This window comes from Rhizobium sp. AC44/96, assembly GCF_001692185.1.
GTDB lineage: Bacteria > Pseudomonadota > Alphaproteobacteria > Rhizobiales > Rhizobiaceae > Rhizobium.
Genome location: NZ_LXKO01000010.1, coordinates 57105 through 114099, shown reverse-complemented (window position 1 = coordinate 114099; position 56995 = coordinate 57105). Strand labels below are relative to the sequence as shown.

56 protein-coding genes and 1 pseudogene (2 of these 57 only partly in view) are annotated in these 56995 nt (G+C 60.3%); 38 read left to right on the top strand and 19 right to left on the bottom strand.

Annotated features, from left to right (window positions below; translation table 11 throughout):
* Positions 1–597, top strand: the 3' portion of a protein-coding gene (locus tag A6U87_RS11220) for a GntR family transcriptional regulator (protein ID WP_065691344.1). 18 nt of this gene lie to the left of the window's left edge; the window shows 597 of its 615 coding nt (coding positions 19–615); its start codon lies beyond the left edge, outside the window; it ends in the stop codon at positions 595–597.
* Positions 598–644: 47 nt separating this feature from the next.
* Here the strand turns inward: A6U87_RS11220 and A6U87_RS11215 are convergent, their stop codons facing one another.
* Positions 645–1457 carry a ferredoxin--NADP reductase gene (locus A6U87_RS11215; RefSeq protein ID WP_065691343.1) on the bottom strand — a complete coding sequence of 271 codons (813 nt, stop codon included), beginning with the start codon at positions 1455–1457 and terminating at the stop codon, positions 645–647.
* A 247-nt stretch (positions 1458–1704) separates the two neighbouring features.
* Here A6U87_RS11215 and pcsA point away from each other — a divergent pair, with 247 nt between their 5' ends.
* The 14 genes from pcsA to A6U87_RS11145 all read left to right on the top strand — a co-directional run bounded on the left by pcsA (position 1705) and on the right by A6U87_RS11145 (position 17863).
* On the top strand, positions 1705–2433 hold the full coding sequence (gene pcsA, locus A6U87_RS11210; protein WP_065691342.1) for a phosphatidylcholine synthase: 729 nt from the start codon (positions 1705–1707) through the stop codon (positions 2431–2433).
* A 10-nt stretch (positions 2434–2443) separates the two neighbouring features.
* Positions 2444–3424: a quinone oxidoreductase gene (locus A6U87_RS11205; RefSeq protein WP_065691341.1), complete on the top strand. Its 981-nt coding sequence runs from the start codon at positions 2444–2446 to the stop codon at positions 3422–3424.
* 42 nt (positions 3425–3466) lie between these two features.
* Positions 3467–5053, top strand: a complete 1587-nt coding sequence (locus tag A6U87_RS11200; RefSeq protein ID WP_065691340.1) for an ABC transporter ATP-binding protein — start codon at positions 3467–3469, stop codon at positions 5051–5053.
* On the top strand, positions 5043–6128 hold the full coding sequence (locus tag A6U87_RS11195; protein WP_065691339.1) for an ABC transporter permease: 1086 nt from the start codon (positions 5043–5045) through the stop codon (positions 6126–6128). The genes A6U87_RS11200 and A6U87_RS11195 overlap by 11 nt, the downstream gene beginning before the upstream one ends.
* Positions 6125–7045, top strand: a complete 921-nt coding sequence (locus A6U87_RS11190) for an ABC transporter permease (RefSeq protein WP_065691338.1) — start codon at positions 6125–6127, stop codon at positions 7043–7045. Before A6U87_RS11195 ends, A6U87_RS11190 begins: the two co-directional genes overlap by 4 nt.
* A gap of 50 nt (positions 7046–7095) precedes the next feature.
* Entirely contained in the window at positions 7096–8169 is a 1074-nt protein-coding gene (locus A6U87_RS11185; protein ID WP_065691337.1) for a BMP family ABC transporter substrate-binding protein, read from the top strand.
* Positions 8170–8318: 149 nt separating this feature from the next.
* The gene (gene ytfQ, locus A6U87_RS11180) at positions 8319–9281 is read left to right on the top strand and encodes a galactofuranose ABC transporter, galactofuranose-binding protein YtfQ (RefSeq protein WP_065691336.1); all 963 of its coding nucleotides are present in this window, start codon (positions 8319–8321) and stop codon (positions 9279–9281) included.
* A 120-nt stretch (positions 9282–9401) separates the two neighbouring features.
* Positions 9402–10925, top strand: coding sequence for a galactofuranose ABC transporter, ATP-binding protein YtfR (gene ytfR, locus A6U87_RS11175; RefSeq protein ID WP_065691335.1), 1524 nt, complete (start codon positions 9402–9404; stop codon positions 10923–10925).
* Complete coding sequence (locus tag A6U87_RS11170; RefSeq protein ID WP_065691334.1) at positions 10922–11938, top strand: ABC transporter permease; 1017 nt, start codon at positions 10922–10924, stop codon at positions 11936–11938. Before ytfR ends, A6U87_RS11170 begins: the two co-directional genes overlap by 4 nt.
* Entirely contained in the window at positions 11935–12903 is a 969-nt protein-coding gene (yjfF, locus tag A6U87_RS11165; RefSeq protein WP_065691333.1) for a galactofuranose ABC transporter, permease protein YjfF, read from the top strand. The genes A6U87_RS11170 and yjfF overlap by 4 nt, the downstream gene beginning before the upstream one ends.
* A 15-nt stretch (positions 12904–12918) precedes the next feature.
* Positions 12919–13671 (top strand): FadR/GntR family transcriptional regulator, encoded by a 753-nt coding sequence (locus A6U87_RS11160; RefSeq protein ID WP_065691332.1) that lies wholly within the window; start codon positions 12919–12921, stop codon positions 13669–13671.
* A gap of 82 nt (positions 13672–13753) precedes the next feature.
* Positions 13754–15115 carry a bifunctional UDP-N-acetylglucosamine diphosphorylase/glucosamine-1-phosphate N-acetyltransferase GlmU gene (gene glmU / locus A6U87_RS11155; protein WP_065691331.1) on the top strand — a complete coding sequence of 454 codons (1362 nt, stop codon included), beginning with the start codon at positions 13754–13756 and terminating at the stop codon, positions 15113–15115.
* Positions 15116–15221: 106 nt separating this feature from the next.
* Complete coding sequence (gene glmS, locus A6U87_RS11150) at positions 15222–17048, top strand: glutamine--fructose-6-phosphate transaminase (isomerizing) (protein ID WP_065691330.1); 1827 nt, start codon at positions 15222–15224, stop codon at positions 17046–17048.
* Positions 17049–17161: 113 nt separating this feature from the next.
* A complete protein-coding gene (locus A6U87_RS11145; protein WP_065691362.1) occupies positions 17162–17863 on the top strand; it encodes a DUF502 domain-containing protein in 702 nt (233 codons plus the stop codon).
* A gap of 10 nt (positions 17864–17873) precedes the next feature.
* Here the strand turns inward: A6U87_RS11145 and A6U87_RS11140 are convergent, their stop codons facing one another.
* A complete protein-coding gene (locus A6U87_RS11140; protein WP_065691329.1) occupies positions 17874–18368 on the bottom strand; it encodes a peptide deformylase in 495 nt (164 codons plus the stop codon).
* A 168-nt stretch (positions 18369–18536) separates the two neighbouring features.
* Between A6U87_RS11140 and mgtE the strand changes: the two genes are divergently transcribed.
* A complete protein-coding gene (gene mgtE, locus A6U87_RS11135) occupies positions 18537–19949 on the top strand; it encodes a magnesium transporter (RefSeq protein WP_065691328.1) in 1413 nt (470 codons plus the stop codon).
* 76 nt (positions 19950–20025) lie between these two features.
* Positions 20026–20418, top strand: coding sequence for a MerR family DNA-binding transcriptional regulator (locus A6U87_RS11130; protein WP_065691327.1), 393 nt, complete (start codon positions 20026–20028; stop codon positions 20416–20418).
* Position 20419: 1 nt separating this feature from the next.
* On the opposite strand, the gene A6U87_RS11125 is transcribed toward A6U87_RS11130, so the two are convergent.
* Complete coding sequence (locus tag A6U87_RS11125; RefSeq protein ID WP_065691326.1) at positions 20420–21406, bottom strand: heparan-alpha-glucosaminide N-acetyltransferase; 987 nt, start codon at positions 21404–21406, stop codon at positions 20420–20422.
* Positions 21407–22171 (bottom strand): DUF599 domain-containing protein, encoded by a 765-nt coding sequence (locus tag A6U87_RS11120; RefSeq protein ID WP_065691361.1) that lies wholly within the window; start codon positions 22169–22171, stop codon positions 21407–21409.
* 193 nt (positions 22172–22364) lie between these two features.
* Here A6U87_RS11120 and A6U87_RS11115 point away from each other — a divergent pair, with 193 nt between their 5' ends.
* Together A6U87_RS11115 and A6U87_RS11110 are read left to right on the top strand one after the other, a co-directional pair.
* Positions 22365–23771: an L-serine ammonia-lyase gene (locus tag A6U87_RS11115; protein WP_065691325.1), complete on the top strand. Its 1407-nt coding sequence runs from the start codon at positions 22365–22367 to the stop codon at positions 23769–23771.
* Positions 23772–23861: 90 nt separating this feature from the next.
* Positions 23862–24299 carry a DUF1489 family protein gene (locus A6U87_RS11110; protein ID WP_065691324.1) on the top strand — a complete coding sequence of 146 codons (438 nt, stop codon included), beginning with the start codon at positions 23862–23864 and terminating at the stop codon, positions 24297–24299.
* A 6-nt stretch (positions 24300–24305) separates the two neighbouring features.
* Here A6U87_RS11110 and A6U87_RS11105 read toward each other — a convergent pair whose 3' ends face one another.
* The 7 genes and pseudogenes from A6U87_RS11105 to A6U87_RS11075 all read right to left on the bottom strand — a co-directional run bounded on the left by A6U87_RS11105 (position 24306) and on the right by A6U87_RS11075 (position 30618).
* Positions 24306–24584, bottom strand: coding sequence for a hypothetical protein (locus A6U87_RS11105; RefSeq protein WP_065691323.1), 279 nt, complete (start codon positions 24582–24584; stop codon positions 24306–24308).
* A 115-nt stretch (positions 24585–24699) separates the two neighbouring features.
* Complete coding sequence (locus A6U87_RS11100; RefSeq protein WP_198928696.1) at positions 24700–26181, bottom strand: serine hydrolase; 1482 nt, start codon at positions 26179–26181, stop codon at positions 24700–24702.
* A 115-nt stretch (positions 26182–26296) separates the two neighbouring features.
* Complete coding sequence (locus A6U87_RS11095; protein WP_065691322.1) at positions 26297–27043, bottom strand: hypothetical protein; 747 nt, start codon at positions 27041–27043, stop codon at positions 26297–26299.
* A 237-nt stretch (positions 27044–27280) separates the two neighbouring features.
* The gene (locus A6U87_RS11090) at positions 27281–27886 is read right to left on the bottom strand and encodes a transglutaminase-like cysteine peptidase (protein WP_065691321.1); all 606 of its coding nucleotides are present in this window, start codon (positions 27884–27886) and stop codon (positions 27281–27283) included.
* 363 nt (positions 27887–28249) lie between these two features.
* A pseudogene (pip, locus tag A6U87_RS11085) lies at positions 28250–29212 on the bottom strand (prolyl aminopeptidase).
* Positions 29213–29275: 63 nt separating this feature from the next.
* Positions 29276–29887, bottom strand: a complete 612-nt coding sequence (locus A6U87_RS11080) for a PilZ domain-containing protein (RefSeq protein ID WP_065691320.1) — start codon at positions 29885–29887, stop codon at positions 29276–29278.
* 65 nt (positions 29888–29952) lie between these two features.
* Positions 29953–30618 carry a PAS domain-containing protein gene (locus A6U87_RS11075; RefSeq protein WP_083199348.1) on the bottom strand — a complete coding sequence of 222 codons (666 nt, stop codon included), beginning with the start codon at positions 30616–30618 and terminating at the stop codon, positions 29953–29955.
* A gap of 281 nt (positions 30619–30899) precedes the next feature.
* Here A6U87_RS11075 and A6U87_RS11070 point away from each other — a divergent pair, with 281 nt between their 5' ends.
* Complete coding sequence (locus A6U87_RS11070; RefSeq protein WP_065691318.1) at positions 30900–31661, top strand: rhomboid family intramembrane serine protease; 762 nt, start codon at positions 30900–30902, stop codon at positions 31659–31661.
* A 103-nt stretch (positions 31662–31764) separates the two neighbouring features.
* Positions 31765–32199: a CBS domain-containing protein gene (locus A6U87_RS11065; protein WP_065691317.1), complete on the top strand. Its 435-nt coding sequence runs from the start codon at positions 31765–31767 to the stop codon at positions 32197–32199.
* Between the two features lie 15 nt (positions 32200–32214).
* Here the strand turns inward: A6U87_RS11065 and A6U87_RS11060 are convergent, their stop codons facing one another.
* The 3 genes from A6U87_RS11060 to folE all read right to left on the bottom strand — a co-directional run bounded on the left by A6U87_RS11060 (position 32215) and on the right by folE (position 34395).
* Complete coding sequence (locus A6U87_RS11060) at positions 32215–33183, bottom strand: patatin-like phospholipase family protein (protein ID WP_065691316.1); 969 nt, start codon at positions 33181–33183, stop codon at positions 32215–32217.
* Between the two features lie 112 nt (positions 33184–33295).
* The gene (hisI, locus tag A6U87_RS11055; RefSeq protein ID WP_065691315.1) at positions 33296–33751 is read right to left on the bottom strand and encodes a phosphoribosyl-AMP cyclohydrolase; all 456 of its coding nucleotides are present in this window, start codon (positions 33749–33751) and stop codon (positions 33296–33298) included.
* Between the two features lie 29 nt (positions 33752–33780).
* Positions 33781–34395 (bottom strand): GTP cyclohydrolase I FolE, encoded by a 615-nt coding sequence (folE, locus tag A6U87_RS11050; RefSeq protein WP_065691314.1) that lies wholly within the window; start codon positions 34393–34395, stop codon positions 33781–33783.
* Positions 34396–34701: 306 nt separating this feature from the next.
* On the opposite strand from folE, the gene A6U87_RS11045 reads away from it, so the two are divergent.
* The 4 genes from A6U87_RS11045 (at position 34702) to thrS (ending at position 38216) form a co-directional block, all read left to right on the top strand.
* A complete protein-coding gene (locus tag A6U87_RS11045) occupies positions 34702–35148 on the top strand; it encodes an iron-sulfur cluster assembly scaffold protein (protein ID WP_065691359.1) in 447 nt (148 codons plus the stop codon).
* A gap of 12 nt (positions 35149–35160) precedes the next feature.
* Positions 35161–35562 (top strand): membrane protein insertion efficiency factor YidD, encoded by a 402-nt coding sequence (gene yidD, locus A6U87_RS11040; protein WP_065691313.1) that lies wholly within the window; start codon positions 35161–35163, stop codon positions 35560–35562.
* Entirely contained in the window at positions 35559–36086 is a 528-nt protein-coding gene (locus tag A6U87_RS11035; RefSeq protein ID WP_065691312.1) for a DUF1697 domain-containing protein, read from the top strand. Before yidD ends, A6U87_RS11035 begins: the two co-directional genes overlap by 4 nt.
* Before the next feature lie 123 nt (positions 36087–36209).
* Complete coding sequence (gene thrS, locus A6U87_RS11030) at positions 36210–38216, top strand: threonine--tRNA ligase (protein ID WP_065691311.1); 2007 nt, start codon at positions 36210–36212, stop codon at positions 38214–38216.
* Positions 38217–38308: 92 nt separating this feature from the next.
* Here thrS and A6U87_RS11025 read toward each other — a convergent pair whose 3' ends face one another.
* A complete protein-coding gene (locus A6U87_RS11025) occupies positions 38309–39403 on the bottom strand; it encodes a hypothetical protein (protein ID WP_065691310.1) in 1095 nt (364 codons plus the stop codon).
* 113 nt (positions 39404–39516) lie between these two features.
* Between A6U87_RS11025 and A6U87_RS11020 the strand changes: the two genes are divergently transcribed.
* The 3 genes from A6U87_RS11020 (at position 39517) to A6U87_RS11010 (ending at position 41959) form a co-directional block, all read left to right on the top strand.
* Positions 39517–40101 carry a nitroreductase gene (locus A6U87_RS11020; protein WP_065691309.1) on the top strand — a complete coding sequence of 195 codons (585 nt, stop codon included), beginning with the start codon at positions 39517–39519 and terminating at the stop codon, positions 40099–40101.
* Complete coding sequence (locus A6U87_RS11015) at positions 40101–40703, top strand: flavin reductase family protein (RefSeq protein ID WP_065691308.1); 603 nt, start codon at positions 40101–40103, stop codon at positions 40701–40703. Before A6U87_RS11020 ends, A6U87_RS11015 begins: the two co-directional genes overlap by 1 nt.
* A 116-nt stretch (positions 40704–40819) precedes the next feature.
* Complete coding sequence (locus tag A6U87_RS11010) at positions 40820–41959, top strand: DUF2336 domain-containing protein (protein WP_065691358.1); 1140 nt, start codon at positions 40820–40822, stop codon at positions 41957–41959.
* On the opposite strand, the gene A6U87_RS11005 is transcribed toward A6U87_RS11010, so the two are convergent.
* Positions 41956–42381 carry a hypothetical protein gene (locus A6U87_RS11005; protein WP_065691307.1) on the bottom strand — a complete coding sequence of 142 codons (426 nt, stop codon included), beginning with the start codon at positions 42379–42381 and terminating at the stop codon, positions 41956–41958. The genes A6U87_RS11010 and A6U87_RS11005 overlap by 4 nt on opposite strands.
* Positions 42382–42508: 127 nt before the next feature.
* Here A6U87_RS11005 and A6U87_RS11000 point away from each other — a divergent pair, with 127 nt between their 5' ends.
* Positions 42509–42967: a GNAT family N-acetyltransferase gene (locus tag A6U87_RS11000; RefSeq protein WP_065691306.1), complete on the top strand. Its 459-nt coding sequence runs from the start codon at positions 42509–42511 to the stop codon at positions 42965–42967.
* On the opposite strand, the gene A6U87_RS10995 is transcribed toward A6U87_RS11000, so the two are convergent.
* On the bottom strand, positions 42968–44158 hold the full coding sequence (locus A6U87_RS10995; protein WP_065691305.1) for an AI-2E family transporter: 1191 nt from the start codon (positions 44156–44158) through the stop codon (positions 42968–42970). It abuts the gene before it with no gap.
* A 221-nt stretch (positions 44159–44379) separates the two neighbouring features.
* On the opposite strand from A6U87_RS10995, the gene A6U87_RS10990 reads away from it, so the two are divergent.
* Entirely contained in the window at positions 44380–44982 is a 603-nt protein-coding gene (locus tag A6U87_RS10990; RefSeq protein ID WP_244499468.1) for a GntR family transcriptional regulator, read from the top strand.
* 5 nt (positions 44983–44987) lie between these two features.
* Positions 44988–45443 carry an OsmC family protein gene (locus tag A6U87_RS10985; RefSeq protein WP_065691357.1) on the top strand — a complete coding sequence of 152 codons (456 nt, stop codon included), beginning with the start codon at positions 44988–44990 and terminating at the stop codon, positions 45441–45443.
* A 3-nt stretch (positions 45444–45446) separates the two neighbouring features.
* On the opposite strand, the gene parE is transcribed toward A6U87_RS10985, so the two are convergent.
* Positions 45447–47534 (bottom strand): DNA topoisomerase IV subunit B, encoded by a 2088-nt coding sequence (gene parE, locus A6U87_RS10980; protein WP_065691303.1) that lies wholly within the window; start codon positions 47532–47534, stop codon positions 45447–45449.
* A gap of 219 nt (positions 47535–47753) precedes the next feature.
* Here parE and A6U87_RS10975 point away from each other — a divergent pair, with 219 nt between their 5' ends.
* The 4 genes from A6U87_RS10975 to A6U87_RS10960 all read left to right on the top strand — a co-directional run bounded on the left by A6U87_RS10975 (position 47754) and on the right by A6U87_RS10960 (position 52017).
* Entirely contained in the window at positions 47754–48638 is an 885-nt protein-coding gene (locus tag A6U87_RS10975) for a phospholipase (RefSeq protein WP_065691356.1), read from the top strand.
* Positions 48639–48805: 167 nt separating this feature from the next.
* Entirely contained in the window at positions 48806–49576 is a 771-nt protein-coding gene (gene tpiA / locus A6U87_RS10970) for a triose-phosphate isomerase (protein WP_065691355.1), read from the top strand.
* A gap of 105 nt (positions 49577–49681) precedes the next feature.
* The gene (secG, locus tag A6U87_RS10965) at positions 49682–50248 is read left to right on the top strand and encodes a preprotein translocase subunit SecG (protein ID WP_065691302.1); all 567 of its coding nucleotides are present in this window, start codon (positions 49682–49684) and stop codon (positions 50246–50248) included.
* Between the two features lie 140 nt (positions 50249–50388).
* The gene (locus A6U87_RS10960) at positions 50389–52017 is read left to right on the top strand and encodes a CTP synthase (RefSeq protein WP_065691301.1); all 1629 of its coding nucleotides are present in this window, start codon (positions 50389–50391) and stop codon (positions 52015–52017) included.
* A gap of 104 nt (positions 52018–52121) precedes the next feature.
* Here A6U87_RS10960 and A6U87_RS10955 read toward each other — a convergent pair whose 3' ends face one another.
* A complete protein-coding gene (locus A6U87_RS10955) occupies positions 52122–53822 on the bottom strand; it encodes a PAS domain-containing methyl-accepting chemotaxis protein (protein ID WP_065691300.1) in 1701 nt (566 codons plus the stop codon).
* A 291-nt stretch (positions 53823–54113) separates the two neighbouring features.
* On the opposite strand from A6U87_RS10955, the gene A6U87_RS10950 reads away from it, so the two are divergent.
* The 3 genes from A6U87_RS10950 to A6U87_RS10940 all read left to right on the top strand — a co-directional run.
* Entirely contained in the window at positions 54114–54647 is a 534-nt protein-coding gene (locus tag A6U87_RS10950; protein WP_065691299.1) for a FecR domain-containing protein, read from the top strand.
* Between the two features lie 6 nt (positions 54648–54653).
* Positions 54654–56513 carry a CHASE2 domain-containing protein gene (locus tag A6U87_RS10945; RefSeq protein ID WP_065691298.1) on the top strand — a complete coding sequence of 620 codons (1860 nt, stop codon included), beginning with the start codon at positions 54654–54656 and terminating at the stop codon, positions 56511–56513.
* 98 nt (positions 56514–56611) lie between these two features.
* On the top strand, positions 56612–56995 hold the 5' portion of the coding sequence (locus A6U87_RS10940; RefSeq protein WP_065691297.1) for a DEAD/DEAH box helicase. It continues 1536 nt past the right edge of the window; 384 of the gene's 1920 nt are visible here — the first part of the coding sequence; it begins with the start codon at positions 56612–56614; its stop codon lies off the right edge, out of view.

Genomic DNA, 56995 nt, shown 5'->3' with positions numbered 1-56995 from the left:
CATCTGGCCTATCTGGCGCTGGAGCATGCGATCGTAACGTTGGCGTTGCAGCCCGGCGCGCTCGTAACCGAAAAGCAGCTCATCGATCTTGCTGGCCACGGTCGCACGCCGGTACGTGAAGCAATCCAGAAGCTGGCATGGCAGCGCCTCATCTTCGTCAGGCCGCGGGTCGGTCTTCAGGTCGCTGAGATCAAGCCCGGCGACCATAGCCATGTGATGCAGGTGCGCCGGGAGTTGGAGCCGATTGCCGCGGCACTCGTTGCCGAACATGCCACAGAAGCGCAGCGAAACCAGCTCGTTGAATGCGCCCGCGCGATGGCGGATTGCGCGATCAGCGGCGACCTTGCCGCATTCTTCTCGGCGGACAAGGCCTTCGACGAAATCCTCGAGGAGGCATGTCCCAACGCGTTCATCACCTCGGCGCTGGCGCCAGTACAGACGCATTCACGCCGGCTGTGGTACTCGACGGCAAGTCCCGATCGGATGGACCGATCGATCTCGCTCCATGTCGCCGTTATCCGCGCGATCCAGCAAGGCAATGCGGCCGAGGCCGCCAAGGTCATGACCGTGCTGATCGACTATCTCGGCCACAAATAAAAACGGCCCCGTTTCCGGAGCCGTGATCCTAGGAGAATGTTGGCGTCTTAGCCGACGAAGGCGCGCTCGATGACGAACTCAGCGGGTTTGCTGTTTGCGCCCTCGTTGAGGCCGGCTTTTTCCAAAAGTTCCTTGGTGTCCTTCAGCATTGCGGAAGAGCCGCAGATCATGCCGCGGTCGATCGAGGGATCGAGCGGGGGGACGCCAAGATCTGTGAAGAGCTTGCCGGATTCGATCAGATCCGTGATGCGGCCGCGATACTCGAAGTCTTCGCGCGTGACGGTCGCGTAGTGACGCAGCTTGTCGCCCACGACTTCCTTGAGAAGTTCATCGTTCTGGATTTCATGCACGAGGTCGAAACCGTACTTCAACTCCGCAATGTTGCGGGTCGTGTGGGTGAGGATGACTTCCTCATACTTTTCGTAGGTTTCGGGATCACGGATCAGGCTGGCGAAGGGCGCAATGCCGGTGCCGGTCGAGAACATGTAGAGCCTGCGGCCCGGCGTCAGTGCGTCGAGCACGAGCGTGCCGGTCGGCTTCTTGCGCATCAGCACCTGATCGCCGGGCTTGATGGCCTGAAGGTGCGAGGTCAGCGGGCCGTCCTGAACCTTGATCGAGAAGAATTCGAGTTCTTCCGACCAAGCAGGGCTAGCGATCGAGTAGGCGCGGAAGATCGGCTTGCCTTCGACCATCAACCCGATCATCGCAAATTCGCCGGAGCGGAAGCGGAAGCCCTGCGGGCGCGTCATGGTGAAACGGAACAGGCTATCCGTATAGTGTGTGACGCTGAGCACGGTCTCGGCGTAGACGCCGGCAGGAATCGGGGAGGCGAAGTCTTCGGTCTTTGCAGGGGCGTTCATTGCAGTGTCGGATCCCGTAATTCGTCGGATGATCTTTTCGATGCGAGCCAGATATTACAAATAGGCCTTCGGATAAAGGTATTCCATTCTTTCTGAAGCGACTTGCACGAAATATGCGTGTCACGCTCAGGATTCAGACTGCCCGTAATCCTTCGTCGCTTTTGCGCTGGCGAAGCGATGCAAAGGATGCATATTAGGCAAAAATCGCGCCGGCCGGGTGCGAATGCCTTTGGCAGCTCGGGGAAACATGAAGATTTTCAACTATAAGCGCGTGCCCTATGCGGAGATGCGTGCGTTTTCCGTCCATATTCTGACGGCGTCCGGATCGTTTCTGGCATTCCTTGGTGTCGTGGCCGCGGCGGAGCATCGCTTCATAGATATGTTCTGGTGGCTGGGACTTGCACTCCTTGTCGACGGTATCGATGGCCCGATCGCACGCAAGGTGAAGGTCAAGGAAGTTCTGCCGAACTGGTCGGGTGACACGCTCGATAACATCATCGACTACGTGACCTACGTATTGCTGCCGGCATTCGCACTCTACCAGAGCGGAATGATCGGCGAGCCGTGGTCCTTCGTCGCCGCCGGCATGATCGTCGTTTCGAGCGCGATCTACTATGCCGATATGGGCATGAAGACTGACGAGTACTTCTTTTCAGGTTTCCCGGTCGTCTGGAACATGATTGTCTTCACACTCTTTGTCATGGATGCGAGCGCGGTGACGGCGTTGACCGTGGTGATTGTTTCCGTCGTGCTCACATTCCTTCCGATCAATTTCCTGCACCCGGTCCGCGTGAAGCGCTTGCGCACGCTGAACCTCGGCGTCTTCTTCCTTTGGTCGGCGCTCGGGATGTACTCGCTGTTGATGCATTTCAATATGCCACATTGGGCGCTTGTGCTGTTCATTCTGAGCGGTATCTACCTCTACTGCATAGGCGCCGTTCTGCAATTCTTCCCGGCGCTTGGACGCAACGAGTAGGAAGCGGAAAATGGTCAGGACACAGGCAGTAACGTTCAGCAAAACCGGTGGACCCGACGTCCTCGAGTATGTTGATATCGATCTGCCGCCGCCCTCGTCTGGAGAGGTCCAGATCCGGCACGCTGCTATCGGCCTGAACTTCATTGACGTCTATTTCCGAACCGGTCTCTACAAGACGCCGCACCTTCCCTTTGTCACGGGCAAGGAGGCGGCCGGAACGGTGACATCAGTTGGTCCCGATGTGGACGGCTTTGCGGTTGGTGACCGTGTTGCATATGCCGGATCTGACGGTGCCTACAGCGTCGAACGCAATATCGAGACGAAACATCTCGAGAAGGTGCCGGATGGGATCTCGCTGGAAACGGCTGCCTCGATGATGCTGAAAGGCATGACGGCGCAATACCTGCTGAACCGGACGTTCAAGGTCGGTCCTGAGACGACCATCCTGTTTCATGCCGCAGCGGGCGGCGTCGGGTTGATCGCCGGCCAATGGGCAAAGGCGCTCGGGGCGAGGGTCATCGGGACGGCAGGCTCGAAAAGCAAGGTGCGACTGGCGCTCGATCACGGCTACGACCACGTGATCGATTACAACACCGAGAATTTCGTCGAGCGGGTCCACGAGATCACGGGCGGCGAGGGTGTGGACGTCGTCTACGATTCCATCGGTCGCGACACCTTCCCGCAGTCGCTCGACTGTCTCAAGCGTCTCGGCATGTTCGTCTCCTTTGGCCAGTCGTCGGGTCCTATCGAGAACTTCACGTTGGCGATGCTCGCCCAGAAGGGATCGCTGTTTGCAACCCGGCCGACGCTTTTCACCTATATCGCGACGCGCCACGAGCTAACTGATTGTGCAAACGCATTATTTGATGTTGTTTCGAGCAACAAAGTGCGTATCAATATCAATCAAACCTATCCGTTGCGCGAGGTTGGACGCGCCCATGCGGATCTGGAATCCAGGAAAACTACCGGAACTACGCTGCTGATCCCATAATGATCCTGAAGGGGCAGGTCAGCAGAGGGAAATGAGGGGAACGTGTCGTTAGCGAGTGTGCCGGCTTCCGGCGCGTTATTGTCGGTGCAGAAGCTGACGAAGCTGTTTGGCAGCTTTGCCGCATGCAGCCACATCGACCTCGATATCGCGCCGGGCGAGATCCATGCACTTCTTGGTGAAAACGGCGCGGGTAAATCCACGCTGGTCAAGATGCTGTTCGGCGTCCTAGACCCAAGCGAAGGGCATATCGTCTGGGAGGGGCGGCCGGTGTCGATCGCGTCGCCGGGCGATGCGCGCAAGCTTGGCATCGGCATGGTGTTCCAGCACTTTTCGCTGTTTGAAGCACTGACCGTCGCTGAAAACATTGCGCTGTCGCTCGACGACGGCATCCCGATCGGCAAGATCGCCGAGGAAGCCAGGGCGCTTTCGCGGGCCTATGGTCTCCCGCTCGATCCCTACGCCCATGTCGCCGATCTCTCGGTTGGAGAACGTCAGCGCATCGAGATCGTCCGCGCGCTGCTGCAAAACCCGAAGCTTATCATTCTTGATGAACCGACCTCCGTTCTGACGCCGCAGGAGGCCGACAAGCTTTTCGAGACGCTGTTCAAGCTCAAGGCCGAGGGACGTTCCGTTCTCTACATCAGCCATCGCCTGGAAGAGGTGCAGCGCATCTGCGACCGCGCCACGGTACTGCGTCACGGCAAGGTGACGGGTGCCTGCGATCCGCGCCAGGAGACGCCTGCTTCGCTTGCGCGGATGATGGTTGGAAACGACATCGCCGCCGTCACGCATCCCGATCGCGGCAACAAGGGTGACGTGCAACTCGCCGTCTCCAACCTTTCGGTCGCTGCTCGCACGCCTTTCGCCATGCCGCTCAGAGACGTGTCGCTGGCGGTTCGCTCGGGCGAGGTTCTGGCGATCGCCGGTGTGGCCGGCAACGGCCAGGGCGAGCTTTTCGACGCGCTTTCCGGCGAGTATCCGGTATCGACGTCCAACGCGATCACCATTCGCAACAAGCCAGTGGGCACGCAGGGGATTACCGCCCGCCGCCTGCTTGGCGCAGGCTTTGTTCCCGAGGAGAGACACGGCCACGCTGCCGTCTCCGCCATGAAACTGTCCGACAATCTGGTCCTAGCGCGCAGTCAGTCCGACCGGAAGGCGTTTCTCGGCGGCGCCTTCCTCAAGATCATCCGCAGAAGCGCAGTGAAGAATGCCGCGAAACGCATCTCCGAGGAGATGGACGTGCGCAAGAGCGGCGAAGACCCCGCCGCGGGTTCGCTTTCGGGTGGCAACCTGCAGAAATTCATCGTCGGCCGCGAGCTCGACCGGCAGCCCGCGGTTCTGGTCGTGAACCAGCCGACCTGGGGTGTCGACGCAGGCGCCGCCAGCCGCATCAGGCAGGCACTGGTCGACCTGGCGCGCAACGGTTCGGCCGTCGTCGTCATCAGCCAGGATCTCGACGAGATATTCGAGGTCGCGACCGAAATCTCCGTCATCTCCGAAGGGCGGCTCTCGCAGCCGTTTGCGGCAGGCGAACTGACGCGCGAAAAGATCGGCCTGCTGATGGGCGGGCTGCATGAAAGCAAGGCCGCGCCGGTGGCTGACGCGGAGACCGACCATGCGCATTGAACTCGAAAAGCGTCCCCAGGCATCCAAGCTATATGGCTTCGTCTCGCCGCTTCTCGCTCTCGTCCTGACGCTGGCTGCCGGCGCGATCATGTTCGCGATCCTGGGCAAGAATCCCGTCGAAGCGCTGGACGCATTCTTTCTGGAGCCTCTGCTCGAGGTCTGGTCGCTGCACGAACTGGCCGTCAAGGCCGCGCCGCTGATCCTGATCGCGGTTGGTCTTGCCGTCTGCTACCGCTCGAACAACTGGAATATCGGTGCGGAAGGGCAGTTCACCATTGGCGCCATCACAGGCTCGATCCTGCCGATCGTGTTTACCGAATGGCATTCGCCACTGGTCCTGCCGCTGATGCTGATCATGGGGGCGATCGGTGGGGCGTTGTTCGCTGCAATCCCCGCGCTTCTCAAGGCGCATTTCAACACGAACGAAATTCTCTCGAGCCTGATGCTGGTCTATATCGCCCAGCTGTTTCTCGACTGGCTCATCCGTGGCGCCTGGCGCAATCCGCAAGGTTTCAATTTCCCTGAAAGCGTACCGTTCCCGCCGGAAGCGACCTTGCCCGCCATCTGGGAAGAGTCGGGCCGCGCCCATTGGGCTGCGGTCTTTGCGATCGTCGCCGCCTTCTTGGTCTGGTTCATGCTGAAATTCACCTTGCGAGGCTTCGAGATCGTCGTTCTCGGCCAATCGGAGCGAGCAGGGCGCTTTGCCGGATTCTCGTCGAAGAAGATGATCTGGTTCAGCTTCCTGTTCTCAGGAGCGCTCGCTGGGCTTGCCGGCATTTCCGAGGTATCCGGATCGATCGGTCACCTTCAGCCGGCCATTTCGCCCGGCTACGGCTTTACGGCGATCATCGTCGCCTTTCTCGGTCGTCTCAATCCGCTCGGCATCATCGCATCAGGACTGGTGCTGGCGCTGACTTACCTCGGTGGTGAGGCGGCACAGCTTTCGATCGGAGTGTCCGACAAGGTCACACGCGTCTTCCAGGGGCTGCTGCTGTTCTTCGTGCTGTCTTGCGACACCCTCATCTACTACAAGATCCGCATCGTCTGGTCGCGGCTGCGGGGAGGCGTCGCATGAGCATCTTCGAGGCAATCCTTCTGACGGTCATCACGGCCTCGACACCGCTTGTCATCGCAGCCCTCGGCGAACTCGTTGCCGAGCGCTCGGGCGTCCTCAACCTTGGGGTTGAAGGCATGATGATCATGGGGGCCGTCGCAGCCTTCGCGGGCGCGCAGGTTACGGGCTCGCCCTACATCGGGCTGCTGGCCGGGATTGGCGCAGGCGCTGTCTTCTCCCTGCTGTTCGGCTTCCTGACGCTGACGCTCGTCGCCAATCAGGTCGCGACCGGTCTGGCGCTGACGATCCTTGGCCTTGGCGTGTCGGGGATGCTTGGCGAAAGCTATGTCGGTGTTCCCGGTGTCCGCCTTTCGCCGATCGTATTCCCTTATCTCTCCGATATTCCGCTGATTGGTTCCGTTCTCTTCCGCCAGGATCTGACGTTCTACCTGTCGCTGGCACTGGTATTTGGGATCAGCTGGTTTCTCTTCCGCAGCCGCACCGGGCTCAAGCTGCGCGCCATCGGCGATAGCCACGGCTCGGCTCATGCGCTTGGCATCAACGTCATCCGCACGCGTTATCTGGCGGTCATGTTCGGCGGCGCCTGTGCGGGGCTGGCCGGTGCGCAGCTGTCGCTGGTCTATACGCCGCAATGGGTGGAGAACATGTCGTCCGGTCGTGGCTGGATCACTTTGGCGCTGGTCGTCTTCGCATCCTGGCGCCCATGGCGCGTTTTCGCAGGCGGCTATCTCTTCGGCGCTGTCACGATCCTGCAGCTGCACGCGCAGGCATTCGGGGTCGGCATACCGGCACAATTTCTGTCGATGCTGCCTTACGCCGCGACTATTGTGGTTCTTGTCATCATTTCTCATAATCGCCGCACGACGTTGATCAACACGCCTGCGTCGCTGGGAAAGCCTTTCGTCCCGGAACGTTAAACAGAAGAATGAGACGGGCTTCCGGAAACTTCAAACCAACAGGGGTTATCATGAAAAAACTAGCACTCGCATTTGCCGCTTCGGCAGCTGCTGTTCTCAGCATCGGCACCGCCGCTCAGGCCGCCGACAAGACCAAGGTTTGTTTCGTCTACGTCGGCTCGCACACCGACGGTGGCTACTCGCAGGCACATGATCGCGGTCGCCAGCAGATCCAGGAAGAGTTCGGTGACAAGATCGAAACCTCCTATCTCGAAAACGTCCCGGAAGGCCCTGACGCAGAGCGCGCCATCGAGCGCCTGGCGCGTTCCGGCTGCAAGCTGATCTTCTCCACCTCGTTCGGCTTCATGGACGCCACCGTCAAGGTTGCCGCGAAGTTCCCGAAGGTGAAGTTCGAGCACGCGACGGGTTTCAAGTCCGGCCCGAACCTCGCGACCTACAACTCGCGCTTCTATGAAGGCCGCTACATCCTCGGCCAGATCGCCGCCAAGACCTCGAAGAACCACGGTGCCGCCTACATCGCATCCTTCCCGATCCCGGAAGTCGTGATGGGCATCAACTCCTTCGAGCAGGGCGCGAAGTCGATCGATCCTGATTTCAAGCTCAAGGTCATCTGGGTGAACACCTGGTTCGACCCGGGCAAGGAAGCAGATGCCGCGAAGGCGATGGTTGACCAGGGCGTAGACGTCCTCACGCAGCACACCGACACCACCGCGCCGATGCAGGTTGCGGAAGAGCGCGGCATCCACGCCTTCGGTCAGGCGTCCGACATGATCGCAGCCGGCCCGAAGGCACAGCTGACGGCGATCGTCGACACCTGGGGTAACTACTACTCCAAGCGCGTTCACGCGCTCCTCGACGGCACCTGGAAGCCTGATCAGAGCTGGGATGGCCTGAAGGACGGCATCCTGAAGATGGCGGACTACACCAACATGCCTGACGACGTGAAGAAGATGGCCCAGGACACCGAAGCCAAGATCAAGTCCGGCGAACTGCATCCCTTCACCGGCCCGATCAACAAGCAGGACGGCACGCCTTGGCTGAAGGCCGGCGAGAAGGCTGATGACGGCACCTTGCTCGGCATGAACTTCTACGTCGAAGGCGTTGACGACAAGCTGCCGCAATAAGCTTCGATTGGTCAGTTAGCAGATGCGAAAGGGCGCCCGTTGTAGGCGCCCTTTTTTGTTGCGTTGCATACTATAAAGTGCATTTACAAAAGTAATACTATATGATTTTCCTTGTGTGTGCCGCGAGGAGGCGGCGTTGGGAGGAAATCATGAAATTGAAGACTGCACTCGTGAGTGCCACGATACTTGCTGCCTGCATGTTCGGTTCAGCATCTGCTGCCGAACTCGTCGTTGGCTTCTCGCAGATCGGCTCTGAATCCGGTTGGCGCGCGGCTGAAACGACCGTCACCAAGGAGCAAGCCAAGAAGCGCGGCATCGACCTGAAATTCGCCGATGCACAGCAGAAGCAGGAAAACCAGATCAAGGCGATCCGCTCCTTCATTGCTCAGGGCGTCAACGCGATCCTTCTCGCGCCGGTTGTCGAAACCGGTTGGGATGCCGTCCTGAAGGAAGCCAAGGAAGCCAACATTCCGGTCATCCTGCTTGACCGTACCATCAAGGCTCCTGAGGACCTCTACCTGACCGCTGTCACCTCCGATCAGGTTCATGAAGGCAAGGTTGCCGGCGACTGGCTCGTTAAGACGGTCGGCGACAAGAAGTGCGACATCGTTGAGCTTCAGGGCACCACCGGTTCTTCGCCGGCGATCGCCCGCAAGAAGGGCTTCGAGGAGGCAATTGCCGGCAAGTCGAACTTCAAGATCGTTCGCAGCCAGACCGGCGACTTCACCCGCACCAAGGGCAAGGAAGTCATGGAAAGCTTCCTGAAGGCTGAGAACGGCGGCAAGGACATCTGCGCTCTGTACGCTCACAATGACGACATGGCCGTCGGTGGCATCCAGGCGATCAAGGAAGCCGGCCTGAAGCCGGGCAAGGATATCCTCGTTGTCTCGATCGACTCCGTTCCAGATATCTTCAAGGCAATGGAAGCCGGTGAAGCGAACGCGACCGTCGAACTGACGCCGAACATGGCAGGTCCGGCATTCGACGCTCTCGATGCGTACCTGAAGGACAAGAAGGCTCCGCCGAAGTGGATCCAGACGGAATCCAAGCTCTATACCCAGGCTGACGATCCGAAGAAGGTCTACGAATCCAAGAAGGGCCTCGGCTACTGATTTGACATTGGAACCGCACCGGCCCGTCATAGGCCGGTGCGGAACTGCCAGAGCTGTTGCCGGGCATCATGTCCGGCCGCGGCACGGCTATATGGGTCAATATCAGGAAAAACCGCCTTCATGATTCACGATTTCGAGAACGTGCTTGCTGCCTCTAGGGTATCGAAATTTTTTCCCGGAGCGGTCGCGCTGGACAAGGTCGACTTCACGCTGCGCAAAGGCGAAGTGCATGCGCTGTTGGGTGAGAACGGCGCCGGCAAGTCGACGCTGATCAAGTGCATCACCGGCGCATATCACCGTGACGAAGGCAGCCTTATGCTCGACGGCGCGGAGATTGATCCTGTCGATACTCTGGCCGCCCAGAAGCTCGGCATTGGCACGGTCTACCAGGAGGTCAACCTCCTGCCCAATCTCAGTGTCGCGGAAAACCTGTTTATTGGCCGCCAGCCGAAACGCTTCGGCATGATCGACGTACGCACCATGAATCGGCGAGCGCGTGAACTCCTGCAGGAATATGGCATCGACATTGATGTAACCGCGCAATTGGACCGCTTCTCGGTGGCCGTGCAGCAGGTCGTTGCCATCGCGCGCGCGGTCGATCTGTCAGGCAAGGTGCTCATCTTGGACGAGCCGACGGCAAGCCTCGACGCGCAGGAAGTCGCTATGCTTTTTCGCATTATGCGAGACTTAAAGAAGCGCGGATTAGGAATTGTCTTTATTACGCATTTTCTCGAGCAGGTCTACGAAATCAGCGATCGGATAACGGTGCTCCGTAACGGCAAACTGGTCGGAACGCGCGACACTGCTGATCTACCCAGGCAGGGCCTGATCTCCATGATGCTGGGGCACGAACTGGCTCACGCGGAAGCCGCGGTCAAGGAGCGATCGGTTGCCGCCGGCCCCGTGAAGTACAGCTTTGAAGGCTACGGCAAGCGAGGCAAGGTCAAGCCGTTCGACCTGCAGGTGCGCGTTGGCGAGGTCGTTGGTGTGGCAGGTTTGCTCGGCTCCGGGCGCACCGAGACCGCTGAACTGCTGTTCGGCATCGAGAGCGCCGACAGCGGCGCTGCGAAGATCGACGGCAAGCAGATCACACTGTCGAACCCGAGGGCCGCAATCCGGCAGGGATTCGGCTTCTGCCCCGAAGACCGCAAGACGGATGGCATCATCGGCGACCTCTCGATCCGTGAGAACATCGCGCTTGCGCTTCAGGCGCGAAGAGGCTGGGCGCGACCACTGTCGCGTGGCGAACAGAATGCCTTGGCGGATCGTTACATCAAGGCGCTGGATATTCGCACGACGGACCGGGAGAAGCCGATCCGGCTTCTCTCCGGCGGTAATCAGCAGAAGGCCATCCTTGCCCGTTGGCTGGCAACGAATCCGGATTTCCTGATCCTCGACGAACCCACGCGAGGCATTGATGTCGGAGCCCATGCTGAGATCATTCGTCTCATCGAGCAATTGTGTGAAAAAGGCATGTCGTTGATCGTCATTTCCTCGGAATTGGAAGAGCTTATCGCCTATAGCTCACGTATCCTGGTGTTGCGGGATCGTGAACATGTGGCCGAACTGACCGGCGAGAATGTGAGCACCGCGCAGATCGTCGAGGCGATTGCGGCAGCCCAGAAGAAGACGGAGGACGCATGACCTCCTCTCAGAAGGCACTTCTGGTCCGCCTGGCCCCGCAGTTGATCGCGTTGGCTGTCATTCTTCTATTGAATTTCATAATGTTCCCGCAGTTCTTTAACGTAACCATTCAAAACGGCCGCCTGTACGGCAGTTTGATTGACGTGCTGAACCGTGGTGCTCCGGTGGCCCTGTTGGCGACCGGCATGACACTGGTCATCGCCACCAAGGGCATCGATCTTTCTGTGGGGGCGGTGATTGCCATTTGCGGCGCCGTCGCGGCCTCGTCGATTGTGTCAGGTAACTCATTGGCTTGGACGCTGCTGATCACCCTATTGGTCGGCTTGGCCTGTGGTGTTTGGAACGGGTTTCTCGTTGCTATCCTCAACATACAGCCGATCATTGCGACACTCGTGTTGATGGTCGCCGGTCGCGGAATCGCGCAGCTGATCACCGAAGGCGTGATCATGACGTTCAACGACGACGGCCTGATCTTCTTCGGCAGCGGATCGTTCGCCTTCATGCCGATGCCGGTTGTCATCTGGCTGGTCGTCGGGGTGATCGTCACGCTGCTCGTGCGGCGGACGGCGTTGGGAATGCTGATCGAGGCGACTGGCATCAACCGCCATGCGAGCATGCTGTCCGGTGTGAGAACGCCGGTCCTACTCATGGCGGTCTACGTCCTGAGCGGTCTCTGTGCGGCCATCGCGGGGATTATCGTTGCCGCCGACATTAAGGGTGCCGACGCGAACAATGCCGGCTTGTGGCTTGAGCTCGACGCCATCCTTGCCGTCGTCGTTGGCGGAAACTCTCTTCTCGGCGGGCGCTTCAGCATTGTTGGCTCCCTGATCGGCGCGATGATCATTCAGGCGGTCAACACCGGCATCTTGCTCTCGGGCTTCCCGCCGGAATTCAATCTCATCATCAAGGCAGTGATCGTGCTCGTCATTCTTGTGATCCAGTCGCCGGCCGTGCAATCGGCCACCGTCTTCCTGGGACGTCGCGCGAACCTGAAAGGGGAGCTGCAGAAATGAACTCGAAATATCTGCCCCTTCTGGCGACGATCGTGATCTTCATTCTGTCCTATGCCGTCTGTGCCATGCAGTATCCGAACATGCTGTCGACACGGGTGATCGGCAACCTGCTGACCGATAACGCGTTCCTGGGGATCGCAGCGGTTGGCATGACCTTCGTCATCATCTCGGGTGGCATCGATCTGTCGATCGGCTCGGTGATCGCATTCACCGGCGTCTTCCTCGCGCTGATACTCCAGAATACGACGATCCACCCGCTGCTGGCTTTCGCGCTGGTGCTCGTGATCACCACTGCCTTCGGCGGGGCGATGGGGGCCGTGATCCACTATCTCCAGATGCCCGCTTTCATCGTGACATTGGCGGGGATGTTCCTGGCACGCGGTATGGCCTTCGTCTTGTCGATCGACAGCATCCCGATCAACCATGATTACTATACGACGCTCTCCGGGATCTATTGGAAGCTTCCAGGGGGAGGACGCCTGACGCTTGTGGGCATGGTCATGCTGATCGTTTTTGCCGCCGGCATATTCATTGCTCACCGAACCCGTTTCGGCACGAATGTGTATGCTCTGGGTGGCGGCGCCCAGACGGCCCAGCTCATGGGTGTGCCGGTTGGTCGCACGACAATCCAGATCTATGCGCTGTCTGGCTTCCTGGCCGGGCTTTCAGGAATCGTTTTTTCGCTCTATACGTCCGCCGGCTATTCCTTGGCGGCGGTCGGTGTCGAGCTTGATGCCATCGCAGCAGTTGTCATTGGGGGGACACTGCTGACGGGGGGAGCGGGATTCGTGGCGGGAACCTTCATAGGTCTCCTCATCCAGGGGCTCATTCAGACTTACATCACCTTCGACGGAACGCTTTCCAGCTGGTGGACGAAGATCCTGATTGGTCTGCTGCTTTTTGCATTCATCCTGATGCAGAAGGGCATTCTGTTCCTGTCCAGCCTGAACAAGAGGTATGCCTGACGGGGGGAGTCCTAATTGCGTAACCGGATGCTTGAAACGGGAAAGTTGGGGAGAAGATCCCGCACCAGCCATGCGCAGGTGGTGGATGAACTCGGCCGCGCGATCGTCGCGGGAACCTATGCCGTGGGCAGCATTCTTCCAGGTGATGCGGAGCTTGCCCAGCGCTTCAAGGTGTCGCGTACCGTCCTTCGCGAAACGATGAAGACACTGGCGGCGAAAGGCATGATTGTCGCCAAGGCGCGCGTCGGAACGCGGGTGACCGAGAAGAACCAGTGGAACATGTTCGATAGCGAGGTCATCGCCTGGCATTTCGACAATGGTGTGAGTGAGGAGTTCCTTCTCCAGCTCTACGATATCCGCCTGGCGGTCGAACCTTTTGCGGCTGGCCTTGCCGCTGAGCGCGCACGCGCGGGCGACCTCGAACGCTTGAATAGCCTCGCGCTGGAAATGGCCGCGCCCGGCCATACCACGGAGAGCCTGGCGCTCGCAGATCTGCAGTTCCATCTCGCGGTTGCCGATGCCGCGCACAATCCCTTCATGCATACCTTGGGAAGCCTGATCGAAGCCGCGCTCGTCGGCATGTTCCGGATCAGCACGCCGCCGTCGCAGAACGGTTTCTCGAATATCGCCGAAACGCACATGCGCATCGTCAATGCGATCGTTAGCGGTGATGTTCCCGCTGCCCGCGCGGCCATGGAAGCAGTCATCGTTGAAGGCCGCGATCATGTCCGCGAGGCCTTTGCGGGCATGACGAAGGTTCCAGCCTAATCCATTTTGATCTTTGTCCCGGCTTTGTCTTGCTGCTATGAGGCAGCAAAGCACTGCCTGTAACGGATACTTGGAGCAGACCATGGAACGCACTTGCCTTGCCGTCATTCTCGCCGCGGGTGACAGCACGCGAATGAAATCGTCGAAGTCGAAGGTGCTCCATCCTGTCGCCAATCGTCCGATGATCGCGCATGTTGTCGATGCGGTGGCCGGGGCCGACATCTCGTCGGTCGCGCTTGTCGTCGGGCGCGATGCCGAAGAGGTTGCCAAGGCAGCAAGCGTCGGCGGCGTCGAGATCGAGACCTACTTGCAGAAGGAACGCCTCGGCACCGGCCACGCCGTTCTCGCCGCGAAAGAGGCGATTGCCCGCGGCTATGACGATATTATCGTTACCTATGGCGATGTGCCCCTTCAGACCGACGGCCCCCTGAAGGCAGCGCGCGAGGGACTGGCGGCTGGCAGCGATATCGTTGTCATCGGCTTCAACACCGACCGCCCGACCGGTTACGGCCGATTGCTCGTCAAGGACGGTGAGTTGATCGCCATCCGCGAGGAGAAGGATGCGACCGACGCCGAACGTGCGGTGATATGGTGCAACAGCGGCCTGATGGCGATCAACGGTCGCAAGGCGCTGGAGTTGCTTTCGCGGATTGGCAACAGCAATGCCAAGGGCGAATACTATCTGACGGACCTCGTCGAGATCGCCCGTTCGCTCGGCGGCCGCGTCACGGCTGTCGATGCTCCGGAAGTGGAAATGACCGGATGCAACAACCGCGCGGAACTCGCCGTGATCGAGCGTCTTTGGCAGGAGCGTCGTCGCCATGCATTGATGATCTCAGGCGTCAGCATGGTCGCCCCGGAAACCGTTTTCCTGTCATACGACACGGTCATCGGTCAGGATGCCCTTATCGAGCCGAACGTCGTGTTCGGCCCCGGTGCCGTGGTTGACGGTGGCGCGGTCATCCACGCCTTCTCGCACATTGAAGGAGCGCATGTGAGCGCCGGCGCGACCGTCGGACCGTTCGCCCGTCTGCGTCCCGGTGCGGACCTCGCCGCTAACGCGAAGGTCGGCAATTTCTGCGAGGTCAAGAACGGCAAGGTGGGTGAGGGCGCCAAGGTCAATCATCTCACCTATATCGGCGACGCGAAGGTCGGCGCTGGCGCCAACATCGGAGCGGGTACGGTCACCTGCAATTACGACGGCGTCAACAAGAGCGAGACTTTGATCGGCGCGAATGCGTTCGTCGGCTCGAACTCGTCGCTGGTGGCACCCGTCAGCATCGGCGATAACGCCTATGTCGCGTCCGGCAGCGTCATCACGTCGGATGTCCCGGCAGACGCCTTGGCGTTCGGACGGGCCCGGCAGGAAGTGAAGCCCGGCCGCGCCATCGCCCTGCGAGAGCGCGCGCTGGCGATCAAGGCAGCGAAGCAGTCGAAGAGCTGACTGGTTTTCGTAACGGCTGGAAACTGAAAGTGACCAACCAGCCAATTGAGAAAAAAGAGAAAATTGTTACGACTGGCCTTCGATACGGAAGGCTCTGGGGGCGTTTATGTGTGGAATTGTTGGGATCGTCGGAAACAGCCCGGTTGCGGAGCGCCTCGTTGACGCGCTGAAGCGTCTCGAATACCGCGGCTATGATTCCGCCGGTGTGGCGACAATCCACGACGGCGTGATGGCGCGCCGCCGCGCCGAGGGCAAGCTTTTCAATCTCGAGAAGCGGCTCGATGCCGAACCCTTGCCGGGAACGACGGGCATCGCCCACACGCGCTGGGCCACGCATGGCGTGCCGAATGAAACCAATGCGCATCCGCATTTCGTGCGTGGCGTGGCGGTTGTCCATAACGGAATCATCGAGAACTTCTCGGAGCTGCGGGATGAACTGACGGCGGATGGCGCCGTCTTTGAAACGCAGACCGATACGGAAGTTGTCGCCCACCTGATCGCGAAGTACCTCGGCGACGGGCTCGCGCCGCGTGACGCGATGATGAAGATGCTGAACCGGGTCAGCGGCGCCTATGCGCTTGCGGTCATGCTCCAGAGTGATCCGGGGACGATCATGGCGGCTCGTTCCGGCCCGCCGCTTGCCATCGGTCATGGCAAGGGCGAGATGTTCCTCGGATCGGATGCGATCGCGCTCTCGCCGTTCACCAATGAAATTACCTACCTCGTCGATGGCGACTGGGCTGTCCTGACCGCGGAGGGTGCCAGGATCCTCGACTATGCCGGCAACGAGGTCGAGCGGCCGCGGCAGATTTCCCAGACGACGGCCTATGTCGTCGACAAGGGCAACCACCGCCACTTCATGGAAAAGGAAATCTACGAGCAGCCTGAGGTCATCTCGCACGCGCTTAGCCACTATGTGGATTTCGCCAGCAATACCGTGGGCGCCAATGCCGCGGCGATCGACTTCAAGGCGGCGACTGGCCTCGCCATTTCGGCCTGCGGTACCGCCTATCTCGCCGGTCTCGTCGGCAAGTACTGGTTCGAGCGCTACGCGCGCCTGCCGGTCGAGATCGATGTGGCCTCGGAATTCCGTTATCGCGAAATGCCTCTCTCGCCGACGCAGGCGGCCTTGTTCATCTCGCAGTCGGGCGAAACCGCCGATACGCTGGCATCGCTGCGCTACTGCAAGGACCATGGCCTGAAGATCGGCGCGGTGGTCAACGTCAAGGAATCGACGATCGCCCGCGAGTCGGATGCCGTCTTCCCGATCATGGCCGGCCCGGAAATCGGTGTCGCCTCGACCAAGGCCTTTACCTGCCAGCTCGCTGTTCTCGCGTCGCTGGCGCTCGGCGCAGGCAGGGCGAGGGGAACGATCAACCCCGAGCAGGAAAAGCAGCTGGTCCGCCACCTCGCGGAAATGCCGCGCATCATGAGCCGGGTTCTCAACATGATCCAGCCGCAGATGGAGAGCCTGTCGCGCGAACTGTCGAAATGCCGCGACGTGCTTTATCTCGGACGAGGCACGAGTTTCCCGCTGGCCATGGAAGGCGCGCTCAAGCTCAAGGAAATCTCCTACATTCATGCCGAGGGTTACGCCGCCGGCGAGCTGAAGCACGGTCCGATCGCGCTGATCGACGAGAACATGCCTGTCATCGTCATCGCGCCTTACGACCGCTTCTTCGAGAAGACCGTCTCCAACATGCAGGAGGTCGCGGCTCGCGGTGGACGCATCATCTTCATCACCGATGAAGCCGGTGCGGCGGCTTCCAAGCTGCCGACGATGGCGACAATTGTATTGCCGAACGTCGACGAGATCATTGCACCGATGATTTTCTCTCTGCCGATCCAGCTGCTGGCCTACCACACGGCGGTCTTCATGGGCACTGATGTCGACCAGCCGCGCAATCTCGCGAAGTCGGTCACGGTCGAGTGAGGCTCGCCGCAAAGGCTTGTGCAGCGCCGAAAACTCTGGCAGCTTCGTCGTGAACAGGACATGAGCACTGATTTCCGCTTGCCGTCATGCTCAATGGAGTCCATCAGCAAACGATGACGGAAAAACTGCCCCGATTGCCGATTGCGACGCGCATCAGAAACAATTTTCTGGCGGGTCTCATCATCTGCGCGCCCATTGCTATCACGCTGTGGCTGACGTGGTCGGTGGTTCGCTGGGCAGATAGCTGGGTGAAACCCTATCTGCCGGCACGCTACGATCCCGATAACTATCTGAATTTTGCCGTGCCCGGCTCCGGCCTGCTGATCGCCCTGGTGGTGATCACGCTGATAGGCTTCCTCGGAACGAATCTGATCGGTCAGTCGATCGTCCAGCTCAGTGAATCGCTGGTGCGCCGCGTGCCCCTGGTGCGCGTCATCTACAAGAGCGTGAAGCAGATCTTCGAGACGGTGCTCAAGGAGCGCAGCAACTCCTTCAAGAAAGTCGGGCTGATCGAATATCCCAGTCCCGGTCTCTGGTCCCTGGTGTTCGTGGCCACAGATGCAAAGGGCGAGATCGCGTCGAAGTTCAACGCCATGGGCCATGACATGGTCAGCGTATTCTTGCCGCCGACGCCGGTGCCGACGGCTGGCTTCCTCATTTTCGTGCCACGCGAGAAGATCGTCTTTCTCGACATGACGCCGGAGGATGCAGCAAAGCTTCTGATTTCGGGCGGTCTCGTGACGCCTGAGGAGTTGGCTTCGCGCAGCCAGAAGCCGGAGCGCCCTCGACCGCTACCTGCACCGATCGAAATGTAGGGACCGGCGCTTAGCCTCCAGACTTTTCCCACTTCTTGATCAGCCGGTCGCGCTTCAGCTTCGAGAGGCGCTGCAGCCAGAAGATTCCATCCAGCTGATCGATTTCATGTTGGATGCACACGGCGAGGAAGCCCTTGGCCTCATCCTCATGCAGAACTCCATCGAGATCCTGATAGCGATAGCGGATGGCATTCGGCCTGATTACCTCGTCTGTGATCCCGGGCATGGAGACGCTGCCCTCGGTATGCCGGATTGTTTCCTGGGCGGTTGAAATGATAACCGGGTTGACGAGATTTCGCACGCCATCCTCGCGGCTGAGCTCGATCACGGTCACACGCTGGAACACGCCGATATGTGCCGCAGTGATGCCAACGCCGGGTGCTGCCCGCATGGTATCCAGCAGGTCGGCGGCAAGCGCGCGAAGCCCGTCGTCGAAAACAGCAACCGGCTCACACACGGTTCGAAGACCGGCATCGGGGAAGCGCAGAATGGGGCGGATGGGCACGCAGATAGCTCCTCGTTCGTATCGGGCGGAAACTACTCATTGATCGGAGAATTGTCATCCCGGTGAATGGTTTGGCGCTGGACGCGCTGCCGGCTTTCGGCTAGCACGAAGTCAATTCCGGCGTTTCGAAGTTGCTGAACTTCGAATCAGATGCGAGGGCGGCAAAGGATGACGAACGACGCAGAAGAGCTCGTCCGCACGCGTCCCGAGGACGACGAAGCCGACATTTATGACGAGAACGGCAACGTCCGTAGCGACTTCCTCGCGCTGGTCGGCGCCGCCATCGCCGATCGCGATACCATCTTCCTTCGGCAACACGTCGCACGCCTGCACGAATCCGAAATAGGCGATCTGCTCGAATCGATCCAGCCGGATCAGCGCCTCGCGCTTGTCCGGTTGCTCGGCGACGAATTCGACATGACGGCACTGACAGAGGTCGACGAAGCGATCCGTCGCGAGATCGTCGATCAGATGCCGAACGAGCAGATCGCCGCCGCGATCGGCGAGCTCGATTCGGACGACGCCGTCTACATTCTTGAAGATCTCGACAAGGAGGATCGCGAAGAGATCCTCGCGCAGCTTCCGTTCACGGAACGGGTGCGCCTGCGCCGCGCGCTGGATTATCCCGAAAGCTCGGCCGGGCGCCGCATGCAGACGGAGTTCGTCGCCGTGCCGCCGTTCTGGACGGTCGGCCAGACGATCGACTACATGCGCGACGAGGAGAACCTGCCTTATTCCTTCTCGCAGATTTTCGTCATCGATCCGACGTTCAAGCTGCTCGGTGCCGTTGATCTCGACAAGATCCTGCGAACCAAGCGCCAGAGCAAGATCGAGTCGATCATGCGGGAGACAAACCATCCGATCCCAGCGGAGATGGACCAGGAAGAGGCCGCACAGCTTTTCGAGCAGTACGACCTTCTGTCTGCGGCCGTCGTCGACGAGAACGAACGCCTTGTCGGTGTTCTCACCATCGATGACGTCGTCGACGTCATCCATGAAGAGGCGGATGAGGACATCAAGCGCCTCGGTGGTGTCGGCGACGAAGAACTGTCAGACAACGTCGTCTCGACGGTGCGGTCTCGCTTCCTGTGGCTACTGATCAACCTCGGCACCGCGCTGCTATCCGCGAGCGTCATCGGATTGTTTGACGATTCGATCGAGAAGATGATTGCGCTTGCCGTCCTGATGCCGATCGTCGCCTCCATGGGCGGCAACGCCGGCACGCAGACGATGACCGTGACCGTTCGCGCGCTCGCCACCGGCGATCTCGATATTTATAACGCGGGCCGAGTTATCCGCAGAGAGGCGGCGGTCGGGATTGCCAATGGCGCGATGTTCTCGGTGATCATGGGAGCGATCGCAGCGACCTGGTTCCACGACTATCAGCTCGGCTTCGTCATCGGCGCGGCAATGATCATCAACCTGTTCGCCGCAGCTCTTGCCGGCATTCTCCTGCCGCTGCTCCTGCACAAATTTGGCGCCGATCCGGCCATCGCCTCGTCGGTTTTCGTGACCACGGTCACGGACTGTACGGGTTTTTTTGCGTTTCTCGGAATTGCGACCTGGTGGTTCGGAATTTAGCCGGCTTGAAGCGCCCTGCGCAAATTGACTATTACGTAAAAGTCAATATTATAACTCCCTGAATATTGAGGGAACCATGCCGGTTAGCAAGTACTATAGCATAACTGAGTTGACGCGCGAATTCGGGGTCTCGACGCGCACGCTTAGATTCTACGAGGATGAGGGGCTGATTCATCCCGAGCGTCGTGGTCGTACGCGCCTGTTCAGGCCGACTGACCGGCGCCTTATCCAGGAAATCCTGCGCGGTCGCCGTATCGGCTTCACGATTGCGGAGATCCGCGAGATCATCCAGGTTTACAAGGAGCCACCGGGCGAACTCGGTCAGCTCAAGCTTCTGATGAAGCGTGTGGACGAAAAGCGAGATGACCTTCGCCAGAAGCGCAAGGACATCGACGAAACGCTGGCTGAACTCGACAACATCGAAGAAGCCTGTCTCGGTCGCCTCGCCGAAATCGGCGTCGGCACCTGAGCTATTGGCTGGCGGCGCTACACTCGCCCGCCAGCGTCACAATGCGGTCGTCATCCGCCTTGACAGCCCCCAACTGAAACTGCGTGAACAGGTTTTGTGCCTGAAGCTTCTCGAGCGTGCACTGGCAGAAGCTGCGGCATAGCGCTTCACCTTCCTGCTGGGTGCAGGACACGTTGCATTGTCTGAGATAGCTTTCCACCGGATCGAGCTTGGCCGGCGGTACGACGATCGACAATCCATAGGCGATCGAGATCAATACCGGCTGATGAATGAGGTAGAAGGCAAGGCTGTGGCGGCCGGCCTTTGCAAGCAGGTTCGAGCCGGTTCCCAGGCGCGCAAGCCGTGCGGGCAGGGTTGTCCTGACGGCAATCAACGCGGTTGTCAGTCCGATCAGGAACGGAACCGCCCAGGGAAATACCGGCACATAGTCGTTCGATCGTTGCGGTAGTTCCGCGAAACCGATCCACGCGAAATAGCGGGGATTGAAGAATGGCCAGCGCAAGATGCCCGGTGCAACCCAGGTGTCAGCGACCCACGCGACGATCGCGGCCGCGGTGACCGCGATGGTCACGGGCGTCGGCAAGCGCAACAGAATGACGCCGATCAGGCTGAGAACCGCGATCGCGTGCAGGATGCCGAAGAATATCCATTCTCCCGGCATGAAATACCATGTCGCAGCAGAAATTGCGGCGGCGGCGGCGGCAATCATCGCGAACCGCTTCCAGAAAGGACGCCAACGAATCTCAGGCGTGTTGGCGAGTACCAGACTGATGCCGACGATGAAAAGGAACGTCGAGGCAATGGCGCGGGCATATAGCTTCAGCCAACCCGTTTCCGCGGTGCCCGGGGTCAGATACCCCATGAACTCTAGGTCCCAGGTGAAGTGGTAGCTCGCCATCGCGATCAGCGCCGCTCCACGCACTGTATCCAGCAAGCCTATGCGGGGCGGCTTGGCGCTCGCCTCGGTTCCCGTCGCCGGAACAGCCATTCACAATCCCCCGGATGAGTCGTTTCCGTCGTCCGACGGTGCATCGCGGGGAACAGGAGAAAGGTGGAGATTTGATGGCGACGCGGAGTCCATGATCGCGAGCCGCGCCTCGGAAAAGAACTGCCGCCTCGTCAGGACCGTAATCACGATCACCGTCGTTGCCATGAAGACGTAGGGATTGATGAACCAGCCGAGGTAGCCGATCGAAAGGAAGATCGCGCGCAAACCCTCGTTGAAATGGCCTCCGGCGATGACATTCATGCGGATGACGCGCTCTGCCGCACGCTCTGCGGCGACGATATCGCGTTCCGTGTCGCGCATCATCGGAATGGAGCCGAAGAGGATCGTGCAGTAGTTGAACAGCCGGTAGGACCAGCCGAATTTGAAAAAGGCATAGCCGAAGAGCACCGCCAGCCCGCCAACCTTCATCTCGAATGCGCCATGTCCACTGTGGAAGACAAAAGGCAGGTCGGCGAAGACCGCATCCACCTTCTCGGTGGCTCCGAGCAAAGCAAAACAGCTGCCGATCGCGAAGATCGAGGTCGATGCGAAGAACGCCGTGCCGTTCTGCAGGCCGGCCATGATCTGGGTGTCGATCATCTTCAGATCGCGGCGAAGCGAATTGTAAATCCACTCGCGGCGGCGTTCGCCCATCGCGTGCGTGAGGCTGGTCCGGCCGAAGAGGCTGGCACCTCTCAGCAGCCGGGAATAGCCAAACCAGAGTGCTGCAAAAAGCGCCAGTGCGATGTAATCTGCCGTCGTCATCATTATATTGATTCAGTTCCCCGTCGAAACGCCGCCACTCTACAGATGCGCGCGCGCGCCGCAATAACCGGGACGCGATTGAGCGTTTGGTTTTAAGCGATGTCGCACCCGTGAAATGCTATGTCGGTGTATCGAAGGGGTCGCGAGCGCTGCTGGCGTAGCTTTCGTCAGCAAATCAAAACAGGACGCAATCATGTTCCTTTCCGTTTTCGACGTATTTAAGATCGGCGTCGGTCCCTCAAGCTCACACACGATGGGGCCGATGACGGCGGCTAACCGCTTTCTCGATCTGATTCTGTCGGACGAATGGCCGCGTCCGTCGTCCGGCGCGCAGGTCGCGTCGATCAAGGTCAGTCTCCATGGTTCGCTGGCGCACACGGGCATCGGCCACGGAACGGGCAGGGCTGTCGTGCTCGGCTTGATGGGGGAGCAGCCCGACAGCGTTGATCCCGACAAGATGGATGGCATCATCGACGGCGTGGAACGTTCCGGTCGCATCACGCCGCCCGGCCACCCGGCCTATCAGTTCCAGCCCAAGGTCGATCTGGTCTTCGACAAAAAGCAGCCGCTGCCCGGACATGCCAATGGCATGTCCTTTTCCGCCTTCGACCGGGACGGGCGAATGCTTCTGCGTCGCATCTACTACTCCGTCGGCGGCGGTTTCGTGGTGACCGATACCGAGTTGGAAGGAATGCGTACGAAGAAGAAGGCATCGTCGGATCTCGCCAAGGTGCCCTATCCGTTTTCGAGCGCGAAGCAGATGCTCGACATGGCGGCGCGCTCCGGCCTTTCTATCGCGCAGATGAAACGCGCCAACGAGGAAAGCCACCGTAGCCGCGAGGAGTTGGACGAGGGGCTCGATCGGATCTGGGCTGCCATGCGCTCCTGCATCGAACGCGGCCTGAAGGTCGATGGCATCATGCCGGGCGGATTGAATGTCCGCCGCCGTGCTCGGGCGATTCATGACAAGCTCCAGGAAGAATGGCGTAGCAACCGCATCAACCCGCTGCTCGCCAACGATTGGCTGAGCGTCTACGCCATGGCCGTGAACGAAGAGAACGCAGCAGGCGGGCGCGTCGTGACGGCGCCGACGAACGGCGCTGCTGGCGTCATTCCGGCGACCATCCGCTACTACGAGCACTTCCATGACGATTGGGACCAGAAGGGCATTCGCGATTACCTTCTGACGGCAGCCGCCATCGGCGGCATCATCAAGCACAACGCCTCGATCTCAGGCGCGGAAGTCGGCTGTCAGGGCGAGGTTGGCTCCGCCGCCGCCATGGCCGCCGCCGGCCTTGCTGCTGTCATGGGCGGCACGGCAGAGCAGATCGAGAACGCGGCGGAGATCGCTCTTGAACACCACCTGGGAATGAGCTGCGACCCGGTCGCGGGCTTGGTTCAGGTTCCGTGCATCGAGCGCAACGCGCTCGGCGCTGTCAAGGCGGTCACAGCAGCGTCGCTGGCGATCAAGGGCGACGGTCGGCATTTCGTGCCGCTCGATGCCTGCATCGAAACCATGCGGCAGACGGGCCATGATATGAGCGAGAAATACAAGGAAACGTCCACAGGTGGCCTCGCCGTCAACGTTGTCGAATGTTGACCGTAGGCGTCCTTCGAAAATCGCTGCACACGGTCGCACATCCCGATCTGATGTCTTGACGCTGCCGCCCAAAAGGATTTCAACGGCAGCATGGCATTGCATCTTATCAAACTGTGCGTCGGGGCAGACTCGATTGATGACCTGCGTGAATGGGTGGCGGAACGCTCGCTTCGCGCCATCGCTGCTGGTCTGGAACCTCATTCCGTTCACACGACAAGAATGGTTCCCAAACGCGTCGAAGAACTGCTCGACGGAGGATCGCTCTACTGGGTGATCAAGGGTCAGGTTCAGGCGCGGCAGAAGCTGTTGGACATCCAGACATTTACGGATGGCGAGGGAATTGGCCGCTGCCATCTGGTGCTCGGCCCGGAGGTCATTGAAACCTCGGTGCAGCCGAAGCGCGCGTTCCAGGGCTGGCGGTATTTCCCCGAGGAAGATACGCCGCGCGATCTTCACAGTCTCGGCGAAGGTATTGCTGAAATGCCCGCGGACCTGCGCCGCGAGCTTTCCGAGCTTGGTCTGCTCTGAATAAAATTAGCGCAAGCGCAAGGTGACAGGTGCCCGTCCATCGGGGCACGTCACATGCAGGTGAATGCTTGCTTCCGGCTGCGAATAGCGCCAGGCGCGTGCGCCGTGGCAGAGCAGCAGGTTGATGAGATCCTTGGTCTTTGCCGTCTTCGGCTTCTGGCGCTGAAGGCCGATCTCTGCCAACCGAAGCGCCGCCTCATGGAGCGGGTGCAATCCCGCCCGTGGGTTCTTTCCCGTCAGTCGGCCTTGAGGCGGAAATTCCGGAACGTTCTCGTTGATCGCCATAGTCATCCCCGTACGCAACACAAATCGAGTCTAACAACTCCGGCCGGATCGCGAACACCGATCACGGCCATATTCCGGGCTGCCGCCTGAAACGCGTAGGCGACAGTCCTCATCATTACTGAGCCGCAGCCCAGCATTTCACACCGGCGCGCTTCAGCGCGTTGCAGGCATTCACGGCGTCGCGTTGGTCGTCGAAGCCGCCGAAGCGAGCGCGGTAGCTGCCGGCGTAGGCAACCGCGAAGGGCTTTGCGGAGCGCAGTGCCTTGCCGCCCTTGGTCTTTGCGCCGTCAAGCAGATCCATTGCGCCATCCTTGCTGGACGCTACGCCGATCTGAACGACCCAACCGCTCGGCTGCGCTTCCTTGGTGGAGGCAGTCGTCAGAGTGTCTACCGAGGTGTCGCCCTGTTCCGGCGGCACGTAGGAAGGCGCCGGCGTCGGAGTGGCGATGGATGCCTGCTTGATCGGCTGCGTCTTGACCTTCGTTGGGGCAGGCATCTCCTGCAGAAGCGGGTTGGCGGACTTCGCAGCTGGCGTTGCGGCAAAAGCGACCTGAGCGGAGGCAGCCTGGTCACGCGTATCAGGAACCGGACCGCTGTGCGGAAGGTCGGAACCGGTCGACACGGAGGCAACCTCGGTTTTTGCCGCGGTCACCGGAATAACCGGCTCAGTCGAAATCTTGGGCGCTTGTGCAACGAGATTGGACGAACCGCTACGGCTCGAGGCCTTCGGCAGGTAGCTTGCGATCAAATTGCGCATCTGGTTGTCGCGGGCAGGGGTGGAGGCGCCACCGAGGACCACGCCGACGATCGACTTGCCATCGATCTGAACTGAGCTGACGAGATTGAAGCCGGCCGCACGGGTGTAGCCCGTCTTGATGCCATCGACGCCGCGCACGGAACCGACGAGGCGGTTGTGGCTGCGGATGATGCGGTTCCCGAACTTGAAGCTCTGGGTGGAGAAGTAACCGTAATACTGCGGGAAGTGCTGGCGTAGCGCGATACCAAGGCGGGCCTGGTCACGCGCCGTCGTCATCTGCGCGGTGTTCGGCAGGCCGTTTGCGTTGCGGTAGGTCGTGCGGGTCATGCCGAGCGCATGCGCCTTGGCAGTCATCATCTGCGCGAAACGATCCTCGCTGCCGCCGAGCAACTCGCCAAGGGCGGTGGAAGCATCATTGGCCGAAAGCGTGACGAGGCCGAGAATCGCCTGTTCGACGGAAATCGTACCGCCCGGTCGAACGCCGAGCTTGGTGGGAGCCTGGCCGGACGCATGAGCGGAGAAGGGAACAGCTGTATCAAGACGGATGCGACCCTGCTCGAGTGCTTCGAACGTCAGATAAAGGGTCATCATCTTTGTGAGCGAAGCCGGATACTGCAAGCGATCGGCATTTTCGCTGTAGAGGACGTTGCCCGTATTCGCATCGACGACGATGCCGGCATATCTCGAATTGGCGGCTTCCGCCTCGGCATTGGCCGAGTCGATCGTTGCGATCCCGACTGCCATCGACAGCACCATGATCGCCTTGATCAGGAAATTACCGGAACGGGATGGAGACACGGAGGAAGCTGACCTGGACACTATTTCACTCTTCGCTTGCAGTTCAAATGTTCGCGGGATCGCGCGCCCTCCCGCACGATCAACCCTCCCGAAAGTAGCCGCCTGGGGTTACCAATCCGTTTATGATTAATCGTTTGTTTCGCCATTTCGGACCAATTTAGCGGCTTGGCGCAGAACGGGTCACAAGACGCGTTTCCACAAAGTGGCGAATAGCGGCATCAATATGGTCCCAGTCGGGCAAATGCTGACTCGAGAAGCGGTAAAGCACACTTAAATCGTGACCGACCTTGATGTCGCGCTGGCAATCGCCGCTGGTCGCCATCGCCGGTGTGTCGGGGAGCACGCAGCGCACGACATAGTTGCTGCCGTCAGGTTTCGCTGCCGTCAGCAGCACTTCGCCGGCGTAACCCGCATCCGCGCGCAAATGATGGAGCGTCATTCCGTTCGAGAAGGGGACAGGCGCCCCTTCCAGCAGATGCGAATAGATCGGCTCCATGCGCCCCGACATGTCCTTGGACATCGTGCTCTGCGATATCTGCAGAAAGATGAGGCCCGATGACTGGGAAACGTCATCGAAGCGCGTGCGGTTTGCCTTGTCGTATCCACGCAGTTCGGGCCATGTCAGGTAAAGATCGGTCCGTTCTGCGACGCCACTTTGCCGCTGGCTCGGAAAACGGATCGTATTGGCTGGAAACTGAATGGTGTCTTGACCGATCACGAGGGTTATCGGCGTCGTGTCTTCCGCATTGCCGGCGAGCGACACCCGCGCTCCGAACCAGCGGCCACCAATGCTGATCGCGATCGTCAATGCGGCCAGAATCGCAATCACAGCCGTGACCCGCACCAGAAAGCTGGTGGAGAGCAGTGGCGCTTCGGCTATGGCATTGTTTTCGACGTGGTGCATGGCGGCTCTCGCATGTCAAACCGCCGCAGGAAGGGACAGGAGCCGCCGGTCGTTATCGTTTGGCCGATCATGGCGAGAGGATGGTTAATGAAGTTCTAATTGCGGCCGCGAGCACATAAAAAATGAGCCGCTCCGGGGACAGCGGGAGCGGCTCTCGGGCGCCGGTAGGAACGGGATGCGGGGACACACGAACCAAGGCGCCTTGCACGTCCGCCAGTGGCAGCTGGCGGTCGGTATTTACTTCACGCTACCCACGGCAACAGCGCGACCGTCCTGGAGCTTGGACCAGCGAGTCGGATCGCTGGCGGATTGACGCTTCAGGAAGGTGTATTCCGTATCGGCCCACAGCATGACCTTGTTGCGCATGTTGTCGAGGATGAAATCCCCGCGATCCGTGCGAACGGTCAGCACAGCGTGGCCTTCGCCATTCGGTTGCAGGACGACGGTCATCAGCAGGTCGGATGGCGAGAAGCCTGCATTGATCAGGAGCTTGCGCTTGAGAAGCGCATAATCTTCACAGTCGCCGGCCGTTTGCGGATAGGCCCAGCGCTCTTCGACACCGTAGATTTCCTTGTCGGTCATCGGCGTAATCGTCGAGTTGACCTGATAGTTGATCTTGAGAATGGTTTTCCAACGATCTTCCGTCAGCGTCAGTACGCCCTGGTCGCCCGCCGGATTTGCGCAGTCTGCCGGAATCTCCTTGCAGAACTGATAGGCGCCGATCGGTGGGCTAGCATTGCCGACGACCGTCATGCTGAGAGAGTTCGCCTGTCCGTCGCCCACGATTGTCACCAGTATCGCGCCGGCTGCCAAGCCGCCTTTGATGAATGTCCCGATTGCCATTTTTGTCTCCCCGTTTGTGAGGAGACATTGCCACACACGTTTTTACCTGCCGCAAAATTGCGTAGTTAAATTAGAGGCTTAGTTGATTCAAATGCGCGGACATTTCGACTAAAAACAAAATCGAATGCGCATAAAACTTGATGCGCATTTGCCGAAAACTTAGTTCAAATTGCAGCTATTTTGAAAAGATACCAGGATTGAAAAGGTCTCATTCCGGCACAGAACGTTAACAGGCGGCACGTTTTGAGGCTGGGCGCAATGAGTGCTTAACCATCGCAGCCCCTGTGCCATCCGGCCGATGGCAGCCGACTTGATGCGGGGTGGCTCGGAAAAAGCCCGATTTTCGACGGTCGAGCGGCGCGATTATTTTTGAAGAGTTTCAGAAAAAATATCGGTCGCACTGACGATTGCCCGGGCAATGTCCTGATTTGCGACGGAGTGCGCGGCCTTTTCAACGATCACGAGCTGGCTTCCGGGCCATGCTCTTGCAAGCTCCCAGGCGGTTGTCAGGGGTGCCTCGAGATCGAGCCTGCCTTGCACAAGAACACCAGGGATGCCCCGCAGCTTGTCGGCGCCCGACAGCAATGCGCCATCGTCGAGCCATGCGTTGTGAGCGAAGTAGTGGACGATGATTCGCGCGCGGGTCAGCAGATAGGTCGGGTTGCTCCAGCGACGGCCGTTCGGGTCGGCAAGGAGAATGGAGGCTGCCTCCCAGTCGTGCCAGTCTCGAGCAGCCTTCAGGCGGGTATCCATCTCAGGCGCATTCAGCAGCGTGCGATACCCTTCAAGCAGGCCTTCCTGGCGAAGTTTGTCGGGAAGCGCGTAGAGAAGGCGATTCCATTCCTCCGGAAACAAGGCGGCCATCCCATGTGTCAGCCACGCGATCTCGGATGGTCGCGTCATCGTGACGCCGCCAAGCACGATGGCGCTGACGTGTTCCGGTCTTGCTTGGGTGTAGGTACGGGCGAGCGTCGAGCCCCAGGAGGTGCCGAACAGCAGCCAGCTTTCGATACCGAGATGCTGTCGGAGTTTCTCGATGTCATCAACCAGATCCCAGGTCGTGTTTCGGGTCAGTTCGGTTTGCAGGTCGCCTGCAGAGGGGAGGCTTTTGCTACAATTATGCTGATCGAAGAGAATGATGCGGTATCGCGCGGGATTGAAATATCGCGCGGATGCGGCAGTTGAGCCTGATCTCGGCCCGCCATGAAGATAGAGTGCCGGCAGACCGTCGGGGTTGCCGCGCGCTTCCCAATAGATCTGCTGCTAGTCGCCGACATCGAGAAGGCCTTTCTCATAAGGCTTGATTTCGGGATAGAGCACGGACATGCGACGGCCTTTCATTGCGAGCGACCCATATGGATCAGTCGCGTGACGCCGCAATGACGAAAATCAGAGGAACTCGCGCAGAGTTTCGCGGGATTGTACGGAGAGGAATTCGATCGCCACGCCTTCGACGAAGTGACGGACCACGCGTCCTCGCATATTCCCAAGTCGCAGGGGCGTGCCGATCGGCGGGCGCATTTCGACATCGACGGCGGCGCCGGAGAGCGACAAGTCCATGATCCGGCAATTGTAGCGCGTCCCGTCTTCGAGGGTGATTGCCGTCACAGTCTCGCGTGGCGTCAAACGATCGTGACGCCGATCCTCTGGGAGGCCGAGTTCGTGCTTGTTCGCCAGCCATGTCAGCTGCGCGGCCAGCTTCTCGCGTTTGCGCTCGGTTGCGTTGATCGACATCGTGAAGCCGCGGGTATCAATCGCCTGGACGTAGCCCTCGACCCGTCCAAGATGGTCGATGTATGCAACGACGCGCTCATTGGCGCGCGGACGACCCTGACACGTCACGTACATGTCGCCAGGAGACATGTCGATTACCAGGCACTCATACTCTTCGTAGTTCGCCAGCATAAGGCGGCCCTGCATATTGATGGGCACGCGCTGAAAAGCGCCTTGTTCCGGGCGAGGTGCAGTCCGCTGCGGCTGAGCTTGCTGGAATGCGAACATTAAAGGGCTTCTTTATAAATCGTTTGCGAATGATCTTTACCCGCAATCCATTAACAGAAGGTTGTTCAGCTTAGTCCACTGCGATGCGTATTGGTTGTATTGAAGTGGAACATCCGGCTAGCGTCAGTGGCAAAACTTCGAAGGGTCTCGCTGATGGATGGAGGGCGTTGGTCAGCCGCCGCAGCCGCCGGCTCCTGGTTAACGGCATCCGATTGCGGCCCGAACTGCTCATGAAGCAACCGGCTGCGGTCCAGGGCAAAAAACTCGAGAGGCACGATTTCAAGCCAGCTCGCGGCGACCGACGATGCGATGGCGCCGAGCAACCGATCACATTCATTCTCGTTCGAGCGCAACGGCAGCAGGATGATTTCGAAGGCGGCCGAGTGGCCGGCCGCACTGTAGCCTGTCACATTGAGCAAAGCTGGCATTGCATGTTGCATGACGCCAAGCGCGGTCATCTCGATGTCCTGGTGGCCGTGCGGCCAAAGCTGGGAAAACTGGCTGCCGCCGAGGTCCCGGCCAAAGAGGTCGCAGATACGGCTTCCCGCAAGGCGGAAGACGGTGCCGGATTCGTGCGCTTCCAACATGAACAGGCTCGAAAGGAAGTGACCAATATGCGTCGGCTCGATTGCCGATCGTAACGGGGCGGCATCCGCGCCTCGGATGAGGTTCCAATAGTCGAAAACGTCGATTGTCGTCTTGAGGCGCATGCCGATGCCGATCTGTTTCATTTTGGGTCGAACCACGGTCATCATGACCATGTCGCTGTATGCCATGCGTTTTTCGTGCCACGCGCGGGCGGTTAAGGTTAAAAAAGGGTTTCGATTGAGTGGGGCCGGGGAACGTGCGAGGAATTACTCACGACTTCCGCGCTGGAAGTTCAGCACCAATTGCTAGAGCACGAGGTCATTCTCGGGGCATGCTCGGCAGGCCGTTCGGCTCCTCGCCGGACGGCTTTTTTTTTGATCGGCGCTCCTGTAAGCGTGTGGTCCTGAATAGAGCGGGGGCAGAGATGGACGATTCCACAGAGGCGCAGATGGTCACCGAGCCTCCATCGCCGCGTGTTCCCATATTCAACCTGCCGGGCGTGATACTGGCTTCACTGGGACTGCTTGCGGCGATCTATGCCGTGCAGCTTTTCGTGCTGTCGGATCAGGCGGTCGAGTGGATGTTCTTCAACTTCGGCTTCATTCCCCTGCGTTACGTCACGCCGCTGTCGCAGCAGGGACCGCAGCTGTTCTGGACGCCTGTGTCCTATTCTTTGCTGCATGGCGACCTCGAACATCTCCTGTTCAACGGCCTCTGGCTCATGGCATTCGGCGCGCCGGTCGCCCGCCGGATCGGTACGGCTCGCTACCTCATCTTCTGGCTGCTGTCGGCAATTGCGTCCGCGGCGCTGCATGCCGCGTTGAACTGGGGCGCTCCGACACTGTTGATCGGTGCGTCCGGCGTGGTCTCCGGTTTGATGGGGGCGGCCTGCAGGTTCGCGTTTCCGCCTGAGAGGCGGATGCCGCTGCCCGCTCACCTCAATCGGCGCCTTTCGATTGGCGAAGCATTCCGCAGTCGAACAGTCGTGATGTTCATGCTGTTCTGGTTTGTCGGCAACATCCTCATTGCCGTCGGGGTGCCGCTGATTGGCGACAGCGCGCAGCCGATTGCCTGGGATGCGCATATCGGCGGCTTCCTTTTCGGCTTCTTTCTCTTTGCCCTGTTCGACCGGAAACCGCCGGAAATGCCGCCTACCTTAGAGACATCGGATATATTGCAATCTTAGCCGTTGGAGTGCACCATTCGAACTGATCCGCCAAGGGAGGAGAGGCCGCTGCGGATGCCTGTGATCAGCTGACATGTTTCGCTTTCGACATAGGAGGTTCAGAATGTCCAATACAGTCAAAGCCATACTGGATGCAAAGGGCAGGGATGTTGTCACTGCCAGCCCGAACACCACGGTTTCCGAGGCAGCCGCGATTCTCACCAAGAAAAAGATCGGCGCCATCGTTGTGGTCGGAATGGAGAATAAGATCGCCGGGATATTCACGGAGCGCGATGTCGTGCACGCGATCGCCAAGGCAGGTCCTGCCTGTCTCGACCAGCCCGTGGCCTCGATGATGACGGCGAAGGTCTATCGCTGCAATGACGCGACGACGGTGAACGAACTCATGGAATTGATGACCAGCCGTCGCTTCCGTCACGTCCCGGTCGAAGTGAACGGCAAGCTTGCCGGCATTATCTCCATCGGTGACGTGGTGAAGACCCGTATCGCTGAAGTCGAGCGGGAGACCGAAGAGATCAAGGCCTATATCGCTGGCTGACCTTGCGCCGGCTCGTCACGAGCCGGCGAACACGTCCTGCATTCGCTGCAACTCGGGGAGGCGGGCCTTTGTCTCCTCGTAACCACGTTCGATGGCTTCTCCGGCCCGGTGAAATTCCGAGAGCCCGATATCGCTGAGACGCGGCTGTACGGATATATCCGGCGGGTCGCCAGCGAGCCTTGCCCTGGCGATCCTGTCCTGAATGATGTTGAACGCCTGCACCATGACTCCGGTCATGCCGAGCTTGGCATAAGGCGCGTGCTCCTGCTTCTGGACTTCCGACGGGCTCAGGCTGGCGCTATGACGGACGACGGCTGAGCGGCCGTAGAGGTCGTAATTCAAGTTGACGGCAACGACCAGCGGCTGCTCGTAGGCGCGACAAACCGACACCGGAACAGGGTTTACGAGCGCGCCGTCCACGAGTGTGCGATGATTGCTGCGGATCGGTTCGAAGATGCCCGGAAGGGCGTATGAGGCCCGAAGCGCCGTGATGAGCGAGCCGCTGGCGATCCAGACTTCATGTCCGGTGTTGACCTCGGCGGCGACCGCTACGAAAGGGCGGTCGAGATCCTCGACGTTCAAGCCTTCAAGATGTTCCTGCATTCGCTTCGTGAGGCGCATGCCGCCGAACAGGCCGCTTCCGCCGATCGTCAGATCCAGAAGGCTGGCGATGCGGCGCATCGTCAACGAACGGGCGAAGCCCTCGAGTTCGTCGAGCTTGCCAGCGAGATAGCAGCCACCAACAAGAGCGCCGATCGACGTGCCTGCCACCATGCCGATCTCGATCCCGGCCTCGTCAAGCGCACGCAGGACGCCAATGTGGGCCCATCCGCGCGCGGCACCACCGCCAAGCGCAAGGGCAAGCTTTGGTCTTTTGGCAGCAGGAGTCGTCGGGGGCAGGGTTTTCACGTCTGGAGAAGCCGGATTGCTCGGGTCGGAAATGCCGGCCTCGGAGCTTTGACGGTTCAAACTCCAGCTCAACATGAAAGTCTCCCCTCCTGGCGGAACACGCAGGTCAGTATATTAGTGTTCCGTTTCCCTTTCCAATTGGTATATGGGCGCCGTTTCCGCCCCAAAAAGAGACGGTTTTTCGTTTTTATGGCTCTTTTCCGTAAATTTCATGCGGGTCGAACTGACGCTCGTCGTCGGCGATCTCCAGCATCGGCTTGCCGTCCTGGAGATTGACGGTCCTGTAGAAGCAGGAGCGCCGGCCGGTGTGGCAGGTGGCGTCGTGACCGGCAACCTCGACCTTCAGCCAGATGGCATCCTGGTCGCAATCGGTTCGGATTTCCTTGACCGTCTGGATGTTGCCTGAAGTCTCGCCCTTGATCCAGAGCTTGCCGCGCGAGCGGCTGAAGTAGTGCGCCTTTTTCGTCTGTATGGTCAGCGCCAGCGCTTGCGCGTTCATGTGCGCCACCATCAGCAGTTCGCCGTCATGCGCGTCCGTGACGATCGCTGTAATCAGGCCGCGGTCATCGAACCGCGGCGTGAAATCGCCGGCATCCTCCAACTCGGATTTGTCGTCGGACGGTGCGTTGAAGGCAAAGGGCATACTTGCGGCTTTCTAAAGCGAAGCCGGGATCAGCGGCTCCTCACCATGGACATGAAGCGGGCTTGGTCAGCCGGCTCAGTTTTGAAGCTTCCAGTAAAAGTAGTCGTCAATGTGGTCGAGCCCTGTTTTTGAACACCGCGCATCGCCATGCACATGTGTTCGGCCTCGATCATTACCGCAACGCCGCGCGGCGCAAGCGTTTCGTCGATCGCTTTGGCGATTTGTGCGGTCATCGTTTCCTGCGTTTGCAGGCGACGGCCGTAGATTTCGACCACGCGGGCAATCTTCGACAGGCCCAGTACCTTGCCATCCGGCATGTAGCCGACATGCGCCTTCCCGATGATCGGGACCATGTGATGTTCGCAATGCGAGAAGAATGGAATATCCCTCACGAGTACCATGTCGTCGTAGCCGGCGACTTCTTCGAACGTCCGGCCGAGTACGTCTTCGGGATCCATATCGTAGCCGGCGAAGAGCTCACGATAGGATTTGGCGACGCGCGCCGGAGTATCGAGCAGGCCTTCACGAGACGGATCGTCGCCTGCCCAGCGAAGCAGGGTACGAACGGCGTCTTCCGCTTCCTTCTGGCTCGGGCGGCCGGAATCAAGCGCGGTCTGCGGAAAATTCTTTACGATGGCGTCCATATGCAACTGTCTCCTGATCCGCACGGCGGATCGTATTTCGGACTAGCCACTGGCAATCCCACTTACGGGAATTCATGCACCTTTGGCAGGCTCCGGGGCTTTCAGGGCTTGATTTGCGGCCCTTCCGGCACGGTTTCCCAATCAAACTTACACGAGGCCATTGCATTTTTATGGCCTTCGAACGACATACATATAGGAAAACGGCATCCCTATGTAAGTCTTCTCGCACGACACGCTGTGTTTTTGTTTGTGCTACAATACGGGAATTGCATGCCGATCCGCATGAATTCGGGAGCGGAATCCGCTATGGACGATATCTACAACAGCAAAATCCTCGAATTTGCGGGCAATATTCCGCTGATCGGCAGTTTGCCCGATGCCGACGCGAGCGCCCAGGCGCATTCGAAACTTTGCGGCTCGAAGGTGAAGATCTGGGTGAAGATGGAAGGCGACACCATCACCGCGTTCGCCCATGATGTGAAGGCCTGTGCCCTCGGCCAGGCATCATCGTCGGTGATGGCGCGGCATGTTGTCGGCGCCAAAGCGGCCGAAGTGCGCAAGGCCCGGGAAGACATGCTCGCGATGCTCAAGGCCGATGGCGAAGGCCCGGAAGGCCGGTTCGAGGACATGCGCTATCTGCGTCCTGTCAAGGACTACAAGGCCCGCCACGCATCGACCATGCTGACCTTCGATGCGGTCGTCGATGCGATCGGCCAGATCGAGGCGAGCCGCGCTGAAGCCGTGGAAGCATGAGCGGCGCCGGCCATGTGTCAATTCTGTTCCATCCCAGGCCATGACGACGAGGACGAGGGCGGTGCCGCCGCTACTCCTCCTAGGAGGCAGGCCGGCTTTTCACGCAACTACCGGGGCCCGTTTCGCAAGACGCCCGACCGGCTGCTCGGCATGGCATTCATCAGGCTGTACCAGCTGACGCTCTCCGGCTTCATCGGCAATTCCTGCCGGCATGTCCCGACCTGTTCCGAATATGGCTATGAGGCCATCGCCCGCCATGGTCTGTGGGCCGGCGGCTGGATGACGTTGTTTCGCGTCGGGCGGTGCGGACCGGGCGGCACAAGCGGTCTGGATCCGGTGCCGGAGACGCTGGGCGGCAGCTTTCACTGGTGGACGCCCTGGCGCTATCTCGCCTTTGGCCGGAAGACGGCGTGACCGCCTACGTTGCATTGCTCCACAGCATCGTGCTGGCGCCTGGCCGGCGCGTCGTGATGTCCGATCTCCGCGACATGGCGGAGGCTGCCGGTTATCGCCACCCACGCACGCTGGTCTCTACCGGCAATATCGTCTTCGAAGGGCCGGAGACACCGACCGGTGACATCGAAGCAAAGCTCGAGGCGGGCTTCCAGGCGCGCTTTGGCAAGGCAGTCGATATCATGGTTCGACGTGCTGAGGATTGGCGCAAGGTCGCTGCCGGCAATCCGTTTCCCGATGGTGAGGGAAGCCAGGTCATTCTGCGCGTCATGCGTAAGCCGCTCGTGCCGGCAGCGCTCGAGGCGCTACGATCCTACGCGGCCCCCAGCCAGCGCCTCGCGATTGTCGACGGTGACCTGTGGATCGATTTCGCGGGCAAGCCAAGCGAATGGAAACTGCTGTCGGCGCTCACTACAAAGCGAATGGGCGTTGGCACGTTGCGGAACTGGAATACCGTTCGCGGCCTTGCCGAATTGCTCGGCTGAGCCGTCTTTTCCTTTACTAAACGACCAAATCTGGCTATCAGGCGGCGGCGCGTTCGTGCGGACGAAGCGCTTCATTTGCAACCACCCGCATTCGTTGGCGGGACTGGACAAGGAGAATTCTAGATGTCCCAATCCGTTTCCCTGACATTTCCCGATGGTTCCGTGCGCAGCTACGATGCTGGCGCAACCGGTAAGGATGTCGCCGAATCCATTTCGAAGTCGCTTGCCAAGAAGGCTGTCGCCATTGCGATCGACGGTACGGTACGCGACCTTTCCGATCCAGTCGTCGACGGCAAGATCGAAATCATCACCCGCAATGACGGCCGCGCGCTGGAGCTGATCCGGCATGACGCTGCCCACGTGATGGCGGAAGCCGTGCAGGAGCTATGGCCCGGCACGCAGGTCACGATCGGTCCGGTGATCGAGAACGGCTTCTACTACGATTTCGCCAAGAACGAGCCCTTCACGCCCGAAGATCTGCCGAAGATCGAAAAAAAGATGAAGGAGATCATCGCCCGCAACGCGCCCTTCACCAAACAGGTTTGGTCGCGCGAGAAGGCGAAGGAAGTCTTCGCTGCCAAGGGTGAGAGCTACAAGGTCGAGCTGGTAGACGCGATTCCCGCCGGCCAGGATCTGAAGATCTACAATCAGGGCGAATGGTTCGACCTCTGCCGTGGGCCGCACATGGCGTCCACCGGCCAGATCGGTACGGCCTTCAAGCTGATGAAGGTTGCCGGCGCCTATTGGCGTGGTGACAGCAACAATGCCATGCTCTCGCGCATCTACGGCACGGCGTTTGCCGAGCAGTCGGAACTGGACAACTACCTGCACATTCTCGCCGAGGCAGAGAAGCGCGACCACCGCAAGCTCGGCCGCGAAATGGACCTGTTCCATTTCCAGGAAGAGGGCCCCGGTGTCGTGTTCTGGCATGGCAAGGGCTGGCGCATGTTCCAGACGCTGACCTCCTATATGCGCCGCCGCCTGGCGGGCACCTATGAAGAGGTCAACGCGCCGCAGGTTCTCGATTCCTCGCTCTGGGAAACCTCGGGTCACTGGGGTTGGTACCAGGAAAACATGTTCGCGGTGAAGTCGGCCTATGCCTTCACGCATCCCGACGACAAGGAAGCCGACAACCGCGTCTTCGCGCTGAAGCCGATGAACTGCCCTGGTCACGTGCAGATCTTCAAGCACGGCCTGAAGTCCTATCGTGAGCTGCCGATCCGTCTTGCCGAGTTCGGTACCGTGCATCGCTACGAAGCCTCGGGCGCGCTGCACGGGCTGATGCGTGTGCGCGGGTTCACGCAGGACGATGCCCACGTCTTCTGCACCGACGAGCAGATGGCGGCCGAGTGCCTGCGCATCAACGACCTGATCCTGTCGGTCTACGAGGACTTCGGCTTCAGCGAGATCGTCGTCAAGCTCTCGACCCGTCCGGACAAGCGCGTCGGCACCGATGCACTCTGGGATCGCGCCGAAAGCGTGATGATGGATGTGCTGAAGACGATTGAGGAGCAGTCCGGTGGACGCATCAAGACCGGCATCCTGCCGGGCGAGGGCGCGTTCTACGGACCGAAGTTCGAATATACTCTGAAGGACGCGATCGGCCGTGAATGGCAGTGCGGTACGACTCAGGTCGATTTCAACTTGCCGGAGCGTTTCGGTGCCTTCTACATCGACAGCAACTCCGAAAAGACGCAGCCGGTGATGATCCATCGCGCCATCTGCGGCTCGATGGAGCGTTTCCTCGGTATTCTGATCGAGAACTTCGCCGGCCACATGCCGCTCTGGATCGCACCGCAACAGGTCGTCGTGGCGACCATCACGTCCGAGGCCGACGGCTACGGTGCCGAGGTGGCCGAAGCACTCCGCGAAGCCGGTCTGAACGTCTCGACCGACTTCCGCAACGAGAAGATCAACTACAAGGTCCGCGAACATTCGGTCACGAAGGTTCCTGTGATCATCGTCTGCGGCAAGAAGGAAGCCGAAGAGCGCACGGTCAACATCCGTCGTCTCGGCAGCCAGGAACAGACCTCGATGTCGCTCGACGAAGCAATCGCGAGCCTGTCGCTTGAAGCAACGCCTCCTGACGTTCGCCGCAAGGCCGAATCCAAAAAGGCGAAGGCTGCCTGACGGCAGCCGTTGCTTTGTTCATATGACAAACAGAAAAGCCCGGCCATCAGGCCGGGCTTTTTGATTCAATACTCGTTATCGGGCGATGACTCTTAGTCAGCGTCCGTGCCGCTCGTCCCACTGTCCTGCAGTTGATCATAAGAGGGCAGAGGCGCCTGTGCGCCGCTTGGGCCGGACTGCTCGGCCTGTTCGGGCGGCAGCTGTTGGACGGTCTTGGCGGCGGCAGCCGGTTCGTCAGCCTGGGCGTCCTTCATCAGGACTTCGACGTCGGTATTCTTGCCCGCCTCGACCTTGAAGTCCTGCTGGTAGATCTTGTCCTTGTTGCGCGCGACGGCTGAATATTCGCCCTCGGCAAGCACCATCGTCGGGAAGGCGCTTACGCTTTCGCCGACACTGTCGCCCGCTGCCGTCAGGATGGACCATGCCGTGTCCGCGATCGCTTCACCGCCGTGGTCGGAAACCAGCTTGAACGTGATTTGCGCCGCCTTGTGCTGGATCGTCGCTTCGGTGAGCTTGCCGGCCTCGACCTGGATGTCGGCCCGGATCGACGCGTTGATGTCACCATACTCGGACACGATATGGTAGGTGCCCGCATTGAGCCGAACGACCGTGTTGGGCGGCACATCAGCCATGACCAGCCCGCGCTCGCCATCCTCGCGCACTTCGGCAGAGTAGATCGAGAAGCTCAACTGATCGGGCCGGATCCGCATATCCGTGCCTGAAACGGCATTGAGGAGCAGGCCGCCGGCCTCGAGTACCATCGTCTGCTTGTCGACCTGGCCGCTATCGGCCACGGTCAGCTTTCGCGTCACCCCGGCGCGGCCGAAGGACACGTTGACGAAGTAGTCACCGGGAGCGAGCTGGAAGTCGGCCGAGCCACCCTGCGAGCTGGCGATCAACGGCAATTTGCCGTCGGTGCCGGCAATCGGACTGAACACATACCAGGACAGGCCGTCAGCAACTGGATCGCCATTGGCGGTCAGCTTCGCTTCCAGCTGAACTTCCTGCAGCTTCGAACCTGCAGGTGCTTCGCCCGGGGCAATGAAGGCATTGAGTTTCGGCATCTTTGCCGTCGTGTCGAGCTGCTTGAAGTCCTTGAAGGCGTCCTGCGCACCTGCGCCCAGGGGCGTCAGAGCGACGAGGGCGGCAACAAGGCTCATGCGCGCGTAAGGCAAAATGCCGAGCATGTGTTTTGTGAACCAATTGACATCTGAAATCACAGAGGCCACTTCAAGACCAACGCGATGGCAAATTCAAGACCCATCCCCGATACTGTGATGAAAATGAAAGTTTCTTCTGTATGAGATCCGAAATCAAGCTTATCGACTACCTTGGCGTCCGCCGCTCCATTCCCGCCTTCCAGATGTGCGAACCAGGGCCGGAGAAGGCCGAGATCGAGGAAATTCTGCGCCTTGCGTCGCGTGTCCCTGACCATGGCAAGCTGGCGCCGTGGCGCTTCATCGTCTACCGCGGCGAAGAGCGTAAGCGCATCAGCGAAGAACTGCTGAAACTCGCACTGGAAATAAAGCCTGACCTGTCAGACGAAATGATCCAGGTGGAACGCACCCGTCTGACCCGTGCGCCTGTGGTCGTTGCCGTTGTCAGCACCGCTGCTCCGCACGTCAAGATTCCCGAATGGGAACAGCTGATGTCGGCCGGTGCTCTGTGCCTCAACATCATCTTTTCCGCGAATGCCAATGGTTGGGTCGCCAACTGGCTGACGGAATGGTACGCCTACAATGAGCGCGCCTATCCGCTGCTTGGCGTCCAGCCGGGCGAAAAGGTTGCCGGCTTCATTCATATCGGTTCGACGACCGTTCCCCCGGTCGAGCGGCCCCGTCCGGAGTTGTCGCAGACCGTCAGCTGGGTCGGCGGGGACGACTGATGTTTTATCCGACGGACACCAACAAGCACGGCCTGGCGCACGATCCCTTCAAGGCGATCGTCTCGCCTCGTCCGATCGGTTGGATCGGCAGCAAGGGCAAGGATGGGTCGATCAACCTCGCGCCCTATTCCTTCTTCAACGCAATCTCGGACCGGCCGAAACTGGTGATGTTTTCGTCGGCCGGCCGCAAGCACAGCCAGCGAAATGCGGCTGAAACGGGCGAATTCACCTGCAACTTCGTCAGCCGCAACTTGGTCGAGAAGATGAACGTCTCGTCAGCGACCGTACCCTACGGCGTCGATGAGTTCGCGCTTTCCGGGCTGACGGCAAGGCGAGGGGAGTTGGTGGATGCTCCCTACGTTGCCGAAGCCTTTGCCGTGCTCGAATGCAAGGTGACGGAGATCATCGAGCCGAAGTCGCTATCCGGCGAACCGTCGGAGAACGTCATGGTCTTCGGCCAGGTGATCGGTATCCATATCGATGAGGCGATTGTTCGCAACGGTCGACTCGACATGGCGCTGGCCCGCCCGGTGGCTCGTATGGGCTACATGGATTACAGCGAGGGCAGCGAAGTCTTCGAGATGTTCCGGCCTAAGGTCTGACAGCGCTGCCGGAAGGCATTAATGGATATGGTGAACCAATCATAAACTTTTTGCGGCTACCGTAATTCTCAACGACTGGAACGCGAAGGAATCGCGTTTGAGAATTGGGGTTCGCGGTGATCGTAGAGGCATTTCTTCGTTGGGTTGAGACCGCCAAGGCCGGAGACAGGGCGCGGGCGGCAAATGCCCTCGGCAGAGCCTATCTGCAGTCCGAAATGTCGGTTGACGAGCGCAATGCCGCCGAGATGGCGATGACCTTCCTGCTTGATGATCCATCGCCGAAGGTGCGCCTTGCTCTGGCTGAGGCGATCGCATGGTCGCCGGAGGCCCCGCGTGCGGTCATCATGTCACTGGCAGGTGACCAGCCGGAAATCGCTTGTCATGCCGTTACCTGCTCGCCGCTGCTGTCGGACTCCGATCTTGTCGATCTCGCAGCGCGCGGCAATGTCATTACCCGCATGTTGATTGCCGCTCGTGCCGTTGTTTCGCGTCCGGTCTCGGCGGCCTTGGCGGAAATCGGCGAAGAAGAAGACGTTCTTTGCCTTCTCGAGAACGAGGGTGCGGCGATCGCTCCCGCTTCGCTGAAGCGGATCGCCGATCGTCTTGGTGATTGCTGCGATATCCGCAACATCCTCCTTGAGCGCCCCGATCTCCCGGCGGACGCGCGGCAGTTGTTGACCCAGCATATCAGCGAAGCATTGGTCAGTCTTCCGCTGGCGCAGGTGACGATCGGCGTGGATCGCCTTCGTCGCATCGCCCGGGAGGCGACGGAAACCGCGATCGTTTCGATCGCAGGCGAAATTGCACCACGTGAGGTCGCCGGTCTAGTTGAGCATCTGCGCGCGAACGGCCGGTTGACACCGTCGTTCCTGATGCATGCGCTTTGCGCCGGCAAGGTGGAATTTTTTGCAGGCGCCATCGTCAATCTCACGGGCTGCGATGAACGCCGCGCCCGGTCGATACTGGCGACTGGCCGCGTGCATGCTGTCCGGGCGCTCTACGAAAGCGCCGGGCTTGCCCGCGAGATCAGCGTCATCTTCGTCGAGGCAACGCTGCTGTGGCGCGATGCCTCCAGAAAGGCATCGGGAACGATGTTTGCCAATGTCTGTGGCCGTCTTCTCGAAAACTTCCGCAATCGCGATAGCGCACACGGAGCGGTACGGGAATTGCTCGATATGGTCGAGAAGCTTCACATAGCCGAGCAGCGGCAATCCGCTCGCGGCTATGCACATCTGACGGCCCTAGCTGCCGCCTAGTCAGCCAGTCGCTTCACGACCCACGAGTAACCTCCCGAAACGAAGTGCACCGGCGTGGCAAGTGCCGATTTCATCGCATGACCAGAAGGCAGATGTGACCGCACCTTGGCTGCGATCCTGTCGGCAAAGCCGGAGACGCCGCTTTCGGCAGTTGAATCGGCTGGTGCCTGCGCAGGCGTCGGGGCCGGAGCGGGCACCGATGCAATCTCGGGCGCTGCCGGAGGGGTGGCGGCCTTCGGTGGTTCGCAGACGGCTATCACGGTCGGATAGCTGATATTGGTGTAATGCTTCAGCTGCGTTTCAGACTCGGCGTCGCACATCGCAACGGTTTCCCAGTGCTTTTCGACGGTGGCGACATAGTTGCACTGTGTCACCGAGTCGTTGCATCCGAGAATTGTCATTGCAATGAGAACAGCTTGCATGGTCGCGCCTTTACGATATTGAATCTCCGGATTCCCTTAGAGGCAGCAATTTCAACCGAAAGAAGGCTGCTGCATTAACTTTTCGTCATGCGGCGACGCCGCGCCAAGTGCAGAGACAGGAAATCCAGTGTCCGTTACGATCACTCTCGAATCGCCGCGCCAGGACGGCGTCGTCCGCCTGCTTGAATTGTCGGACGCTTACGCACAATCGCTCTATCCCCCGGAAAGCAACCACCTCGTTGACCTCTCCACCCTGGAGAAGCCCACGGTGAGCTTTTTTGTGGCCCGCAATGGCGACGAGGTCGTCGGATGCTGTGCGCTGGTTGAAGCCGGAGACGGCACAGCCGAAATCAAGCGCATGTTTGTCGATCCTGAGGCACGCGGCCTCAAGGTTGCAAGCAAGCTGATGAATGCCCTGGAGGGGCTCGCTGGCGAGAAGCAGCTGACCGCCGTGCAGCTGGAAACCGGTATCTACCAGCCGGAAGCGATCGGTCTCTATCGCAAGTACGGCTATATCGAGATCGAGCCGTTTGGCAGCTATTTGCCCGACCCGCTCAGCCTTTTCATGGAAAAGCGGATCGCCTGATCAGCCGTCCGCTGCGCGTGGGGGTGCCGGGGCCGGCTCGTCGATCATGACTTGCGGGCCGATCTCGCCCTTGTCGGCGTTGCGGACCTCGTGCATCCATTCGCGCCAGATGGCGACCAGAAGCGCCATCAGGACAGGCCCGATGAACAGCCCGAGGAACCCCATCGTCTTCACGCCGCCGATCAGGCCAAAGAAGGTAGGCAGGAAAGGCAGCTTGATCGGGCCGCCGACGAGCTTCGGGCGCAGCGTCTTGTCGACGATGAAGAGTTCGACCGTTCCCCAGACGAAGAGGCCAATGCCGGCGACGTGAGAGCCGCTGGCGGCGAGGTAGATCGAGACCAACGTAAACGACAGCGGCGCGCCGCCCGGAATGAGCGCCATGATGCCCGTCAGCACACCAAGCGTCACGGGCGAGGGCACGCCCGCGATCCAATAGGCGACGCCAAGCACGATACCTTCGCCGATTGCGATCAGCGTCATACCCATGACGGTGGAACTGATCGTCGCCGGCACGACACGAGAGATCCGCTCCCAGCGGTTGGGCAGGATGCGTTCGCCGAGCATATCGATCTGGCCGGAAAAGGACGATCCGTCGCGATAGACGAAGAACAGCGCGATCAGCATGAACAGCAGCGTCAGTAGCAGGTGGAACGCACCGCCGCCCGCGGCGAGTACCGCGCGATAGATATTGCCGATATGAGCACCGCTGACGGCCTGTATGACTTCGCCCATGGTTCCAGGGCTGCCGATGTACTTGGTCCACAATTCATCGAGATAGGGGCCGGCAAAGGGCAGGGCGAGGATCCATTGCGGCGTGGGGGCGCCAAACCGGTTGGCGTGGATCAGCCATGCGACCCATTCGCGCACCTCGCCGGTGGTGTAGCTCACCGCCAGAACGATCGGGATCACGAGGAAGGTGACGATCAGGAGAATCGCAATGGTCGCGGCGACAGTCGTGTTGCCGCCGACGTTGCTGAGCAGCCGCCGATAGAGCGGCCAGCTTGCAAAGCCGATGACCAGCGCCGCCAGCACCGGGACGAGGAAGCCGTAGAAGAAATAGACGCCTGCCGCGACGACAAGGATCAGGAGCCAACGCGCGGCGGAGATCGAGGGGATCAGCGGCGTGCGCGCAGGAGTGGATGGCCCGAGCCACCGTGACTCTCTCTGGACATTGTTGGTCGGAAGGCTCACGTCGTCTTTTTCCCCCGTATTGTTTCCTATGGATATGGGCCATGCGCACACGCCACGCAAGCACAGCCGCCAATTTATGCGAGCCCGAGCCTTCGCTGTCGCCCCCGACATATCCACACTAGGCTTCATACCCGCGCTTTCTGCAATCACTAAGACAGAAATCCTTCCGGATTGTTGCCAAGGCCAAACTATCCGTATAATTTGGATCCATGGATACAAATATGATCATCGCCGAACTCCGACGGGAGATCGAAAGCGGGCTGCTTCCCGCAGGGACCGTCCTGAAACAGGAAGTGCTCGCTGAGCGTTTCGGCGTTAGCCGCCAACCTGTACGCCAGGCGCTGGACCGAATGCTTGCCATCGGTTTACTGCGCCGCCGTCCGGACAGGAGCCTTGCGGTATCGGGTTTGAATGGCGAAGAGGCTCGCGAGCTTGCCGAAATCCGCGCGGCCCTGGAGACCGCCGCATTGCGCGCGTCGATGTCGGCACTGACCGACAGCGATCTACGCAAGACGAGGCGCCTGAACGAGGACCTTATCGAGGAGGAGGATCCCTCCGTGCTGGAGGAACTCGACATCGCCTTTCACAAAGCACTCTATGGTCGCTGCGCCAACGCCAGACTTCTCAGCATGATCGAGGAACTGCGCCGCGAATCGCGGCGGGCCTATACGCGCCAGCCAAAAGGCTCCGACGATCGTGCCATCCTCCACGCCGAGCATCGCGACATCATCACCGCATGCGAACGACGGGACACCGACGAGGCGGCCTTGGCGCTCTCGCGACATCTGCAACAGACAACGGCGCGGCTGACGCGCGAGGGATAATGACGATGACGAGTTTCTCTGCACGCGTGGCCTGGATGCGGGGCGACGATGATTTCCTTCGTGGGCGTTACAGCCGTGGGCACGAATGGACGTTCGACGGCGGTCTGACCATCCCGGCTTCCGCGTCGCCGCACAACGTCCCGTTGCCTTACGCGGTAGCGGAGAATGTCGATCCCGAGGAGGCCTATGTGGCAGCACTCTCAAGCTGCCATATGCTCTTTTATCTCTGGCTGGCCTCCAGGAAACGCATCGGAATCGACAGCTACGTCGATGATGCGATCGGCCTGATGGAGGAGGTCGACGGAAGGACGATGGTAAGCCGTGTGGAGCTGCGGCCGAGCGTCACCTATTCCGGCGACGCGCCTAGCAGAGAGGCCGAAGAGGCCATGCACCACGAGGCACACGAACTCTGCTTCCTCGCCAATTCGGTGAAGACCGTGATCGAAGTGAAGCTCGACTGAACCTCAGATATCAAGGTTCTCGGCGAAGGCCGCGCGATCCTGGATGAAGCGGAAGCGAGCTTCCGGCTTCGTCCCCATGAGGTCGTCGACGGCCGTCCGCGTGCCTTCAAAATCCACTTCGTCGATCAGCACGCGCAGCATGGTGCGCTTGCTCGGGTCCATCGTGGTTTCCTTGAGCTGGGCCGGCAGCATTTCACCGAGACCTTTGAAGCGGCTGATTTCGACCTTGGTCTTGCCCTTGAATTCGGTTTCCATCAGTTCCTGCCGATGCGCGTCATCGCGGGCGTAGGCCGATTTGGCTCCCTGCGTGATCTTGTAGAGTGGCGGAACAGCGAGGAACAGATGGCCGCCGCGCACAAGTTCGGGCATCTCCTGATAGAAGAAGGTGATCAGCAGCGATGCGATATGGGCGCCGTCGACGTCGGCATCGGTCATGACGATGATGCGTTCGTAGCGGAGGTCTTCCTCGCGGTATTTCGACCGTGTACCGCAGCCGAGCGCCTGCACGAGATCGGTGAGCTGCTGGTTGGCGCCGAGCTTCTCCCGGCCGGCGCTCGCGACGTTGAGGATCTTGCCGCGAAGCGGGAGAATCGCCTGGTTTGCGCGGTTGCGCGCCTGCTTGGCGGAGCCGCCAGCCGAGTCACCTTCGACGATGAAGAGTTCGGCACCCTGCGCCGTATTCTGGGCGCAGTCGGCAAGCTTGCCGGGAAGACGGAGCTTGCGCACCGCCGTCTTGCGGTTGACTTCTTTTTCCTTGCGGCGCCGCAGCCGTTCCTCGGCGCGTTCGATCACCCAGTCGAGCAGCTTGGCCGTCTCGTTGGGATTGTCGGCGAGATAGTGGTCGAAGGGATCGCGTAGCGCGTTTTCGACGATACGCTGCGCCTCGACCGTCGCCAGCTTGTCCTTCGTCTGGCCGACGAACTCAGGCTCGCGAATGAAGACGGACAGCATGCCCACTGCAGAGATCATCACGTCATCCGTGGTGATCTGCGCCGCGCGCTTGTTCTGCGTCAGTTCACCGTAGGCCTTCAGGCCCTTGGTGAGCGCTATGCGCAGTCCCGCTTCGTGCGTGCCGCCCTCGGGCGTCGGAATGGTATTGCAGTAGGAATGAACCTGCGGATCGCCGCCATACCAGGTGATTGCCCATTCGAGCGAACCATGGCCGCTGGTCTTCTCGGTCTTGCCGGCGAAGATTTCGCGGGTGACGGTGAATTCCTTGCCCATGGTCGCCTGGAGATAGTCCTTCAGGCCGCCCGGGAAATGGAACACCGCCTTATCAGGAACCTCTGAGCCCTGCGGCAGAACGCCTTCGTCGCAACTCCAGCGGATTTCGACGCCGCCGAAGAGATAGGCCTTCGAACGGGCCATGCGGAACACGCGCCCTGCGTCGAACTTGGCGTGGTCGCCGAAAATTTGCGGGTCGGGATGGAAGCGCACGCGTGTGCCGCGCCGATTGTGGATGTCGCCGAGTTCTTCAAGACCACCCTGCGGGATGCCGCGCGAGAAACGCTGGCGATAGAGCTTGCGATTGCGCGCAACTTCAACTTCCAGGACATCGGAGAGCGCGTTGACGACAGACACGCCGACGCCGTGCAGACCGCCTGACGTTTCGTATGCCTTGCCGTCGAACTTACCGCCGGCATGGAGCTTGGTCATGATGACTTCGAGCGTCGACTTGCCCGGGACCTGCGGATGGTTCTCGACCGGTATGCCGCGGCCGTTGTCGCTGACCGTCAGGAAGCCTTCGCGATCGAGGTGGACTTCAATGAAGTTGGCATGCCCGGCGACAGCTTCGTCCATCGAGTTGTCGATGACTTCGGCAAACAGGTGGTGCAAGGCCTTTTCGTCTGTGCCGCCGATGTACATGCCGGGGCGCATGCGAACCGGCTCGAGGCCTTCGAGAACGCGGATCGACGATGCGCCATAGTCTTCCGACGTCGAACTGGCCGGCGCGGGGCGCGACACCGGGGCAGGGGGTGGGGCTACGGAGGCGGCAATGGCTTGCGTTGCAGCCGGCTCGTTGGCTTTTGGTGCCTCCTCCTGCTTTTGTGTCAGGGGCAATCCGGAAAAGAGGTCGTTGTTATCGTCCATGGGGCCGTTCAGATCTTCATCTCGTCGTGGGTGAGCCGCTCAAGATTGAGCCTGACCCAAAATCACCGCATTTCATGTCACGTTTGCGAATCAAGCAAAGTTTGCCAGAAAGCATCTCGATACGCGACGCCGTCCTGATGTGACGGACTTTCTCAGGAAATGATTTGCGTTGCAGGGCGCGGAATGGCAAGCGGCCAGACGCATCAGGGAACCATGCACATGCGAATGTCCACAAGTCATTGCACCATTATGGCCGTAATTGCGGCCTTTTTCATGATGGCGACCGATCAGGTCTGGGCTGCGGACGCTTTGCCGCCATTCAAGGACGATCTGTTTTCCACACAAAAAGTGCTTCAGACCGGCGACGGCGGCGCCTTCGAGGTCATCGAATACGACGAGATGCGCGATATCAACGGTCGCGATCAGATCCCCGAAAAGCGCACCCAGCAGAAATATGTTTCCCTCGGTGTGCGCAAGAGCCAGACGGACGAGACCCTTTCGCTTGGCGGCCTCAAGCTCGATGTCACCAGGGTGGGACCGGCTTCCGCGGCGGGATTTACGGTGATCTTCATCCATGGCCGCAACGGCGACAGGCGTCTCGGCGCCAACGACTACACCTTCGGCGGCAACTTCAATCGTCTGAAGAACCTGGTCGCAGGAAACGGGGGCGTCTACTACTCGCCATCAGTCAAGTCTTTCGACAGCGACGGTGTAGCGGCGATCGCGGGGCTGATCCGCTATGCAAGCGAACAATCGCCGGGAAAGCCGGTGATACTCACCTGCGCATCGATGGGCAGCCAGATCTGCTGGGGCATCAGTCGCGATCCCGAAAGCGTGAAGCGGCTGAAAGGCATGGTGATCATGAGCGGTGTCGCCGATCCTGATTTCGCCAAGAGCCCGTTCTACAAGTCAAAGCTGCCGCTCTGGTTCGCTCATGGCAGCCGTGACCCTGTATATGCCGCCACCGACCAGCAGGCGCTCTTCGAGAAGCTCTTGAAGGCAAACTATCCCACGCATTTCACACTCTACCAGACAGGCAACCACGGCACGCCGATCCGGATGATCGACTGGCGCCGGGCCTTGAACTGGATCCTTGCCTCGTGAGGTAGGCGCGCCGGCCCCTCACGTCAGCCTTTAGGCAACACGGCCGCCAAATTTTAAGCATTTGCGCGCCAAATTGCCCCTATTTCCCTTACGTAAGGGTCCAAAACCTTTTCATTCTCGCAGGCTTTTGCTAAGGCCGCTCAATATATGAAAATTGGATGGCTGGCATGACCCCTGACGTACGCCCACTGGTGGCGGGAAACTGGAAAATGAACGGCACGCGTGCCTCCCTCGATCAGATCAAGGCGATCGCCGAGGGTGTTCAAGGCCCACTCTCCGCGAAGGTGGAAGCGCTGATCTGCCCTCCTGCAACGCTACTTTATGTTGCGACCGCGCTCTGCACCGATAGCCCGCTTGCGATCGGCGCGCAGGATTGCCACCAGAACCCGTCGGGCGCCCATACAGGTGATATCTCCGCCGAGATGATCGCCGATTGCTTCGGCACCTACGTCATCGTCGGCCACTCCGAGCGCCGCACCGACCATGCCGAGACGGACCATTTGGTTCGTGCCAAGGCCGAGGCCGCCTTTGCCGCCGAACTCACCGCCATCATCTGCCTCGGCGAGACGGCCGACGAGCGCAAGGCCGGTCAGACGCTCGATATCATCAAGCGACAGCTTTCGGCCTCCGTGCCGGAGACCGCAACGCCCGAAAACACCGTGATTGCCTACGAACCCGTATGGGCGATCGGCACGGGCCTGACGCCGACCGTGGAAGACGTGGAGAAGGCACATGCCTTCATGCGCTCCGAGCTCGTCGCCCGCTTTGGCGACAACGGCAAGAAGATCCGCATCCTTTATGGTGGTTCGGTCAAGCCCGGCAACGCCAGGGAGCTGATGGGCGTCGCCAATGTCGATGGTGCCTTGATCGGCGGTGCGAGCTTGAAAGCCACGGATTTCCTCGCCATCTACGGCGCATACGAAGCGTTGCTTGCTTAGAGCCGTGTATATTCCGGGCCGAAGGGCTTGGAATAGCGGATTACCTCATGTAAAGAGCGCCAGAATTTTACTTTATGCCCGCTATGCGTGGGCAGGACTGGACCCATGCAGACCGTATTGATTGTCATTCATCTCATGATCGTGCTGGCGCTTGTCGGCGTCGTGCTTATCCAGCGTTCGGAAGGCGGCGGTCTCGGCATCGGCGGCGGTTCGGGCTTCATGTCCGCACGCGGCACGGCCAATGCGCTGACCCGTACGACCGCAATCCTCGCGACGCTGTTTTTCATCACGTCGCTCGGTCTCGGCATCCTGAACCGCTACGAAGCCCGTCCGACGGATATTCTGAACCGGATCCCGGCAACGAGTGGCCAGGGCAAGGGCATCCTCGATTCTCTCGGCGGCCAGAACGGCGCGGCCGCTCCGGCAGCACCAGCAGCCCCGGCAGGCAACGGCGTTCCGACCGGTGGTGAGGCTGCTCCGGCGGCTGCTGCACCAGCCGCGACCGCCCCGGCAGCGCCTGCTGCAACTGCTCCCGCAGCACCGGCTGCCGAAACCGCGCCTGCGGCGACGGCTCCTGCTGCACCTGCTACTCAGACCGCTCCGGCAGCTCCGCAGGCGACCACGCCCGCTGCTCCGGCGCAGACACCCGCGACTGCCCCAAGCGGACAGTAAGCGGCAGAAGAGATAAACCGCCGGCAGGCCCTTGGGTCTGCCGGTTTTCTTTTGTTCAGATTTCACGCTGGCACCAAAAATTCAGGAAATGAATTTTTGGGCTGGTGGAATCGTTTTTGAAAAGGTATCCGGTGACTCCCATGGCGCGATACGTATTCATCACTGGCGGCGTGGTTTCCTCTCTCGGTAAAGGAATTGCGGCCGCGGCTCTCGGAGCGTTGCTGCAGGCCCGTGGTTATCGGGTGCGGTTACGCAAACTTGACCCCTATTTGAACGTGGATCCGGGCACTATGAGCCCGACCCAGCACGGCGAAGTCTTCGTCACCGACGACGGTGCCGAAACCGATCTCGATCTCGGTCACTACGAACGCTTCACGGGGCGTTCCGCGACCAAGACGGACAACATCACGACCGGCCGCATCTACAAGAACATCATCGACAAGGAACGCCGCGGGGACTACCTCGGCGCGACAGTGCAGGTCATCCCGCACGTCACCAACGAGATCAAGGACTTCGTTACCGAAGGCAATGATGACTACGACTTCGTCATCTGCGAAATCGGCGGCACGGTCGGCGATATCGAGGCGATGCCGTTCATGGAAGCGATCCGTCAGCTCGGCAACGACCTGCCGCGTGGCACCGCGATCTACGTCCACCTGACGCTGATGCCCTACATTCCGGCGGCCGGCGAACTGAAGACCAAGCCGACGCAGCATTCCGTCAAGGAACTGCAGGCGCTCGGCATCCATCCCGACATCCTGCTGGTGCGCGCCGATCGCGAAATTCCGGAAGCGGAACGCCGCAAGCTGTCGCTGTTCTGCAACGTCCGTCCATCGGCCGTCATTCAGGCGCTCGACGTCGGAAACATTTACGACGTGCCGATCGCCTACCACAAGGAAGGCCTCGACAACGAAGTTCTGGCCGCCTTCGGCATCGAGCCGGCTCCGAAGCCGCGCCTTGATTCCTGGGAAGAGGTCTGCAATCGCATCCGCACGCCGGAAGGCGAAGTGACGATCGCGATCGTCGGCAAGTACACAGGCCTCAAGGATGCCTACAAGTCGCTGATCGAAGCGCTGCACCACGGTGGCATTGCCAATCGCGTCAAGGTCAACCTCGAGTGGATCGAATCGGAAGTCTTCGAAAAGGAAGACCCGGCGCCGTACCTTGAAAAGGTACACGGGATCCTGGTTCCTGGCGGTTTCGGCGAGCGCGGTTCCGAAGGCAAGATCCATGCGGCACGCTTCGCCCGCGAGCGTAAGGTTCCCTATTTCGGCATCTGCTTCGGCATGCAGATGGCGGTGATCGAAGCAGCCCGCAATCTGGCTGGCGTCGAGCATGCGTCCTCGACGGAGTTCGGCCCGACCAAGGAGCCGGTCGTCGGCCTCATGACCGAGTGGGTCAAGGGCAACGAGCTGCAGAAGCGCAACGCTGCAGGCGACCTCGGCGGCACGATGCGTCTCGGTGCCTACAAGGCAGCCCTGAAGAAGGGCACCAAGATCGCCGACATCTACGGCTCGACCGATATCTCCGAGCGTCACCGCCACCGCTATGAAGTCAACGTTGACTACAAGGATCGCCTGGAAAACTGCGGCCTGGTCTTCTCCGGCATGTCGCCGGATGGCGTTCTGCCTGAGACGGTCGAGTATCCGGATCATCCGTGGTTCATCGGCGTCCAGTACCATCCGGAACTGAAGAGCCGTCCGCTCGATCCGCATCCGCTTTTCGCAAGCTTCATCGAAGCCGCGACCGAGCAGAGCCGTCTGGTCTAAGCAGGGCGGGCGACCGCCTTTGTGAACGAAACACTGGCTGAATCGAAAAAGCCGCCTGCATCATTGGTGCAGGCGGCTTTGTTTTGGGTGCTGATTTCCTGGCCTTATGCGGCCTGCTGCGGACGCCGTGCGGCGGGCGCGCTTGGCTCGCGGATGGCGGCGCGTCTGTTCAGCTTGAAGTGGTTGACGAGTTCGGCAAGGGTTGCCGCGCCGGCTGCCAGCTCGGCACTGATGCCTGTCGTTCGCTTCACCATTTCGGCGTTCTGCCGGGTCATGCGATCGATCTGCGAAACGGCATTGTTGATCTCTGAGAGGCCCGTGGACTGCTCCGCGGCAGCCGTGGCGAGGGCGCTGGTATTCGCATCGATCGACGCGACGAAGGTTTCGATCTCGTTCAGCGCCGAACCTGTTGCATCGACGAGGCGAACGCCTTCGTCAACTTCCTTGCCGGAGTTCTGAATCAGGCCCTTGATTTCCTTGGCGGCCTTGGCCGAACGCTGCGCAAGCTCGCGCACCTCCTGCGCAACGACCGCAAAGCCCTTACCGGCTTCACCGGCACGCGCAGCCTCTACGCCGGCGTTGAGCGCCAGCAGGTTGGTCTGGAACGCGATCTCGTCGATGACGCCGATGATCTGCCCGATCTCCTTGGACGCGGAAGCAATGCGCTGCATGGCGGTGATCGTTTCGCGTACGACATTGGCCGAAGCCGATGCGGATGCCATGGCACTCTGCACGAGCTTGCGGGTTTCCTGCGTGTTCTGCGTCGACGATTTCACCGTTGCCGTCACCACCTCGAGAGCCGCTGAGGTCTCTTCCAGCGAGGTCGCCTGTTCCTTGGTCCGCTCTGAGAGTTGCTCGGCCGCGTGGCGCATCTCCTGACTATTGCCGTTCAGCACATTGGTCTGACCCAGCACCTTGGCCAGTGTTTCCTGGAACGCCCCGATCGACGTGTTGAAGTCCCGGCGAAGGACCTCGAACTCGCCGGCGAAAGGCTCGTCGATCGTCTGGCGGATATTGCACTCGGAGAGGCGTGCAAGCCCGGCGCCGAGGTCGTTGACGACCTTCATGCGGTCGGTGACGTCAGTGGCGAACTTGACGACCTTGAACACGCGGCCGGCGGCGTCGAGAATGGGATTGTAGGACGCCTGAATGTAGACGGCCCGGCCGCCCTTGGCGACGCGTTTGAATTGGTCGCTGGCGAACGTGCCGGCACCAAGATCACGCCAGAATTTCCGATAGTCAGGTGTGCTCGCATAATCGCTTTCGCAGAACATCGAATGGTGCTTGCCGACAATCTCGTTCATAGAGTAGCCGAGCGTCGCCAGGAAGTTCTCGTTGGCTGTGATGATTTCACCTGTCGGCGTGAATTCGATGATCGCCTGCGCGCGTGACAGGGCATCCAACTTTCCGCGATCTTCGGCGCTTTGCTTCTTGGCGGCCGTGATGTCCGTCGCAAATTTCACGACCTTGACTGGCTTCTTGCCACGGAAGATCGGGTTGTAGCTGGCCTCGATCCAGATTTCCCGTCCGCCCTTGGCGACGCGTTTGTACTGGCCTTGGTCGAACCGGCCAGCGCCGAGATTCGTCCAGAAATCGCCATAGGCCTTCGTGGCTGCCTCGGCGGGATCAACGAAGATCCGGTGATGTTTCCCGATGATCTCGCTCAGTTGGTAGCCGACGGCTCTGCAGAAATTCTCGTTCGCGGTCAGGATCTTGCCGGTGAGGTCGAATTCAATGATTGCCTGCGACTTGTTGAGCGCTTCCAGTACGGCAGACGAGCCGATGCCTGATAGAATCCCGACCATAGAAAGCCCCCGATAATCGATACTGCGCACCCCATTGCACGCCGGGCGAAATCTAAGGGTGGTGTGTAAAGTTTTCGCTAAATATTAATCAATGTTGCAATCTTCATTTGTTGCTACCTTTGGTGGCGTTGGCAGCCCCGCGGCAGGCGCTATCACCACACGCGGATAGAGTGCGAGGTCGTCATCAAGGCGGTTACGCCAGCATGCCAAAATATCGATTTTCATCAGCTCATCTCTGGCAGATAGTGTCATGCAGATGAGCGTCTGGGTGCACATGGTAGGGAGACGGATATGCGCGTATTCTTGAATATCCTGCTGGGGGCTGTGGCCAGCCTTGGCGCCATCTATGTCGCCGCACCCGATGTCGCGCTGGCACAGCAGGGCGGGTGCACCGTGCAACGCATTGCAGGCCCGCCCCGACAGATCATCCGCTGCCCGGATGGCGTCGTCGTCACCGCTGAGCTTGGTGCGCATTTCAATTTGGTCGACCGTGACCGCGATGGCCGCGTAGATGCGCTATCGCTCCGCAGCAAGGCTGTTCTCGTCGACGTCGACCGCCAGAAGCACCCGAATGGCTTTGACGTTACGACGCCGCAAGCCATTGCCGCCGTCCGCGGAACGCGATGGGCGGTTGACGTCAAGAATGGCACGACGTCTGTTTTGGTCGTACGCGGGCGTGTCGCCGTCGCTCGACCCGCATCGCGCGCCTCCGTCGTGCTCTCGGTCGGCGAGGGCGTAGACGTCTCCTCCGGCAGCGGCCCGCTGACTGTCCGCCGCTGGCCGCCGGCACGATCGGCGGCCTTGCTCGCGCGCCTTGGCCAGTAACTCCCAATGAATGCCAAACGGCTTCTGGTCACCGTCACCATTGTCTTCTCACTGCTTTGGAGCAGCCTGCTTGCGTCGTTGCACCTCAGTGGAAACGCGGGCTTTCTCGACCGCATGGAGGCTTTGCTCACCGATATCAGGAGCATTGCGATCGGCGCCCGGACACCGCCTCCGATCGTCAGCATCGTCGCAATCGATGATCGCACGGCCGCGGCACACGGCTATCCGCTGAACAGGGCCACGTTGGCGCGCGTGGTTGACGCCATCACCTCGCTTAAGCCGAAGGTTGTGGCACTTGACTTGCTGCTCGTCGATCACGGTACTGACGCTGATGACGCCGCGCTTGCACTGGCGCTACAGGAGACACCGGCGGTTATCGCGGGAGCAGGCGTCTTTCCGGAAAGTACCCAATCGGTGACAAGCGACGCCAATGATCCGCTGTCTGCGGTACCTGTCGCCAACCAGCTGCTGTTGCCACTTACCCGCTTCTCTGACGTCGCGGCCGTCGGCATCGTCAATCTTGCGACCGATCAGACCGGAATACCGCGCTACGTCCCGCTGATTTCGCGCGGGCCGGATCGCGTCGATCAATCGTTCCCGCTCAGGGTCGCGTCGCTTGCGCTCGGGATCAATCCCGTCTTCGTGCCTGGCGGCCTCGCGCTTGGCGATCGGCACCTGCCGACCGATACGGGCCAACGGTTGCCGCTCACCTTCTACGGGCCCAAGGGCACCATTCCGACCTACAGCGCGATGGACGCCCTTGACGGAAAACTGAAAGCAAAGGCGGTCGAGGGCAGGGTGGTCGTCATTGGCTCGACAGTCGCCGGCGGTGGTGATGTCTTCCCGACACCCTTCGATCCGGTTCTGCCAGGCGTGGAGGTGATGTCGACGGCAACAACGCATCTGATCGCAGGCGACAGCATCATCCGCGATAGCAATATTCGTCGCTTTGATGCCATCATCTGTGTCGTTCTGCCGATCCTGCTGCTCGGTCTCCTCGCCTGGCGCCGCAGCGCCGTCGGCTATGCGACGATCATCGCCCTCGTGCTTGCTTGGGGCGCATTGAACATGCTCGCTTTCGCGGAAGGCTATTGGTTCAGTGCAGCGCTGCCGATCGCTGCGGCTCTACCGCCGATTCTCCTGTTCGGCGCCGGGGAGCTTTGGATTGACAGGCGCCAAGCGTCGCACTTTGCGGCGCAAAGCGACCTGTTGCAGCGGATCGAGGCGCCCGGGCTCGGGGAATGGCTCGCGCGCGACCCGGGCTTCCTCGCGCATCCCGTTCGCCAGGATGCTGCGGTGGTCTTCATCGACCTGTCCGGCTTCACGGGTCTGAGCGAGGCAATTGGCGTCACGCATGTGCGCGACGTGCTGAGTGGATTCTTCGAGATCGTCGATGAGGAGGCGCGCGCACACGGCGGCGCCATAACGAGTTTCATGGGCGATGGCGCCATGATTCTGTTTGGCTTGCCACAGCCGGCCAGCGATGATGCAGGGCGGGCGGCGGCCTGCGCCGTGCAATTGTGTGCGCGGATGCGTCCCTGGCTTGCGACACATCCGATACTGGATGGTCGCAATATCGGTTTCAAGGTCGGTGCGCACTACGGGCCGGTGGTGGCGTCGCGTCTTGGCACCGGCAACCGCCGACAGATTACCGCCACCGGTGATACGGTCAACGTCGCCAGCCGCCTTATGGAAGTGGCGGCCGCGCGCGGTGCGGAGCTGGCGCTGAGTGCAACGCTGATGGACGCGGCAGGCGCCGACAGCGCCCCATTGCGCTCCGGTCAACTTGAAGGTCCAGCGCAGGTGCCGATCCGCGGCCGCAGCGAAAGCGTCGATGTTTGGCTATGGAAGGGACATCCGCTTTGACATTTGTCCGCCGACGAAGTAGGAACGGCGCAACTTTTCAGCCGGCTGGTTCCGGCCACTGCGCAATATGCGCGTGAAAATTCCGAAAGACAGACAAGATGACAGATTTCAACGGCGTCGTTCCGGCGATCGCCAAGGCGTTGGTGAAGCGCGGTTATACCGAGCTGACCCCGGTTCAAAATTCCATGCTCGATCCGGCCTTGGCCGAGTCGGACGCCCTGGTTTCGGCTCAGACCGGTTCCGGCAAGACCGTCGCTTTCGGCCTTGCGCTGGCGCCGACGCTTCTGGACGGCGAAGATCGCTTCGAGCCGGCGGCACAGCCGCTGGCACTGGTGATCGCGCCGACACGCGAATTGGCGCTGCAGGTCAAGCGTGAGCTGGAATGGCTCTACGAAATCACCGGCGCCGTGATCGTCAGCTGCGTCGGGGGCATGGATATCCGCAGCGAGCGCCGCGCGCTCGAGCGTGGAGCGCACATCGTC

Coding starts and splice junctions, on each gene's coding strand:
- A6U87_RS10975 (WP_065691356.1), top strand. CDS start 47,754: ATGCGAATGTCCACAAGTCATTGCACCATTATGGCCGTAATTGCGGCC.
- ytfQ (WP_065691336.1), top strand. CDS start 8,319: ATGAAATTGAAGACTGCACTCGTGAGTGCCACGATACTTGCTGCCTGC.
- folE (WP_065691314.1), bottom strand. CDS start 34,395: ATGGACGCCATCGTAAAGAATTTTCCGCAGACCGCGCTTGATTCCGGC.
- A6U87_RS11145 (WP_065691362.1), top strand. CDS start 17,162: ATGACGGAAAAACTGCCCCGATTGCCGATTGCGACGCGCATCAGAAAC.
- A6U87_RS11095 (WP_065691322.1), bottom strand. CDS start 27,043: ATGCACCACGTCGAAAACAATGCCATAGCCGAAGCGCCACTGCTCTCC.
- glmU (WP_065691331.1), top strand. CDS start 13,754: ATGGAACGCACTTGCCTTGCCGTCATTCTCGCCGCGGGTGACAGCACG.
- parE (WP_065691303.1), bottom strand. CDS start 47,534: ATGGACGATAACAACGACCTCTTTTCCGGATTGCCCCTGACACAAAAG.
- A6U87_RS11065 (WP_065691317.1), top strand. CDS start 31,765: ATGTCCAATACAGTCAAAGCCATACTGGATGCAAAGGGCAGGGATGTT.
- A6U87_RS10955 (WP_065691300.1), bottom strand. CDS start 53,822: ATGGTCGGGATTCTATCAGGCATCGGCTCGTCTGCCGTACTGGAAGCG.
- A6U87_RS11025 (WP_065691310.1), bottom strand. CDS start 39,403: ATGCTCGGCATTTTGCCTTACGCGCGCATGAGCCTTGTTGCCGCCCTC.
- A6U87_RS11080 (WP_065691320.1), bottom strand. CDS start 29,887: ATGTTCGCATTCCAGCAAGCTCAGCCGCAGCGGACTGCACCTCGCCCG.
- A6U87_RS11195 (WP_065691339.1), top strand. CDS start 5,043: ATGCGCATTGAACTCGAAAAGCGTCCCCAGGCATCCAAGCTATATGGC.
- pcsA (WP_065691342.1), top strand. CDS start 1,705: ATGAAGATTTTCAACTATAAGCGCGTGCCCTATGCGGAGATGCGTGCG.
- A6U87_RS10990 (WP_244499468.1), top strand. CDS start 44,380: ATGATCATCGCCGAACTCCGACGGGAGATCGAAAGCGGGCTGCTTCCC.
- A6U87_RS11015 (WP_065691308.1), top strand. CDS start 40,101: ATGTTTTATCCGACGGACACCAACAAGCACGGCCTGGCGCACGATCCC.
- A6U87_RS11075 (WP_083199348.1), bottom strand. CDS start 30,618: ATGAAACAGATCGGCATCGGCATGCGCCTCAAGACGACAATCGACGTT.
- A6U87_RS11215 (WP_065691343.1), bottom strand. CDS start 1,457: ATGAACGCCCCTGCAAAGACCGAAGACTTCGCCTCCCCGATTCCTGCC.
- A6U87_RS10950 (WP_065691299.1), top strand. CDS start 54,114: ATGCGCGTATTCTTGAATATCCTGCTGGGGGCTGTGGCCAGCCTTGGC.
- glmS (WP_065691330.1), top strand. CDS start 15,222: ATGTGTGGAATTGTTGGGATCGTCGGAAACAGCCCGGTTGCGGAGCGC.
- A6U87_RS11115 (WP_065691325.1), top strand. CDS start 22,365: ATGTTCCTTTCCGTTTTCGACGTATTTAAGATCGGCGTCGGTCCCTCA.
- ytfR (WP_065691335.1), top strand. CDS start 9,402: ATGATTCACGATTTCGAGAACGTGCTTGCTGCCTCTAGGGTATCGAAA.
- A6U87_RS10945 (WP_065691298.1), top strand. CDS start 54,654: ATGAATGCCAAACGGCTTCTGGTCACCGTCACCATTGTCTTCTCACTG.
- A6U87_RS11060 (WP_065691316.1), bottom strand. CDS start 33,183: ATGTTGAGCTGGAGTTTGAACCGTCAAAGCTCCGAGGCCGGCATTTCC.
- hisI (WP_065691315.1), bottom strand. CDS start 33,751: ATGCCCTTTGCCTTCAACGCACCGTCCGACGACAAATCCGAGTTGGAG.
- A6U87_RS11105 (WP_065691323.1), bottom strand. CDS start 24,584: ATGGCGATCAACGAGAACGTTCCGGAATTTCCGCCTCAAGGCCGACTG.
- yidD (WP_065691313.1), top strand. CDS start 35,161: ATGTGTCAATTCTGTTCCATCCCAGGCCATGACGACGAGGACGAGGGC.
- A6U87_RS10985 (WP_065691357.1), top strand. CDS start 44,988: ATGACGAGTTTCTCTGCACGCGTGGCCTGGATGCGGGGCGACGATGAT.
- A6U87_RS11120 (WP_065691361.1), bottom strand. CDS start 22,171: ATGACGACGGCAGATTACATCGCACTGGCGCTTTTTGCAGCACTCTGG.
- A6U87_RS11205 (WP_065691341.1), top strand. CDS start 2,444: ATGGTCAGGACACAGGCAGTAACGTTCAGCAAAACCGGTGGACCCGAC.
- secG (WP_065691302.1), top strand. CDS start 49,682: ATGCAGACCGTATTGATTGTCATTCATCTCATGATCGTGCTGGCGCTT.
- A6U87_RS11190 (WP_065691338.1), top strand. CDS start 6,125: ATGAGCATCTTCGAGGCAATCCTTCTGACGGTCATCACGGCCTCGACA.
- A6U87_RS11090 (WP_065691321.1), bottom strand. CDS start 27,886: ATGGCAATCGGGACATTCATCAAAGGCGGCTTGGCAGCCGGCGCGATA.
- A6U87_RS11110 (WP_065691324.1), top strand. CDS start 23,862: ATGGCATTGCATCTTATCAAACTGTGCGTCGGGGCAGACTCGATTGAT.
- A6U87_RS11185 (WP_065691337.1), top strand. CDS start 7,096: ATGAAAAAACTAGCACTCGCATTTGCCGCTTCGGCAGCTGCTGTTCTC.
- A6U87_RS11130 (WP_065691327.1), top strand. CDS start 20,026: ATGCCGGTTAGCAAGTACTATAGCATAACTGAGTTGACGCGCGAATTC.
- thrS (WP_065691311.1), top strand. CDS start 36,210: ATGTCCCAATCCGTTTCCCTGACATTTCCCGATGGTTCCGTGCGCAGC.
- mgtE (WP_065691328.1), top strand. CDS start 18,537: ATGACGAACGACGCAGAAGAGCTCGTCCGCACGCGTCCCGAGGACGAC.
- A6U87_RS11045 (WP_065691359.1), top strand. CDS start 34,702: ATGGACGATATCTACAACAGCAAAATCCTCGAATTTGCGGGCAATATT.
- A6U87_RS11170 (WP_065691334.1), top strand. CDS start 10,922: ATGACCTCCTCTCAGAAGGCACTTCTGGTCCGCCTGGCCCCGCAGTTG.
- A6U87_RS11070 (WP_065691318.1), top strand. CDS start 30,900: ATGGACGATTCCACAGAGGCGCAGATGGTCACCGAGCCTCCATCGCCG.
- yjfF (WP_065691333.1), top strand. CDS start 11,935: ATGAACTCGAAATATCTGCCCCTTCTGGCGACGATCGTGATCTTCATT.
- A6U87_RS11020 (WP_065691309.1), top strand. CDS start 39,517: ATGAGATCCGAAATCAAGCTTATCGACTACCTTGGCGTCCGCCGCTCC.
- A6U87_RS11125 (WP_065691326.1), bottom strand. CDS start 21,406: ATGGCTGTTCCGGCGACGGGAACCGAGGCGAGCGCCAAGCCGCCCCGC.
- A6U87_RS10960 (WP_065691301.1), top strand. CDS start 50,389: ATGGCGCGATACGTATTCATCACTGGCGGCGTGGTTTCCTCTCTCGGT.
- tpiA (WP_065691355.1), top strand. CDS start 48,806: ATGACCCCTGACGTACGCCCACTGGTGGCGGGAAACTGGAAAATGAAC.
- A6U87_RS11005 (WP_065691307.1), bottom strand. CDS start 42,381: ATGCAAGCTGTTCTCATTGCAATGACAATTCTCGGATGCAACGACTCG.